Genomic DNA, 57671 nt, shown 5'->3' on the forward strand with positions numbered 1-57671 from the left:
TGCTCGGCGACTGGCTGGCTCCGCCGGTCAAGAACGCCGACGGCACATCGACGCCGAATGCCAGCTATTCCTTCGTCCCCGCCTACGGCCTGGTCAACGCCCGCCTGAGCCTCGCCAAGGTCGATGACAGGGTGGAGGTCGGCGTCTACGCGCGCAATCTCTTCAACACCTATTTCTCGACCGGCTATCAGATCTACGGCACGCTCGGGCTGCTCCATTACAGCACGCCGGCCGCGTACCGCACGCTCGGCGGCTATGTGAAATTCGCCTTCTGACGATCCGTCCGGCGGTGCCGCGCCTGCGTGCCCGCCGCCCAGCTCCGAAACAAAGGGTAAGCCATGAAGAAGCTCGCAATCGGCCTCGCCGTGACCTGTGCGGTATCCGCAATCGCTGCCGCCAGGGGCCCCGCGCCCGAACCGCTCCTCAACCAGATCCAGGTGGTCGGCACGCACAACAGCTATTCGCAGGGCATCGACCCGCGACTGATGGCGATGGCCGAAGCGATCGTCGGGCCGAAGATGCTGGAACGGATGAGCAGCCTCACCGGCGCCGCGAAGGCCGCCGCGCTCGAATACCACCCCAACCCCGGCACCCTGACCGAGGGGCTCAACTATCGCTACACCTCGCTCGCCGCGCAGCTCGACGCCGGCATGCGCAGCCTCGAGATCGACATCAACAACGATCCCGAAGGCGGGCGTTACGCCCATCCCGCCGGCTATGCCGCGTTGCAGGCCAGGGGCATTGCCGACGCGCTGCCGCGCGATACCACCGACATGGACAAGCCCGGCCTGAAGGTGTTCCACATCGCCGATTTCGACGTGCGGTCGAGCTGCAACCTGTTCCGCACCTGCCTTGCGCAATTGCGCCGCTGGTCGGATGCGCATCCCGACCACGAACCGATCTTCATCCTCGTCGAGGCGAAGAGCGATGCGATGCCGATCTTCCCCGGCTCGACGACGCCCCTGCCGTTCGACGGCAAGGCCTTTGCCGAGATGGACCAGTCGATCTTCGACGTGATCGGCCGCGATCACCTGGTCACGCCCGACGAGGTCCGCGGCCGCTATCCGACGCTGGAGGCCGCGGTGCTTGCGCACCATTGGCCGACGCTCGCCGCCGCACGCGGCAAGTTCGTCTTCCTGTTGCTGACGGCGTTGGATCCGGCGGCGCTCGCGGCCTATCATGAGGGCCATCCCAACCTCGAGGGGCGCGCCGCCTTCCTGCGGGCCAGTCCCGGGAACAGCTATGCCGCATTCCTGCTGATGGACAATGCCACGATGCGGGCAAAGGAGATCCCGGCGCGCGTCAGGCAGGGGTATCTGGTCCGCGCCCGTGCCGACATCGAAACGTACGAGGCCCGGATCAACGACCTCACCCGCGCGAACCAGGCGTTTCGCAGCGGCGCGCAGATCGTGTCGACCGATTTCTACCAGCCGGGCAACGGATACGGTACGCCCTATGTCGTTCGCCTGCCGGGCGGCGGCGCGGCACGCTGCAACCCGGTCAACGCGCCAGCCGGCTGCACGCTGTCGCGCTGACCGCCGCCTTCGTCATGCCGGCGGCGGCTGGTCGGCCGCCGGCATGATCGATGTCGGGATCGGCCGGCGGGTTGCGCCGATCAGCGGGCCAGCCACCCGCCGTCGACCGCCAGGATATGGCCCTGCACATAGGCGGCTGCGTCGGAGGCGAGGAACACTGCCGCGCCGCCGAGGTCTGCCGGATCGCCCCAGCGCCCCGCCGGTATCCGGTCGAGGATCGCCGCGTTGCGCACCGGGTCCGCCTGCAAGGCTGCGGTATTGTTGGTGGCGATATAGCCGGGGGCGATCGCGTTCACGGTGATGCCGTGCCGTGCCCATTCGTTCGCCAGCAATTTGGTGAGGCCGCCGATCCCCGATTTCGCTGCCGTGTAGCTCGGCACGCGGATGCCGCCCTGGAAGGTGAGCATCGAAGCGATGTTGATGATCCGGCCGCCGCCCGCCGCGATCATGTGCCGCCCCGCCGCCTGTGACAGGAAGAAGACCGATTTAAGGTTGGTATCCACGACCGCGTCCCAATCGTCCTCGCTGAAATCGACGGCATCGGCGCGGCGGATGATACCGGCATTGTTGACCAGGATATCGAGCCGGCCGAGCCGCGCGATGGCCTCGTCGACGACGCGCTGCACCGGCTCGATCGTCGACAGGTCGGCGGCGATCAGCGCGGCGCGGCGGCCGAGCGCCTCGATCTGCGCGGCGGTGTCGTGCGCGGGCGTGCGACCGGCACATGCGACGTCCGCGCCGGCCGCGGCCAGCGCAACCGCGATCGCCTGGCCGATACCGGTGTTGGCGCCGGTGACGATCGCCACCCGCCCGGTCAGATCGAACGGGGTCATCGCAGCTGGCACAGGTCGCACACGTCCATGTCGGTATAGTCCTGGTTCTCGCCGGCCATCGCCCAGATGAACGTATAGTTGCTCGTACCCGCCCCCATGTGCACCGACCACGGCGGGCTGATGACAGCCTCCTCATTGTCCATCACGATGTGGCGCAGATCGTCGGGCCGGCCCATGTAATGGAAGATGCGATTGTCGTCCTCCAGGTCGAAATAGAGGTAGATCTCGCTGCGCCGTTCATGGACGTGCGGCGGCATCGTGTTCCACACCGAGCCGGGCTTCAGCGTCGTGAGGCCGAGGCACAGCGACGCGCTGCTCGCCAGATGCGGCAGCACCAGCTGGTAGATGGTGCGATCGTTCGACGTGTCCAGACTGCCGCGCTCCATCGGGTTGGCGTCGGCCAGCGTCACCTTGCGCAGCGGATAGGCGGCATGCGCCGGCACGCTGAGCAGATAGTAGCGCGCGCCATCCCCGGCGAAGGTCACGTCCGTCGACCCCATCGGCACGTAGAGCGCCTCGTATCGGGCCAGGGGAAAGGACTGGCCGTCGACGGTGACGACGCCATCCGCCTTGCCGATGTTGACGATCCCCAGTTCGCGCCGTTCGAGCAGCGGATGGCCGGCGGCACTCTCCGGCTCGGTCTGGACGGGCAAGGCCAACGGCGTGCCCGCGGGCACCGCGCCACCGATGATGAACCGCTCGCCATGCGAGTAGGTGAGCGTGATCGCGCCCGGCTGGAACAGCCCGCTGACCAGATAGCGATCGCGCAGATCCTGATTGGATGCGCCCGCCATCATGTCGGGATGCGTGGCGTAATAGGTCTTGGCAAACATGTGACGCTGTCTTTCTATCGAGTGGAGCGATCGAGGGCGGCGATCTCGGTCGCCGCGAGCAGGAAGGCACCGACGCCGTAAAATTGCGTGTCCGCGGCCTCGACCTTTTCGGGGCGATCACTGACCTGTTGCACCCAGCCGAGCCGGCCGTCGGGCTGGATCGCCCGCTCCATCGCCGCCCAGCCGCGGCGGGCGACGGGCTCGTAGCCGGAACGGGGCAGCAGGCCGGTGCGCACGCCCCAGGCCATACCATAAGTGAAGAAACCCGTCCCGCTCGACTCGGGCGGCGACCCTTCGGGCGCGAGCAACGACGGTGCCCAATAGCCGTCGGGCTTTTGCAGATCGCGCAGGCGCGCCGCCATCTCGCGGAACAGCGCCTCCATGCGCACCCGGTCGGGGCTTCCGGCGGGAAGCTGCGGGATGATCCGCGCCATCCCGGCAAAGACCCAGCCGTTGCCGCGCGCCCAGAACTGCTTGCGCTGGCGGGCGTCGCGCCGTTCGAAGAACCGGCTGTCACGATAATAGAGATGCTCGGCCGGATCGAACAGGAAGGCGGTCGTCGCCCAGAACTCGCGCAGCGCGAAATCGCGGTAGCGCGGGTCGCCGGTCTGGCGGCTCAGCGCCACCATCGCCGGCGGCGCCATGAACAGCGCGTCGCACCAGCACCAGCGGGTCAGGCACTCGGTCGCCGAATAGCCGGCCGGCGGGACGAAGAAGGCCAGCGTCGTCACCGCCGGCTGGTCGATGACCCGGTCGAACGTCCTGCGGGTCGGCAGGATTGCCGCGGCCGGGGCGCCATGCGCGGCTGCCCAGATATAGCTCTGGGTGATGGCATGATCGTCCGCGAAATAGGGATTGTCGCCCGGCAGCCAGCGGTTGGCGCGTCCCATCGCCAGGATCGAGTCACGGATGCGCGGCGGCGCGCCGGCATCGGCGAGCGCGGTCATCCCCACCCAGAACACGGCCTGTTCCCACGCGCGCGGGTTGCGCGTCTCGCCGGTGGCGCGGCTGACATGGGCGGTATCGGCGAGGCGGGCGAGCTGCCAGTCGGCCAGCGCCACCGCCTGCGCGATCGGCGAACGCGCCGGTGCGAGGGCCGCCGCGGGGGCCTGCGCCAGCGCAGCGCCCGCGGTCGGCGCGGCGGCGATCGTCAATGATGCGGCGAACAGCGCCATCGCGCGGTGGATCATGCGTCATTCTCCAGGGGCAGAAATCGGGCGGGCGCCAGCCGCGGGCTGACGATGTGCAGCGCGACCAGCGCCAGCATATAGGCACAGCCGGCGACCGCGAAGACCGGCGCATAGCTGCCGGAGAGGCCGAGGACATAGCCGACGAACTTGGCGATCAGCATGCCGCCGATCGCGCCCGCGGTCCCGCCGATGCCGACGACCGAGGCCACCGCCTGGCGCGGGAACAGATCGGACGGCAGGGTGAGCAGATTGGCGGAAAACGCCTGATGCCCGGCCGCGGCGAGCCCGATCAGCAGCACCGCCAGCCACAATTGATCGACATATTGCACGATGACGATCGGCAGCACGACCATCGCGCAACCGAACATCGTCGCCTTGCGCGCCGCATTGGCGGACCATCCCCGCCGGATCAGCCGCGACGACGCCCATCCGCCGATCACGCTGCCTCCGTCCGAAAGAAGGTAGATGACGACGAGCGGCACACCGAAGCCCTTGAGGTCGAGCCCATAGCGTTTGGCAAGGAAATCGGGCAGCCAGAACAGCAGCATCCACCAGATCGGGTCGGTCAGGAACTTGGGGATGGCATAGGCCCAGGTCTCGCGCACCGTAAACAGGCGGAGCCACGAGACGCGCGCCGCGGGCTGGACCGGGTCGCTGCGGATCCAGGCCAGTTCCTCCGCCCCCAACCGGCGATGCTCCTCGGGCCGGCGGTACAGGGCTATCCAGGCGATCAGCCAGATCACGCTCAGCGCCCCCGTCGCGACGAACGCCATGCGCCAGCCATAAGCGATGGTGATCGCCGGGACGATCAGCGGCGTCGCGATCGCGCCGACGTTGGCACCGGCGTTGAACAGGCCGACCGCCATCGCCCGTTCGCGCTGCGGGAACCAGTCGGCCACCGCTTTCAGGCCGGAGGGGAAGTTCCCTGCCTCCCCCAGCCCAAGCGCAAAGCGCGCCACGGTGAACTGCACGACCGATCCGACCAGACCATGCGCGACATGCGCCAGCGTCCAGAAGGAGAAGGCCACGGCATAACCGATCCGCGCACCAACCGCGTCGACGAACCGGCCCATGATGAGGAAGCCGAGCGCATAGGCCGCCTGGAACCAGAAGACGATATCGGCATATTGCGCCTCGCTCCATCCCAGGTCGACCTGCAGAACCGGCTTCAACACGCCGATCATCTGCCGATCGACGTAGTTGATCGCGGTCGCGGCGAACAGCAGCGCGCAGATCGTCCAGCGATAGCGTCCGGACACCCCGGCCCGCGCAGCCGTTCCGATTTCGGGCGTGCTCGTCATCGTCATCGAACCTCCTGCGCATCGACCAAGGCGGATTGCCCGGCGCGGCCGCCGGGCACCGGGAGCAGGCTAGAATTTCCCGCGGATGCCGAAGGAGATGGTGGTGCCGTTGAAGAAGGAATTGTCGCGGCGCGACTTGCCGTTGCCGCTCGGCTGGTCCGGATTCTCGTAATAGAGATAGACGTTTTCGTTGGTCAGGTTCAGCGCATCCACGCGCAATTCGATGACGTCATTGACGCGATAGCTGACCGTCCCGTCGAGATAGCCCTGCGGCGCGACATAGGCGATCTGGTCATTGCCGGTGTTGACGAACGACGTGCCCGTCTTGGCGCGATAATTGTACGAACCGCGGATGGAGAGCGGCCCCTTCTCGTAGAAGCCGGTGATGCTGTAGGAATAATCGGGGACGAACGAGATCGACGTGCGCTTGCCCGACGACGACACGAAATCGCCGCCCTGCTGGTCGATCAGCGTGAAGCTGCTGGTCACGCCCAGCCCGTCGAACGGCTTGGGCAGGAAGGTGAAGTTCTGCTGGTATGCGACCTCCAGCCCCTTCAGCTTCAACGTGTCCTGATTGACGGTGATCGTCCGCCGGATCTGGAAGTCGTTGGGGATGACGCCGTCCGGGAAGCCGAGCGACAGCGTGTTGAAGACGTTGGATGGCAGGCCGAGCGAACCGAACGACACGAAATCCTGCACCGAGAAGGGCCGATCCTGGATGTCCTTCTTGAACACGCCGAGGCTGAGCAGGCCGCCGGGGGTGAAATACCATTCGGTGACCGCATCATATTGGCTGGCGAGTTGCGGGCGGAGATTGGGATTGCCGACGGTGACGTCGGCGTTGAACGGATTGGGCACCGCGGTGCTGCCGGCGATCACCGCCAGCGCGTTGCGGGTGATCGTCTGGCCTGCCGATCCGCGGATCGTGAGATTGCGGCTGAGGTCGAAGGCAAGGCTGGCCGAGGGCAGCCAATTGTCATAGCCGCCGCGCCGCCGTGCCGGTTCGAACCCGCCGCGGCCGTCGGTGACGAAATTGTCCACGATCGTACGGGTATCGGAATAGCGTACCCCGACATTGCCGCGCAGCTCGCTGCCGAACAGCGGCGTCTTGAAATTGGTCTCGAAGAAGCCGGTCTTGACGATCTCCTCGGCCTGGAACGCGGCGTTGAGCTGCACCGGTGCGGCCCGGTTGGCGCCGTTGGCGTCCAGCGTGTCCATCACGAACTTGCGCGGGAAGGTCGCGAATTGCGAGGGGAAGCCCGCGTTGCCGCCGTTGCGCAGCGCGCCGAACTGCACGCCCGGGTCCATGTTGGCGAAGACGTCGATGGTGCGGAACGTGCCACCGCCGGGAAGCGCGCGAGCCGCTGCGATCGCGCTGCCATCGCGGCGTTCGACCTCCTTGATCGTCGAGACGTAGCTGGCGCCGAGCTTCAGCGCGAACAGGCGATCATCGTCGTCCACCACGCTCCAGTCGAGGACCGCCCGCGCCGTGCGCTGCTTGTCGTTCTCGCGCGCCTCGCCGAAACCGAGCGAGGGATCGGCGAAGTTGCGCGGATTGGTGACATCGACCGGCGAGCTGATCGTCGGATAGCTGACGTTGCCGGTGGGATCGAAGGTCGTATCCACCGAATAGATGTTGCTGAGGATGCGGTTGCCCGAATTGCGCGCCCTGCTCTCGCTCAGATTGCCCTGCGCCGAGAGCTTGAGACGGTCGTTGATGTCGTAGACCGCGCGCAGGATGCCGTAGCCGAAGCGGGTCCGCGCATCGCGGAACAGGCTTTCGGTCAGGATGGTCGAATTGCCGAACGTGCCATACAGATTGTTGTACTGGTCCAGCTTGACGTCGAGCGGGATCAGGCCGGAATTGGTGCCGCGCCCCGGCAGGCTGGTGGTGCCGCGCACCGTCCGCGAATTGCGGACCGCGACGCCGAAGGTGAATTCGTCCGACTGGTCGGTCAGTTGCGAGAAGATGCCGTCGAGGCTGACGTCGAGCCGGCTGGTCTTGTACTGGAGCGACGCCACGGCACCGATCCGCTCCCGATCATTGTCGGCGGCGAAGACGCGGTAAAAGCGCGGCAACAGGCCGTTGGCGATCTGCGTCCGGGTGAGGCCGCCGAAATTGGCGCGCGGATTGTCGAGATCGAGCTGGAACTCGAACGGCCCCACCGGCGGCCGCGTCTGTCCGGCCGGCGTGTTGTACCCGAGCGAGCCGATCGCCGACGAATTATAGCCGCCGGTCGACTGGAAGCCCGACCGCTCGTTCGTGGTGCGGGAATAGGCGGCGCCGACCAATATGCCGAAATCGCCGAAGGTATCGCTGAACAGCAGCGACCCGCGCGGGCCCCAGCGCTTCGACTGGGTGTTGTAATTGGCCTGCGCGGTATAGCGGATCACGCGCGACTTGCTGTCGAACGGCCGCGGCGTCTGCAAATCGACGTTGCCGCCGATGCCGCCCTCTTCCAGATTGGCGAGCGGCGTCTTGTAGACGTCGACGCGGCCGAACAGTTCGGAGGGGAATACGTCGTAATTGAAGTTGCGCGACGATCCGCCGACATCGAGCGCGGAGGTGGTGCGCACCGGCGCCATGTTGATCGTGGTGACGGTGAAGTCGGACGACAGCCCGCGGATGCTGATCTTCTGTCCCTCGTTCGAGGCGCCGTCGCGGCTTAGGATGACGCCGGGGATGCGCTGCAACGAGTCGGCGACGTTCGCTTCGGGAAACTTGCCGATATCCTCGGCGACGATCGAGTCGCGCACCCCGATCGCCTCGCGCTTGAGTTCCAGCCCCTGCGCCAGGCTGCGGCGGAACCCGGTAACGACGATATCCTCGGGCGTCGCGCCGTCTTCGTCGCCGGCGGTGGGCGTCTGCGGGTCGGCGGGCGCCCCGGCCCCGTCCTGCGGGACGGACGACGGCGGGACCGGGGATGGCGCGGTCGCGGGGGCGGGCGCGGGCGCGGTCTGGGCGGCTGCGGCGCCGGCGGACAGGAGCACCAGGACGGCGGACGACACAGCACCACGCAAAACCGACTTGCTCATCCCAAACCCCTCCTGATTATCGCGCCGGTTTCTCCGGCCTGTCGCGAGTTATCATACAAGTTCGGTCGGTCGTCAATTGCCGGATCGCGGCTATTCGGGCGCGCCGATCATCTCGCTCAGCTCGGTGTGGCGGCTCAGGCTTTCCTGCATATGCGCGCGCGCCGCATCGCGCGCCGCGGCCGGGTTCATCCGCACGATCGCGTCGACGATCGCCTCATGCTCCAGCCGCACGCGTTCAACATAGGCGCGATGCGCGGCAAGCGGCTGATGGCGCAGGTACAGATTGCGCGGCGGCACCAGCCGCACGCCGAGGAAGTCGATCAGCTTGACGAACGTTTCGTTGCGCGAGGCGCGCGCGATCGCGGTGTGGAACCGCGCGTCCGCCTCTGCCGACGCGGCGGGATCATCGGCGACCGCCGCCATATCGCGGAGCGCGGCGCGTAAGGCGGAGATGTCATCCAGATCACGGCGCGCCGCCGCAAAGGCCGCCATTTCCGACTCCACCGCCAGCCGCACCTCGAGCAGCCGGATGACCTCCGCCAGCTCGCCCATCTCGTCGCGGGTGATCTGGAACGCGCGATAGCGGGCGTCGTCCGAGACGAATACGCCCGACCCCTGCCGCGCGACGGCGATGCCCTGCGCCTCCAGACGCGCCACCGCCTCGCGCACCACGGTGCGGCTGACGTTTTCCTGCTCGGCGATCTCCTTCTGCGTGGGAAATCGTGAGCCGGGCTGCATGTCGCCCGACCGGACACGCGCCTCCAGCTTGGCGAAGAGCGCGTCCGCCATCGACATGGACTTTGCCATCGATCCTCCTGGGCCGCCGCCTCATGCGGTCGGGCCCGCCAGCAAGGTAGCGTCACTTGCGGCTTGCACAATGGGTATGACGACTTAGCATGTCCTACAAATCGGAGAGGATGGGATGGCGAATCGAGCGGTGATCCGGGTGGGCGGTGTCGGGGCCGCCGTGCTTGCGGTGGTGCTGGCCGGTGCGAGCGGCGCTGCGCCGCAGGACGCGGGTCGGGACATGCCGCCGGTGACGAGCCCCCTGCCCCCGCCGCAGACGCGCACGCCCCGGGCGGTCGCGGTGCTCGCCCCCTATCGCTACGACGATCTGCTATGGGAAAACGATCGTACCGCCCACCGGATCTATGGCCGCGCGCTGGAGGCGGCGGAGCCGCCGTCGGGGTCGGGGATCGATTCCTGGGGCAAGAACGTCGCCTGGCCGTTCGCCGATCGCCAGCTGCGGACCGGCGACCAGCACGGCTATCATGGCGAAGGCATCGATTTCTACAATGTCGGGACGACCCGCGGTGCCGGCGGCCTGGGCATCTGGTATGACAACAAGCTGTGGACGTCGCGCAACTACGTCCGCCACCGCATCCTTGCCAGCGACGGCAAGACCGCCGATTTCACCGTCGACTATGCCCCCTGGCCGGTCGATGTCGGGCGCCGGGTCTGGGAGACGCGGCGCTTCACCCTGCCACTCGGCACCTATTTCACGCGCATGGTGTCGACGCTGTCGTCGGACCGACCCGACGCGTTGCTGGTCGGCATCGGTATCGGCAAGCGCACCACGGGGCAGGCGGCCGGCGAGCTGACCGTCGATCGCGCGCGCGGCATCCTGTCCTGGTGGGGCCCGGTCGACGGCGCGCATGGTCGTATGATGATTGCGCTGCGGGTCGACCCCGCCGCGATCGCCGAGATCCGCGACGATGCCGACAATCACCTCGTCCTGCTCCGCGCGACGCCCGGACGGCCCTTCGTCTATTATTCGGCATCGGCGTGGGACAAGGGCAGCGGCTTTCGCACCCGTGCGCAATGGGATGCCTATGTCGCCGGTCAAAGGCTCGACTTCACCCCACCCGGAGCACGCGCATGACCCCCGCCGTGGACCGCCGCACGATGATCGGCGGCATGCTGGGCGGCGCTGCCCTCGCCGCCCACGCGCCGGCGCAGGCGGAACCGGTGGTCGCCGGTGGCACGCCGCTGCCCGACGGCGCCACCGACCGGGCCTATGCGCTCGGCCTGTTGCAGCGAATGGCGGAGCCCGTGCTCGGCCTGATGGCGCAGGGTCGGCTGCGCGCGCGCTGGACGCCCGAACTCAGCCCGACCTGGGATGGCCGCGACCCCGGCGTCGCCTATCTGGAGGCGTTCGGCCGCCTGGTCGACGGGATCGCGCCCTGGCTTGCCCTGCCCGACGATCCTTCGCCGGAGGGGCGCCTGCGCCACCGGCTGCGCGACCAGGTGCTGGCGAGCTACACCCATTCGGTCGATCCGCGCAGCCCCGACCACCTGCTCTGGGGGCCGCACGGGCAGGCGCTGGTCGACTCGGCCTATTTCACCAGCGCGCTGCTCCGCGCGCCCGACGCCCTGTGGACGCCGCTGGACGCGACGACGAAGCGGCGCATCATCGACAACATCAAGCGGCTGCGCCGCGTCTCGCCGCCCTATCAGAACTGGATTCTGTTCGCCGCGATGAACGAGGTGTTCCTGTTCTCGATCGGCGAGGATTGGGACCCGATGCGCGTCGACCTGGCGATCCGCAAATTCCTCGAATGGTATGTCGGCGACGGCTGGTATGGTGACGGCGACCGCTTCCACTTCGATTATTACAACAGTTTCGTCATCCACCCGATGCTGTTGCAGATCCTCGCGACGCTCGCCGCGGGCAAGCCGAACTTCAACAGCCTGAACCCGGCGGAGGAGCAGGACCGCGCCGTCAGGCGCGCGCAGCGCTACGCCGAGCATCTCGAACGGATGATCGGTCCGGACGGCGCCTTCGCGGCGATCGGCCGCTCGCTCACCTATCGGACGGCGGCGCATCAGCCGCTCGGCTATCTGGCGTGGCGCGGGCTGTTGCCGGCGAGCCTGCCGGCGGGACAGGTGCGGGCGGCGACGATGGCATCACAACGCCGGGTGTTCGCCGATCCCAGCAATTTCAACGCCGACGGCTTTCTGACGATCGGCTTCACCCGGCATCAGCCGTCGCTCGGCGACATCTATTCGAACGCCGGGAGCATGTACATCGCGTCGGAGAGTCTGATTGCGCTCGGCCTGCCCGCATCGCACGCCTATTGGACGGATGCGCCGCTGCCCTGGACCATGCGCCGCGCCTATGACGGGCAGGATTTCCGCAAGGATTATTACGTCAGCTACTGAGCCGCCGCCGATGGAGCGCAGCGCCAAGGGAGAGGATCAACGTGCGGCTGGGATGGTGCGCCAAGGTCATCGCCGCGATCGCCGTGGCGCAGGCGTGTGTCGCGCCCTCCGCCGGGTCGGCACCCGGCACGCTGCATCGCGCAGCCGGATCGGCCGACCAGCGACTGCCCGCGCACGCCACCGCATTCCCGTTCGAGACGCGGGCCAAGGCGATCGCCGGGCATCGCACGAGATCGGATCGCTTCCTGCTGCTCAACGGGCGCTGGTCTTTCGCCTTCTCGCCCAATCCTGTATCGGCGGCGCCCGGGTTCGAGCGTCCGGACTATGATACGTCGTCGTGGCGGACGATCGACGTTCCCGCCTTCTGGCAGATCCAGGGTCATGATCGCGCCGGATGCGCCGCGGCGGCAGTCGGATCCTATCGCAGAGACGTCGACCTTCCGGCCGGCTGGCGCGGGCAGGACGTCATCCTGCATATCGGTGCGGCAGGCCCGGCCTATCGCGTCTGGATGAATGGCGAGGCGGTCGGCGACGCCACCGACGCGGCGCTGCCGAGCGAGTTCGACGTCACGCGCCATCTGAAGCCGGGGCGAAACGTCATAGCGATCGAGGTTCGTCGCCCCGCGGAGTCCGATCAAGCGGTGGGGCTCTGCCTGGCGGGGATCGAGCGCGAGGTCTTCCTGATGGCCGCGCCGAAGACGCGCATCCGCGATATCTTCGTCCACGCCGGCCTGTCCGGCGATCGCCGCGCGGGCAGGCTGGCGATCGATGTGGCGGTGACCCCCGGTGGGGCGACCGAGGCGCGGTATCTGCTGCTGGACGAAGATCGCGCGGTGCTCGCCGGCCGCGCGGCGGTGCCACCCGGGCGTGCAGAGCGGATCGTGACGCTGCACGGCCGGCTGGCCGGGGTCAGGCCGTGGGCGGCGGAGACGCCGACGCTCTATTTCCTGTTGGTCGAACTCTACGACCGGCGCGGCCGGATCATCCAGTCGAGCTACCAGCGTATCGGTTTTCGCACCGTGACGTTCACCGGCGGGGTCGTCCGGGTGAATGGCCGGCCGGTCGCGATCCGCGGTGCGGCCCCGTATGGCATCGACCGCCGGACCGCCGAACCGGCCAGCCACGATCGGATGGAGCGCGCCATGCGCGCGCTACGGCAAGCCGGCATCACGACATTGCGTACCGCGCATCGCCCGGCCGATCCCTATCTGTACGAACTGGCGGACCGATACGGCCTGTATGTCATCGACGAACCCAGCCACCTAGATGCCGCCGGCGGCGCGTCCAGCAAGGATCGCCGCTCCAAGGGGTTGGTCGATCAGGCGAAGCAGCACGCCGCCGTTCGGCGCGTCATCGACCTGATCGAACGCGACAAGAACCATCCCTCGGTGATCGCATGGTCGCGGGCCGGTGAAACCGGCGTGCCAGCCGCAGCCCGCGCGGCGGTCCGGCGGGACCCCGGGCGGCCGATGCTGCGCGGCGGCGTGGACCTCCCGCCCGAACGTGAGCCGGAATCGCATTCAGCCAAATTCCTCCCCCGCCAGGGGGAGGTGGCATGCCGAAGGCATGACGGAGGGGGAGGACATGCCACCGAAGACGTCGCTTACCTCCCCCTCCGTCACGCCCTCTGGGCCCGCCACCTCCCCCTGGCGGGGGAGGAGTTTTCCTCGAAGCTTTTATCTCGATCCAGCCCAGCACCACGTCACATACCGACCGGCCGGTGCCGTTGTGAGCGCAGTTCCCTCTGGACGATGACGAGCCGTAGCCCATCCGATCAAAATTGGGCCGGGCGGCATAGCCCCGATGGCCTCTCGGGCGATCCACCACACCGGCGAACCGGCACGATCACCGCTTATCGCTTTTGGCGTGCCGACGCCCGCGCGATGTCGGCGGGCTCCGCCAGGCTGGCCGGGTGCACGATCAGCAAGCTGGGCTCGACTGCGGGGTCGATGCTGAGGTGCAGATCATTCAGCTCCCAGATGACGATCCCGCCGTAAAGATCGTCTTTGATCGTGAACCCGTCCTGCTGCAGCCGGCGGATGACCGGGAGCCGCGAATCGACGGGGATATCGCTGAACAGATAGCGCAATTCGGTCTCGCCGCGTTTCGCGGCCTCGTAGATGCGGCGCGCCGCCATATCGTGATATTGCACGATGGCGGCCTCCGCATCGCGCTCAACCGTCCTCTGCGTCTCGCGCACGAGCTCGCGTGCCTGATCGGCCGTGATTCGCTCGATCACCTGGCGTACATCCCCATGGCTGCAACGAGCGGGGCGGTGGTCGTCTGCGCTACTCATGGATTCATCCCTACGAACCGATGAATAATAGATCATAACGGACAATTCGGCGAGGTTCATCGCAAATGCGCCGAGCGCGGGCTGCCTTAGATCGACATATCGACCGCCGTTCGCCGAGTCCCGTAGGGGTCACCATCTGCGCTCAAGAGCGCAGAATTGCGCGATCAAGCCATTCTTTGCCGCTCGCTGGTACAGCGCACAGGTACAGCGAGCACTGAAATGGCCCTAATGGCGACACCCTGGAAACACTCTTTGACCGGCGTTTATTACCTGTGCCGACAGAAAAGCTGCGCCCCGCATTCGACGGCAAGGCGCTGTGGAAGGTACTTGCCGATCGCCCTCGCAATCTCCGACTTCGTCAGGCCGGACGCCAGCTGGCGTCCAATATAGTCAGCAATCTCGCGCGAGGTTAATTCGTCGCGTTGCAGGTTCTCGATGACCTGGTCGGCTTCGCTGTAATCCGCGTCGACGAAACCGGGGATCGTCGTCTTACCAGCAAGCTTGGAGGCTCGGTAACGCCGCGCCCCATGGTTGATGATGTACCGGCCCTCGGAGTGAGGATGAGGGCGAACGGAGATCGGCGTTTTCACGCCTCTTTCGCGGATCGTGGCCGCCAACTCGTCAAGCTTGCTCCGATCGAAATGCTGGCGCGGCTGGCTGGGATCTTCATCGATCAGGTCGATGGGAATCTCCATGGCGGCCCCGGTCGGCTCGGACGCCAGCGGGGATGGCGCGGCGAGAAAGCCAGACAGATCGCCAAGATCGCCGAGCCCCAGCGTCGATGGCGCTACGGTTGCTTTGGATCCTGCGGCTGCGGCCGGCTTACCCGAGGGTTTGGACCTGCTGCCCATTACGCAATCTCCATCTTGTTCTGAATGTACTCGGCCATCGCTCGCACCTCACGGGCGGCCGGGCGGGCGGACGTCCGCTTTATGGCCCAAACAGGGCTTTGCGTTGCCAGCCCATCGGCAATGCTGCTGCGATAGCCGATGGGTGTCGGCATGATAAGCTCGGGGTAGGCATCCATCAACTCGGCAAGGTGACGGGCATGGCGCGGGTTGCGGCCATCGACCTTCGAGGGGATCATCCCGAGAAACCCTCGGCTTGCCGTGGTTCTTGGGGAAGAACGGCCGCAGCCGCTCGAACTGCTCATCCGTCAGCCAAAACAGGTCGCTCATTCCGGTCTCCTTGCGGAGCCTGAATCAGACCGCAACGCTCTCATCAATAGGTCCTGACCCTAAGGGCCAGGCTAAGTCTCAGCGTTCGATCAGCCGCTACGACGGTTTGAACCGCGCCGGGTTTGTCGGAGGCCGCAACTCCTGAGAGGAAGGGGCTATGACGAGCAAGACGACCAACAAGTTTTCGCCTGAGGTGCGCGCACGTGCGGTGCGGTGCGGAAGGTGCTGGACCATGAGAAGGATCATTCGTCGCGGTGGGCCGCGGTGGTGTCGATCGCGGCGAAGATCGGGTGCGCGGGGCAGACGCTGCACGAGTGGGTGAAGAAGGCCGAGGTTGACAGTGGCATGCGCGCCGGGGTGCCGAGCGATGTTGCCGACCGAACGAAGGCGCTGGAGCGGGAAAACCGCGAGCTGCGCAAGGCCAACGAGATCCTGCGCAAGGCATCGGCGTATTTTGCGATGGCGGAGTTCTACCGCCGAGCGAGGTGATGGTGTCGTTCATCGACGCGCATCGCGAGGTATACGGGGACGAGCCGATCTGCCGGGTTCTACCGATCGCCCCGTCCACCTATCATGCTTACGTTGCCAAAAAGCTTGAGCCGACCAAGAGGTCGCCTCGGTTTCGGCGTGACGATGCGCTTGGGCCGGAGGTGCGCCGCGTGTTCGAGAAGAATTCCCGCGTCTACGGCGTCCGCAAGGTGTGGCGACAGCTGCGGCGCGAAGGGTTTGACATCGCCCGTTGCACCGTTGCCCGACTGATGCGGGCGATGGACCTAGCTGGCGTGATCCGCGGCAAGCCGGTGCGCACCACTATCAGAGACAAGGCGGCACCGTGTCCGCTCGACCGGGTGAACCGGCAGTTCCGCGCGCCGGCACCGAACATGCTGTGGGTGTCGGACTTCACCTAGGCAGCGGACCCGTTATGCACCGATCCAGATGCGGACGGACGCGAGCTTGATGGCAGCGAGGAAGTTGTCCGGCCTTCGGTCGTAGCGTGTTGCAAGGCCGCCCATCTGTTTGAGGCGGTTGAAGAAGCGCTCGACGCGGTTGCGTTGACGATAGAGCCGACGGCTGAAGGCCAAGGTGGCCTTGCGCGTCGAGCGCGGCGGGATGTTGGCCCAGGCACCTCGCGTGGCCACGAAGGCGCGGATGCCGTCGGTGTCGTAGGCCTTGTCGGCGATGACCGTCGCACCGGGCGCGACGGTCTCGAGCAGCTTGGCCGCCATGGGCGCGTCGCCAGCTTGCCCGGCGGTGAGTTCAAGGCGCACGGGCCGCCCTCCGTCATCGACCAGGGCGTGGATCTTGGTCGTCAGGCCGCCTCTCGAACGTCCCATGCAAGGATCGGCAGATCCCCCTTTTTGCCCGCAGCCCCATGCTGATGGACGCGGACGCAGGAACTGTCGATCATCACGATGTCGCCGTCATAGGCGCGGCTCACGGCCTCCAGCAGCCGGTCCCAGACACCGGCGGCGCGCCAGCGCGTGAAGCGATTGTAGAGCGTGGTGCGCGGGCCGTAGCGCTCGGGGATATCCCGCCAGGACGAGCCGGTCCGGAACCGCCAGAGGATGCCGTTGATCACCCGGCGGTCGTCCACGCGCGGCACGCCGTGGCTGTTGCGCGGCAACAGCGGCTCGATCACCGACCATTCGTGATCCATCAGTTCATGGCGACGCATACCAACCTCCTTCTCAGGAGATTGAATCAGATAAGCCCCAAGCCGTGAACCCCGTTATGGGGACACCGCCTAGGTCGCGACCTGGGCGGCGTTCGTCTACGTGGTGTTCGTCATCGACACCTACGCTCGCCGGATCGTTGGCTGGCGCCAGTCGGAGTGCACATGCCGGCTTCGTCCTGGATGCGCTCGAGCAGGCGCTGCATGACCGACGGCCGATGCGGGGTGGTGGCCTCGTCCACCACTCCGACCGCGGCAGCCAATATGTGTCGATCAAGTACGCCGAACGCCTTGCCGAAGCGGGGATCGAACCGTCGGTCGGCAGCGTCGGCGACAGCTATGACAACGCTTTGGCCGAAACCATCAACGGCCCCTACAAGGCCGAAGTTATCTATCGCCGTGGGCCGTGGCGCAGCTTCGAGGCGGTCGAGTACGCCACGTTGGAATGGGTGGACTGGTTCCATCATCGCCGGCTGCTCGAGCCTATCGGCAACATCCCGCCCGCCGAAGCCGAAGAGCAATACTATGCCGCCGCGAACATCGTCGATATGGCGGCGTGACTCACATCCAACAGCCTCCGGCAAACCCGGCGCGGTTCAGTTTTGCGCGATACGAGTGAGCGCTTCGACTATACAAACTTGTTCCTCCCCGGCCATTTCGTCGAGGCTCAGTGACATGGCGGGCTGATAAGTCGGTCAGGTACGGCGGGTTGCCGGCTGCGAAGACAAGATCGGCTCCAGCGGCGATCGCACCCGGCTTTACAGCACCAAGGCACATTCCTTATCCTTAGGTCGGTTCCACCGCGGCAGATTGATCAGACACATGGTAGACGGTGAGCCCAGCAATTCCCGCAACCCGATCGCCGCAGCAACCGAACCGAAGACAATTGCAAGAAACATCGTTCGTCGTTGGGTCCGCGATACCGCTGACGTCATACTCAGCCAAATTGGCGAGGACGCCATCCGCGCATCCTGCGATGCCACGGCCCACTTGCCTGCACTGGTCGAGGGCAGGTCCGCGCCGACCATCATAGCGGATGTCGAACGATCGATCGCGACATGGGACGCGCCCCCACCGCCACCTCGCTTTCAGTGGCTGCGGGGCCGTCAGCATTCCGCCGCCCGCGCATCGACCAAAGACATCGACACGCTGGTGATGCGCCTGGATGCCGAACGGGATGAATCCACACGGCGGATGATCCTTCTGACATCGACCCGTAATCGCTTGGCCAAGAGCGCCGACGGATTGGAACAGGCTTTGACGACGCTCGAACTGATGCGGCCCATGATCGAGTCCGCTGCTCGGGAGCTACGGGTGGAGCAACCGGAACGCGCCGCCGCCATGCAGGATCGCGGATCTGCCATTTTACTGGAGCGCGAACAGGCCCTGCTCACCCAACAGGCTATTCACCAGCAGGCGACGATGACGCTGGACCTGCTGATCGCCAATCAGAGCGTCCTCGACAAGGCGATCGTCCAGGCGCGCACCGCAACGCTGTCGGCGCTACAAGTCGCCATGGCGGCGCGACAGGTTATGAGCGATCAGACTCAGACCGATCCAGGCCTCGCCGCCGAGCGCGCTCGAGACAAGCTCCGTACGGCCTTGGCAGAGGCGCGCCAAGCTATGGAAACAATGGCATTGCGTGACAATTCGCCCAGCCCGCTAGATTTGTAGCCACTGCATGCAGTAGGCTTGCGCCCAGATGGAGGCGACAAGCGCAAAACATGGTCTCGGGGTTCTTTGATCGGATCGCCAATTGGCTCTCGGCCCCCGGTGACGTGTCGGCCACCCCGGCCCCTGCCCCCGTTCCGAGCAGCCCTGCCATCAGCCCGGATGACGAACGCCTCCCAGATGCGTCGCGCCCGCGCGTGGCGCGGCTCGTCTCTCTCATTGCTGATATCGAGGCGCGCGCGCGCGACAATAGCCTGTTGGTCTCGGCATTGGCCGAGGTTCGCCAGATGCGCGACACGCATCTGCCGCGACTGATCGCCAGCTACGCCGAAATTCCCCCGTCCCACCGCGCGGAGATTTTTCGCACGACTGGTCGCTCGGCGAGCTATAACCTCAACGAGGCGCTTGATCGCATGGTCGCCCGAGCGGAGACGTTGTCACGATCGATGGCGCAGGACGACATCGACAGCTTCGCCGACAATCTCCGCTTCATCGAGCAGCGCTATGGTGACAACGACCCCGCCTGATACCGCGTGGCTCAACCCAGCCGCATTGTCGGGGTGAGCCACACCGTGCCACGCCCGGAAAACACGAAGACCAGCCCCTCACCGCTGCGCATCGCATTGCGCAGCCCCCTGACCAGCGGGCGAAGTTCGACCTGGAGCCCGGCCGAATACATCAGCATCAGATCGCCATCGACGATCAGCTCGTCGCGTCCATCCAATTCGACCATCTCGATCTCGTCGACTGGCACCGGCGACTCCACGACGAAGGCTCCCGCGCCGGTCAGCTTCGGTTGCATCAGGCCATTGCCCGACAGGACGCCTTGTACGGATCGGTGGATATGGGTCGACACCGCGATATTGCCGTCGCAGGCATAGAAGGCCCCATCGTCGAGGATCAGCGCATCCTGCGGTCCATCCATTTGCGCCAGGATGAAATGCTTGGGCGTCGCCTCGGTCCAGACCTCGCCCTGCCCGGCATAGCGGGTCGCGAAGGCGCTCTCGCCGGTTCCGGCGGAGGTAATAGCGCGGGCAAAAAAGCCACCGGCACCGACATTCTTCTGAATGTCGATCTGCAACCGGCCCTTGGCATATTGCAGGGCACCCGGCTCCAGCAGCGCCGCACCGCCATCGAGCACGATCCGCAGCTGACGCGCGGTGGCGGGATGCGGCGGGTGAAGGTGGATGGTGGCGGCGGTTCCGTTGGGCGAGGCATTGGGAACGTGCACCGGCGTGCCGAGCGCGTGGCTCTTTCGCACGAACTGATACAGTTCGAAGCGGACGCCGTGGCCGACCTGCTCGTCAATCTTGGTCCGATAATCGCTCATGCTACTCTCCCTAATGTCTATGCGCGCAGCGATATGGACGCAGGGGGTGCGATGGGATCCGCCACGCCGAAGGCATCGGCGCGGGCGAGGATCCGCTCGGCCCAGCTGCGATGGGTCGATGGTTCGCACATGACCCCATGATGGGCAAACACCGCCGCACTGTCCGCGGCCAGGATCGCCTGTGCCTCCCGCCATTGGTGCGACGGCACCGCCAGCGCAGCCTGGATCACCGCCACCTGATCGGGATGGATCGCCGATTTGGTGAACAGGCCATGCTCGACATCGCGCTGCACCTCTTCGCGCAACAGCGCCGTGTCGCCGAACCGCTCGAACACCGGCGCGCTGAGGGCAAAGCCCCATGGCGCGAAGCTGCTGACCAGCATTCCGATCACCGCGCCCAGCGGCCCGTCATAGGCGGTTCGCCCCTCAACGCGGCGCAACCCCATCGTCTGAAGCAGATCATTGCCGCCGATCCGCAATGCCAGGACGCGATCCTGCACCGCCAGCAACTGATCGCGCAGCCGCCGAAGCTCATAGGGGTCGAGTGTCTCACGTGTCTCAAGCGTCGGCATCAATCGATGTCCCGCCGCATAGGGCAGCGAAAGATAAGCGGGCATGTTGTCGGCATGGGCCTTCGGGAGGACGAAGCCCTGAACCCGTTCGATGCCGGGCAGGTGAAGGATATGCTCCAGCATGGTGCCATGACGCGGCCGGATGAAAACGATCGGATCGCCGGGGGCGGCTTCCCGCTGCGCGATCCGACGCAGCAGCGCCGCCAGATGCGCCATGGCCGCTGGAACATCGCGGTCGAGAACCGCGTCCTCCAGGCACAGCACCGCCGAGCGCAGCCCCGCCACGGCAGTCGGGCCAAACAGCCGCTCGAACAGATCGTGCCGGGTGCACGGCATGTACAGCGTCGCGCCCAGCGTCATGGCGGACATCATGAGTCGTTCCCCAGGCTGCGGATGATGGCGACCGCGCGATAACGGCTGTCATCGCCGAGGTTCGAGACCGGCACGCCACCACGGTCGGCCAAGTGGAGCAGATGCGCGACATCGGGATCGTCATGATCGCGGACCAGCAACCGCTCGGGCATACGACGCAGCAGGGCACGGGTTGCCTCGGCGATGCCCGGCTTGATCCGGTTGCGGTCGGCGGTCCGCGCCAGGACGAGCAGGCGCGCGACCATCGCCTCGCATGCGTCGCGCAGCGCCGGTCGCCGCACCTCATGTCTCTCGATCGGCTGCACCAACGCGCGTAGCGCCACGGGTGTCAACGCATCGACAAAGGCTCGCGAACGGTCGGCGGCGGCAAACTGCGGATAGGAGACGCAGGCATGAAAATCGTCCGGTCCGACCAGATCGTCGCGCAGGATCGACCGACTGACCAAGCCCGAGACGATCCCGTTGAGCAGGCCCGAAGCGATCAGATAATCGTCGTCGGTCGCCGCAATGTCCGCCTGCCCGGCGGGATCGGCGACGACCGCCAGCACCGGCGTAAAACCGTGGGGCCGGTCGGCGAGGCTGACACGCAATTCCTGCGCGATCGCCCCCTTCCCCGTCCAGCCGTCGACAAAGACGACATCGGCCGGATCGTGGCGATCAGCGATGTGGCGCAGCGCGTTCCGGTCGATGCCGCGATCACGGATGATGCTGACGGCATAGTGATCCGCCACATGCCCGGTGGCACGCAGCACCCGCGTCAACAACACCCCGATCGGTGTGCCCGCACGGGCGAGGCTGGCGATCACCACGGGCCGACCGGGACGGCGCGCTGCCAGATGCGCGGCAAGGCTCGCAACATCCTGCGCCAGCCGCGCGCCGTTGCGCGCCAAAGCCTCGTCGTACAGCGAGAGATAGGTGTCGCCGGGCACGGCTTCGGGTGCGATCATCTCCGAATAATGGCGGCGGCCCGACTGGATGAGCGCCTCTTTCTCCGCGACGGCCGTGGCGTCGAGTGCGACCGGCTTGAGCAGGAACGTCACATCCTCGGGCGCATAGCTGCCCGAGAACGGCGCTCCCGCCAGGAGGGCGGCGGGATCAGCCGCCACGTAGCACCTGCCCGCCCAATTGCGACCCCACAGGCATCATCGCGAAATCGCATACCGCCATGAAGGGTGCATCGGTCAGGCTGTCACCGATGCCCAGAACCGGCAGATCGCCATGCTCGGCACGCAGCCGGGGCAGCAGGCGCTCGACCGCGTGCCGCTTGCCCAGATAGGGCGGCATCAGCGCGATATTGTTGCCGTTGCGGTGATCGGTCCAGCCTGCGGGCAGGCTTGGTACGGCGGCATCGACCACCTGGTTCAGCGACACACTATCCGCCGTCGCATGTTTGACCAGGACATACAGCGGCACATCATCTTCGGTCAGGACGCGAACGCGGATCGCCTGCCCCAGATGTTCGGCCTCGGCTGCAATGGCGTCGGCATAACCGGTCAGCTGGGCGACATGCGCATCGGCACTGGCGGCAATGCGGGCGGCCCATTCCTCGTCCACCCGCCCATGGTCGTCGAGGATCACCCCGCCATGCGCGCAGATCGCGGCGGCGAAGGGAATACGAACCCGGCGCAACGCATCCAAGCTGCGCGCCGTCACCGGGATAAATCGCGTTGTCCGCGACAACCAGTCCAGAAACCCCATCTGGCGGGGCGTTGCATAGCTGAGCGGGTCACCCTCACGGGTGAAGCCCAGCGGCGTCAGCTGATCAGACGGCACATTCCCGGGACATTTCCCGATCGTCTGAAACAGTGTGTCGTCCAGATCGACGAATGCGATCGCCCCTATCGTCATCGCCACCCCAGAACCGATGCATCGAGCGCGGAGATCAGCGCCGGATCGACACTGGCTATCGGCGTTTCATGACAAATCCAATTCGCGCGCCCATCGGTCGGATCGGCATTGTAGAGATAGTTGGCGACTCCGGTGTCGTAATTGTCGCCGAAGCACAGCTTTGTCGTCATCGCGCCGCCGATCCGCGCCGGGCTGCGGCTCGTCGCCTGCACCACCACATCGCGTCCCGCTGCCTCCAGCCGTTCGGCGAGGCGGAAGGGCAGATAGGTGAACTCGCCGGTGCCGATGATCCGCAGGGGCTGCGCCCCGCGGGGCAGAGGCTCGACTGGCAGGGTGTCAGGGGAGTCCGGCCGCCCCAGTCGTCCGTAATTGACATGCGTCGCCATGGTGCCGAGCGATCCCGCCCGCGCCTCGAAACCCGGGTCGGCACGGTGGTCGGTGGCGGGCGTCCAGTCCAGCCGTCCGCGAAGCAGCGACACGATTTCGGTCGGACGGGGCATGTCTCTCGAGCGATCCGCGCCCGCCGTCCAGTCGGTCAGCGTCGCGACCACGATCCTTTCAACCTCCGGCCATTCTGCGACCAATGCAGCCGCCAGGTTGCGGACGGTAGTACCCGTCGAAATCTCGTCATCGACGATCACCAGGGATCGCGGACATGCCAGCGCCTCCGCTTGCGGGCGATAGATGAGATGTGCCGAGGCGTGGCTGTGCGGCTCCTCGAAACGGCACAGCAGCGGCGCGTCGACCATTTGCCGGGTGGAATGGATGAAGCCGCCATCCGCTCGCCCCGTCTGACGCCGCCATTCCTCGTGCAGCGTCTGGCCCAGGCAAACCGCCGTCTCCGCCAGGCCGATGACCAGCACCGGACCAGGCAGGTCAACAGGGAGGGTGGAGGCGAGGTCGCGAACGCTGCGTCGCATGACACTGGGCCGCGCGGGCACATGCCGCCCCAGCACGCGCGACACCACCAGGTAACCGCGCTTGGGATTCTCTCGCGCCGCAAAGTCGCAAAGCGCTTCCAGCGGCCAGCGGCTATGCTCGACGCGGACGATGAGCTGCCCGGTCGGCAGAGCAATGCGATGGGGTGAGGGCGCGAGGTCCGGCACGGCCGACATGAGCTAAGAGTGTCCCAATTGAACGACCGCATAAAAAGCGATCCCGCCGCTCGTCCCGGCGGGATCGTATCGTCAACCTGGCGTCAGATATTGACGCCGAGCGACTGGGCGAGTGGTCCGAGGCCGCCGGCGAAGCCCTGGCCGATCGCCTTGAACTTCCATTCGCCATTGTGGCGATACAGGTCGCCGAAGATCATCGCCGTCTCGGTCGACGCATCTTCCGACAGGTCGTAGCGCGCGATCTCCGTACCGCCATCCGCGTTGAGCACCCGAATATAGGCGTTGGACACCATGCCGAAATTCTGGCGGCGTCCCTCGGCGTCGTGTATGGTTACCGCAAAGCTGAGCTTCTGGATGTCGGCGGGAAGCTGATCGAGACCGACGACCACGACCTCGTCATCGCCGCTCCCCTCGCCGGTCAGATTGTCGCCCTGGTGGACGACCGCGCCATTCGCACCGTTCTTGTTGTTATAGAACACGAAATCGGCATCCGAGCGCACCCGGCCACTTTCGTTCAGCAGGAATACGCTGGCATCGAGGTCGAACGCGCTGCCATCGGTCACGCGCGTGTCCCAACCCAGCCCGACCCGCACGCCACGCAGGCCCGGTGCTTCCTTGGTCAGGCTGACATTGCCGCCCTTGGAGAGAGAAACTGCCATCTTTGCTATCCTTGATATGGTCGGCGATCAGCCGACATTGACGCCAAAATTGCGGGCCATGGGAGCCAGGCCGCCCTTGAAACCCTGGCCGACCGCGCGGAATTTCCACTCGCCATTATGGCGATAGACTTCGCCGAAGATCATCGCCGTCTCGGTCGAGGCATCCTCGGACAGGTCATACCGTGCGATCTCGCGACCGGTGGCATCGTTCACCACGCGGATGAACGCGTTGGACACCATGCCGAAGCTCTGGCGCCGTGCCTCACCATCATGGATGGTGACGCTGACGGCAATCTTCTGCACGTCGGCGGGCACCTTGCCCAGTTCCACCTTCAACGCCTCGTCGTCGCCGTCACCCTCGCCGGTGCGGTTGTCGCCGGTATGTTCGACCGAGCCATCCGCCGAGCGCAGATTGTTGTAGAAGATGAAGTCGGCGTCCCCACGCACCTTGTCGCCTGCAGCCAGCAGGAAGGCGCTGGCATCGAGGTCGAAATCGGTGCCGTCGGTGGTCCGCGTGTCCCAGCCCAAACCGATAAGGATATGGGTAAGACCGGGTTCTTCCTTCGACAGGCTGACATTGCCGCCTTTGGCCAGACTGACTGACATGGTTTTTCCTCTCTCTTGATCGTTCAGATGGACAGGCGTTCGCCCGTCGGCGCGACCGGGACAGCATCCTCCAACGCAACGTCGCCATCACCCTCCCGACGATTGGCGCGGATCGAGGCGAGCAGCGCCATGCCGATAAAGGCCGCGCCGATCAGACCGGTGACGGTTTCGGGTACTTCGACCCGGACCGAGATCAGCATGATCGCGGCCAACGCGATGATGGCGTAGAATGCACCATGTTCGAGATAGCGATATTCGGTCAGGGTGCCCTTATCGACCAGCATCACCGTCATCGACCGGACGAACATGGCACCGATACCCAGACCCAGCGCGATGATGAAGAGGTTGTTCGACAGCGCGAACGCGCCGATCACCCCGTCGAACGAGAAGCTGGCGTCCAGCACCTCGAGATAGAGGAACGCCGCCAGCCCCGACCTGGCGACCGCGACCGTGGCAGCCGCATTGCCCGAGGCCGGTTCCTCCTCTTCCTTTTCCAGGACCGTACCGATCGCCTGCACCGCGATATAGGCGAGCAGCCCGAAGATGCCCGCGGTCAGGAAGGTCATGGCTTCTGCCGGTGGAATGGCGCGCGAGATACCGTACAAAGCGATCAGCACGATCGCGATCGCCAGGCCGGAAATTCGCGACAGGCCGGCAAAAGGCCGCTCGATCAGACCGATCCAGTGCGAGTCCTTTTCTTCGTCGAGGAAAAAGGTCAGCCCGACCATGGCCAGGAACGCGCCACCAAAGCCCGAGATGCCGACATGCGCGCCGGTGATGATCCGTTCATAGGCGACCGGATCGGTGGCGGCGAGCACCACCGCATCGATCGGCCCCAGCCGCGCCGCGATCGCGACGATGACGAGCGGGAACAGGATGCGCATCCCGAACACGGCGATGATGATGCCCCAGGTCAGGAAGCGCCGCTGCCAGACTGGCGTCATATCGCGCAGCACGGTGGCGTTGACCACTGCATTGTCGAACGACAGCGAGACCTCCAGCACGCCGAGCACCAGCACGATCCACAATATGCCGAGCGTGCCCGCGACATCGTGCGTCAGCGTCCAGCCGATCCATGCCCCGATGGCCAGGCAGATCGCCGAAAAGGCGAACGATCCCTTGAAATATTTAAACATTGTTCCCCCGTATGCCGCCGGCCACGATCGGGCAGCCTTAATCCTTGCTACCCGCGACCCAGCGCAACCCCCAGCTGAAGCGTTCGTCAAGAACCTGCTGGTCGCGGACATATTCGACGACCCGCGTCGCCTTGAGCCGGCCGCCGTCATTCTCGATCAGGACGATGCCGCACACGCGACGGTCATTGCGCCCCTCGGTCATGCGGACCTCGATCGGTGGCTGGTCCGGCATGGTGACCGTCACCACGCCGTCGGTCTGCTGCCAGTTGGGAACACCGTCATAGATGTTGGCGAAGACGACGATGCGACGCAGGTCCGACCAATGGGCACCATTGATGCGCATCGTTTCGCCCTGCGACACATCGCCGGTGCGATCGTCACCCGACAGCGCGATATAGGGCGGTTGATCGAAACCACCGAATGCCCGTCCCAGTGCCTGTACAACGCCCTTGCGACCATTGGTCAGCTCGAACAGGCATCCAAGGTCCAGATCGATCGCGGTGCTGCCGCCGAAAAACGCCTTGCGACCACGCGACCAATTGAGGTTGACGATGATCTCGCCGAAATGGCTGCCCTTCTTCTCCAGGCTGACCGTCTGGCCTGGCTTGTCGAGCGTGACCTTGCTCAGGCGAACCGGCGGTGCGGCCGGGGGTGGCGGCGGCGGCGGTGGTGGAGCGACCTCCTCGGCCACCTCGATCCCGAAGGATCGCGCCAAGGGGGCAAGGCCGCCATTGAACCCCTGCCCCACGGCCCGGAACTTCCACTGGTCGCCACGGCGATAGAGTTCACCCAGCACCATCGCCGCTTCGGTCGCTTCAGCCAGAATCGGCCGATAGCGGATCGTGTCACCGCCGCCCGCCGGGGTCACGGAGATTTCAGCATCGGCGAGCAGCGCCAACGTCTGCCCCTTGGCCTGCGCCTCATGAATCGTCACACAGAAGACGATGCGTTCCAGCTCTGCGGGCAATTGCTGCAGATCGACGGTAAAGCCGCCGCGCGGCCCGGTACGATCACCGAAGCGCACCGCACCGGCCGCACCATCGGGCTGGTTGTAGAATACCATGTCGGCATCGCCACGAACCTTACCGCTGGCGGTCAGCAAATAAGCGGACGCATCCGCCTCGACGTCGCGCCCCGATGGTATCGCCCACGAAAAGCCGACAGCCATCTGGCTGCCGGTGACCGGCGTGTTGCCGCCCTGTTGAAGCTCGGTCATGCCCCGCAATTTCCCGCCTGGACGATGGTTCAGAGAACGGCGTTGATCGCGGAATTCATGTCGTGGAACGTGCGCCCCGTGGTCCGCTCGCCCAGCGCCTTCATATCCCAGCCCGGGCCATTGCGGGTCAGCTTGGCCATCACCTGCCCGGTGTGGCTGCCCTCCCCCGTCAGGTCGTAGCGCGCCATCTCGCGGCCCGTGGTGAGGTCGACCAACCGGCAATAGGCATTGGCGATCCGCTCGAAGCTGTCGCCCTGAAAGCTGTTGACCGTGAAGACCAGCGTCTGAACCGAGGATGGCACGCGCGACAGATCGACATTGATCGTCTCGTCATCGCCGTCGCCCGCGCCGGTGCGATTGTCGCCGCTATGGACGATGCTGCCGTCCTTGCTCGACAATTGGCGAAACCAGACCTCATCGACCATGCGGCGGTTGCCATCGAACAGCAGGCACGAGGCATCCAGATCGATGTCGCCGCCACCGCCGCCGAACATACCGAACAGCCCCTTGCCCTTGCGGACGTCCCACCCCAGTCCCATCGCAACCTTGGTCAGGCTGCCACCATCGGACTTCGCGAGTGAGACCGTCTGTCCCTTTTGCAAGCTAACCATATACGATTGTCGCCCCAGTTAGATTTACGGATGGTGGCGCGAACAGTGACATAAGGTCAAGGTCGCAACTACCCGAATTTTTTGTCCGTTTTGGCCCATGCAAAAAGATGACCGACACCTCTTCATCTTTCTATGTTTGACGTGTGAAGGTGGAATGACAGCGAGCGAAAGGCGGCGGGGGTTATGATCGAGCGGGATCGCTTGACGGCACTGATCGAATATGTCGAGGCGACTGAACGAGATCGATTGCGCACGGTCAGCGACATGGCGGACTATCGTGCGTTTCGACGGTCGGGCGAGGATATCATCCTGCTTCCCGGCGTCCTGGTCAACGTGCGCGACGGCGACGATCATCGCTGGCTGAGCGTCGACCGCCTCGTCCGGCGCCCGCCGCCGGTGCCGAGCGACCCGGAGTTGCGACGCTGGATCGACCTGCGGGATGATGTCGCGCAGGTGCCCAGCCTCCGCCGCGAACTGCCGCGAGACATGCTCGACGAAGCATCACGTGACCGGATCGAGACACCCAGCCTGGCGCTGATCGACCATCCGGAAGCCGCACGATTGAACGCGGCACTGGAGGGCTACAAACGCGAAATCTGGTCTGCCTGGGCGCTGGAGGAGCGGCCCCGCCGCCAAGCGATCGACCTGTACAACAGCCTGTTCGCGCTACGCCAGACGCTCGATGGCGGTGCCGAACAGCCCGTTGAGCTGGTCTGCGGCATCGGCGTTGCGCGTTGGACCCGGCCGCTTGGGCGGCTGCATCACCCGCTGCTCACCGTCCCGGTCGAACTGACCCTGGACGATGTCACCCACCGCATCGACATTCGCCCGCGCAGCGAAGCCCCGCCGGGGATCGAGACCGCTCCGCTCGACGCGCTGGACGCGCCCTCGGTCGACGAGTGGCAGGCAGGTACGCAGCGCTATCTCGATGCGATGGAGGGCGAAGGCTTGTCGCCCTTCGATCCGGAGAGTTTTGCGCCGCCGCTGCGCCGCGCGGTCGCGCTGCTCGACCCCGATGGCCATTATCTGCCCGATCTAGGCGAACGCCACCCACCGACCGGGGAAACCTTGCAGGTCGATGGCGGCTGGGTCCTGATCGAACGGACGCGGCAGGCGACGCAGTTGATGGACGATCTGCGCCGCTTCAAGGCCGCCCTTGTCGCGATCGATGATCCGGAAGCGCTGCCCCCTGCCGTCCGCGTCCTGCTTCAACCACCCGCCGACAGCGCGACGACCGAATCCTACCCTAGCTATCGCGGGGTTTCGACTGTCCCGGGCATCACGTCCTCCGACGGGTCGGGGCACGACCTTTTCTTCCCCATGCCATTCAATCGCGAACAGGTGGAGGTAATCCAGCGCCTCGCCACTCGGCCGGGGGTGGTCGTGCAGGGACCGCCCGGCACCGGCAAGACCCACACCATCGCCAATATCATCAGCCACTATCTGGCGCTCGGCAAACGCGTCCTCGTCACCTCGCAAAAGGCACCCGCCCTGAAGGTGCTGCGCGACAAGCTGCCCGCCGCGGTACGCCCTCTCGCCGTCAGCCTGCTGGACAGCGATCGTGATGGACTGAAGCAATTCCAGGAATCGGTCGACATCATCGCCGACCGGCTGCACCGGACCCGCCCCACCGAGACGGCGCAGCAGATCGCGGTGCTCGACGCCCGGATCGAGGCGATTCATCGCCAGCTCGCGGCGATCGACCGGCAGGTGGAGGATATCGGCCGACAGGCCATGACCGGCGCGATGATCGACGGCGCGGCGATCGAACCTGCCGATGCCGCACGACGGGTCATGACGGCCGGGGCGCTGGCGGATTGGCTGCCTGACGCGATCGACGTCATCGCCTCGCACGAACCCGAGTTCGACGATGCCGCCATCATCCGGCTGCGCGCGGCGCGCAAGGAAGCGGGTGAGCGGATCGCGCTGCTCGACCAGCCACCGCCGCCCGGCGACCTGCCCGATGCCGCGACGATCGGCGCGATACACCATGATCTGGTCGAGGCGCGCGCGCTGGGTGAGCGGACCAGTGGGGATCAGGCACTGGGACGACAGATCGGCGCCGAGGCCGTCGCCACCTTGCGCGTACAGGCCGAGGCACTGCTCAGCACCCGCCGGCAGGTAATGGCGGGTGGTTTTGGTTGGTCGATCACGGTGCGCGACCGCTGGCTTGCCGATGCCGACGATCCCGCGCTCGCCGCCCTGGACGGGCTGGCCGAGGAGGCAGCGCAGGTCGCTGCCGAAGCGCGGCATTTCCTGATCCGTCCGGTCATTCTACCCCATGACACCATCACCGATACCGGGTTCCGCGAAACCATTGGCCGACTGGCGGCCGGTGAGGACCTCGGCCTGTTCCAGAGCCTGTTCGCACGACAACTCAAGACGCAGATCGCCGCCGTCCGGCTTTCGGGCCGCGCACCAAGCGATGCGAGCGAATGGACGGAAGTTCACCGCTATCTCGCGCTCAGCGATCGGGCGATCCGCCTTGCTGCGGCGTGGAACCACGCCGGGCCGCTTGCGGGTGTCGATCCGGTGTCGGGGCAGGAGCCAGCCGCGGCCGAAGCCATGCGACGACAGCTGGCGCAGATCGCTGCCCTTCGCACCCTGGCGCAGGACGAACGGAGATTGGCCGAAGGCGTTCGCACGGTCTTGCCGGGATGGCGACGCTCGCTGACCGGCGACGATGCAGCGACCGAAGCGTTGATTACGCTCTGCGACCAGCATCTGCTGGTCTTCCGCCTATCCGCCGCAGAAGAGGAGCGCGACCGGCTGGTGACGCTGGCGCGCACCATTGGCGGCGCGATCGGTGATGAGATACGCGCCATCTTGCAGGACATGGTTGGGCAGCCCGGCATCGACGCCACACTGCTCGAACGCCGGTGGCAGGCGGCCTTGGGCGAGGTGGCGGTCCTGCGCGCGCTGATCCCGAGCTTTGCAACGATCCGCGACCTGACCGCGCTGATCGCGGAAAACGGCGCGCCCGGTTGGGCGGAGCGGCTACGCAGCCAAGCCGTAACGGGCACGGAGGACGCGCTGACACCCGGTGACTGGCGCGAGCGCTGGACACTGCGCCGGTTGACGACCTGGCTGCGCCGGGTCGACCGGCACGATCAGCTTCGCGCGCTCGGTCAGCAACGTGGCGAGCAGGAGGCGCTGTTGCGCCGCGCCTATGAAGAGGCGATCGAACTTCGCACCTGGTGCCGCTTGGCCGAGAAGGCCAGCGATCAGGTTCGCACGGCGCTGGCTTCCTATGCACAGGCGATGCGAAAACTGGGGCGGGGCACCGGCATCCGTGCGGGTCGCTATCGTGCTGATGCGCGTGCCGCGGCCGACCGTGCCAAGAACGCCCTGCCCTGCTGGATCATGCCGCATTACCGTGTCTCGGAATCCCTCCCCGCCGAATTGGGCCTGTTCGATCTGGTGGTGATTGACGAAGCCTCGCAATCAACCGTTGCTGCTCTGCCGGCCTTGCTACGTGCCCGCCAGGTGCTGATCGTCGGCGACGACCGGCAGGTCAGTCCGGATGCGGGTTTCCGTGAAGAGGCGCGGATGAACCAATTGGCCGACCGCCATCTGGGCGGACAGGTCGCCGATTATCGATCGGCGCTCCGCGAGGAGAAGTCGCTGTACGACCTGGGCACGGTCGTTTTCGCCGGTGGCGCGATCCTGCTCAAAGAGCATTTCCGCTGCGTCGGGCCGATCATCGAATATTCCAAAGCGCAATTCTACAGTCACCAATTGGTGCCGCTGCGCCTGCCCTCGGCCTCCGAGCGGCTCGATCCGCCGCTCGTCGATATCCTGGTCGAGGACGGCTATCGCCGGGGCAAGGTCAATCCGCCCGAGGTCGACTGCATCGTCGATGCCATCGGTCGCATCGCCGATGACCCGGCGATGCACAAGCGCTCGATCGGCGTAACCACCTTGCTCGGTCAGGAACAGGCGGTGGCGATCATGACCGCGATCGAGCAGGTGCTGGGCTCCGAAATCCAATTGCGTCACAACATCCGCGTTGGCGAGCCCGCCGCCTTCCAGGGCGACGAACGCGACATCATGTTCATCTCGCTGGTCGCGGACGGGAAGAGCAGCGGCCTGTCGGGCCTGGGCTATGAGCAGCGCTTCAACGTCGCCGCATCGCGGGCGCGCGACCGGATGGTGCTGGTCCGCTCGGTGGAGTTGGAGGATTTGCGTCCGGCCGACAAATTGCGCCGAAGCCTGATCGAGCATTTTCATGCGCCTTTTGCAGGCGACACCACCATGGTCGCTGATCGCCGGGCCCGATGCGAGTCGCCATTCGAAACCGAGATGTACGACCTTCTGGTCGAACGGGGTTATCGCGTTGATACGCAGGTGCCGGTGGGCACCAAGCGGATCGACTTGGTGGTCGAGGGCGAGAACGACCGGCGATTGGCGATCGAATGCGACGGCGACCGATATCACGGTCCCGACCAATGGCCGAACGACATGGCCCGCCAACGCATGCTGGAACGGGCGGGTTGGACGGTGTGGCGCTGCTTTGCCTCGCGCTTCGTTCGCGAACGTGAAGGTGTCATGGGCGAGTTGATCGCCTTGCTGCAGTCTCGCGGGATCGAGCCACAAAGGGAGGATGGCGCTCCGCCAAGCCGATTTACGGAACACCGCCGATGGCGCAGCACCCCTGAACAATCGGAGCCCGTTCCTTACGCGTGGCTTGTTGCAGAAGATACGTTCTAACCGGCATGACGGCCTGTCAGGTGGTATCGGCGCTTGGCCCGACGCCGTCGGGGGACTTGCGTGCACCACTTGGCGGTGGCCTATGCCATCATCGGATATACGCTCCACACGGATGGGGACGCACCCTTGATACCCCGCAGGGATGCGCGCTTTTTTTTGCCGCAACTCCGCTCCTTCGCGGCTTTCTCCATGTCTGACATTGATTTTACGCGTTGGAAAAACGACCTTCCCGCGCGGATGAGCGCGCCTGGCCGTGCGGCGGGCGAACAGGGATTTCTTCAAGCAGATGACGTATGCGGACCTCGAAGCGGAAAACGCCCGCCTGCGCGCGCTGCTTGCGGAGGCGGGCATCGCCGCACCGGGGAAGGACTCCGCGCCGCAGGCGGACGCGGTCAGCCGTGCCGCGCGGCAACAGGCGATCTTCGAAAGCGCGATCGACTTCGCCATGGTCGTGACGGACCCTGCCGGGATCATCACCGACTGGAATCCCGGCGCGGAGAACGTGATGGGCTGGACGGCCGCGGAGATGCTCGGCCGCGACGCCAACCGCATCTTCACGCCCGAGGATCGCGCCTGCGGCCAGATCGAGCATGAGATGAAGCAGGCGCTGCTGAAAGGCCGCGCGACCGACGAGCGCTGGCACCTGCGCAAGAACGAGGAGCGGTTCTGGGCCTCGGGCGAGATGATGCCGCTCGTCGGCGATGATGGCGAGCACCTCGGCTTTCTCAAGATCCTGCGCGACCGGACGGACGAACATCTCGCCGGGATCGCGCTGCAACGCGCTCAGGATCGCTTCCAGACCATCTTCGAGACGATCGAGGTGGCGTTCGCGATCGTCGAGGTGAAGTTCGACGCCGACGACCGGCCGGTCGACTATCGCTTCATCGAGGCCAATCCCGCGTTCGAGCGGCAGTCGGGCGTCAATCTGCGCGGCAAATGGGTGACCGAATTCGCGCCGAACCTCGAACGCTTCTGGTTCGAGACCTATGGCCATGTCGCCAAGACCGGCGAGCCGACCAATTTCGAAAGCTACGCCGACGCCTTCAAGCGCTGGTTCGACGTGCGCGCGGTCAGGGTCGGCCATCCCAGCGAGCGGCAGATCGCGATCTTCTTCAACGACGTGACGCCACGCCGCGAGGCCGAGGAGCGGCTGCGCGTCAGCGAGGCGCTGGCGCGTGAGAACGTCGAGCGGGTGCAGCTGGCGCTCGCCGCCGGCGCGATCATCGGCACCTGGCATTGGGACCTGCCGAGCGACCAGTTCACCGTCGACGAAGCCTTCGCCCGCGCCTTCGGGCTGGACCCGGCGCTGGGGCGCGACGGCATCCCGCTCGCGCAGATCGTCGCGACGGTCCACCCGGACGATCAGGCCGGACTGGGGGCGGCCATCGATGCGGTGATCAGCCGCGGTGGCTCCTATGCGCACCAATATCGCGTCCGCCGCGCCGACGGCCGATATTACTGGATCGAGGCGAACGGGCGCGTCGACCACGCGCCCGACGGCACCCCGCTGCGATTTCCGGGCGTGCTCATCGATGTCGAGGAGCGGCGTACCGTCGAGGCGGAGCGCGATACCGCACTCGCGGCGCTGCGCGCGCTCAACGAAACGCTCGAACAGCGCGTCACCGAGCGCACCGCCGATCTGATGCAGGCCGAGGATGCGTTGCGGCAGTCGCAGAAGGTCGAGGCGATCGGTCAGCTGACCGGCGGCGTCGCGCACGACTTCAACAATCTGCTGACGGTGATCCGCGGCTCGGTCGACCTGCTGCGCCGGCCCAACCTGTCCGAGGAACGCCGGCTGCGGTACATCGATGCGATCGCCGACACGGCGGATCGTGCCACCAAGCTGACCGGCCAGCTGCTCGCCTTCGCGCGGCGACAGTCGCTCAAGCCCGAGGTGTTCGATGCCAACGCCAGCGTCCGCACGGTCAGCGACATGCTGCGGACGCTGACCGGCGCCCGCGTCAAGGTCGCGCTGCGGCTGCCGTCGGAGCCGTGTTTCGTCAACGCCGACCGCAGCCAGTTCGACACCGCGATCGTCAACATGGCGGTCAATGCGCGCGACGCGATGCGCAACGAGGGCGAGCTGACCATCACCGTCGCCGCGGCCTCCGGCATGCCGCCGATCCGCTCGCACCCGGCGGTCGCGGGCGAGTTCGTGACCGTCGCGCTGACCGACACCGGCCCCGGCATCCCGGCGGATCAGATCGAGCAGATCTTCGAACCCTTCTTCACGACGAAGGGCATCGGCGAGGGGACCGGCCTCGGGCTGAGCCAGGTGTTCGGCTTCACCAAACAGTCCGGCGGCGACATTTTCGTCGAAAGCGTCGAGGGTCGGGGTGCGACCTTCACCATGTACCTGCCGCGGGTGGAGGGCGTGGATGGCGCCGCGGCCGAGGTGGGCGACAATTCGCTGCCGCTCGGCGAGGGCGCGTGCGTCCTCGTGGTCGAGGACAATGCCGAGGTCGGCATGTTCGCGACCCAGGCGCTGGCGGAACTGGGCTATAACACCGTGCTGGCGATGGACGGGCCGAAGGCGCTGGCGGAGCTGGCGACCGGCGTCGAGCGGTTCGACGTCGTGTTCTCGGACGTGATGATGCCGGGCATGTCGGGCGTCGAACTCGGGCAGGAGATCGCCCGCCTCTACCCGACGCTCCCGGTGATGCTGACCAGCGGCTATAGCGAGATCCTGGCGCAGAACGGGACGCATGGGTTCGAGCTGCTGCACAAGCCCTATTCGATCGACACGCTGTCCCGGGCGCTGCGGAAGGTCTCGCGGCATCGCTGACGCGCGGGCGGTGATCGTCCTGCCCCGGCGGCGGATGCGCAGACCGATCGCGGCGGAACCGGTTGGCCGCCACGTTGGTAACAGCGGCATGAACCTCGTTACCCGTCTGTTGCCCGTCATGGCGATGGTCCAGCCGACGCCGGCATGGGCCTGTACCCTGTGTCACAGCCGGCTTGCCGAGGACGTTCGGGCGGCGCTGTTCGGACCGGACTTCTGGAGCGATCTCACCGCGGTGACCTTGCCCATCCCGGTGCTGGTCGCGGCGACCTGCGTGGTCCGCAAATATCTGCTCTGAGGCGATGTCGATGTCCAAGCCAGCCCTGACGACGAAACCGCTCACCACCGCCGGCGTGGCCATCGGGATCGGCATGGGAGGGTTCGTCGACGGCATCGTGTTCCATCAGATCTTCCAGATCCACAACATGCTGTCCGCCCGCATCCCCACCGACACGCTGATCGGCGCCAAGGTGAACATGGTGTGGGACGGCCTGTTCCATGCCGGGGTATGGTTCGCGACGGCGACCGGGATCATGCTGCTGTGGAAGGCGGTGACGCGCGGCGACGTGCTGCTTTCCGGCAAGGCGCTATTCGGCGCGACATTGCTGGGGTTCGGCTTGTTCAACCTGGTCGAGGGGGTGATCGACCATCACATCCTCAACCTGCATCACGTCTACGAGCGGCTCGGCCAGTCGGTCTGGGACTATGTTTTCCTCGCCTCGGGCGTGGCCCTGATGGCGACCGGCTGGCTGATGATCCGCGACGTCCGGCGCGGCGCAGCCGTATAGCGGCGATGCGAGTGACCCTGCGGTAACGCACCGGCCGGGCCTTCGCGCGCGCGGGTCTTGCAGCTTCGGGCCAATCTGCCATGGCTGCTGGCCGGACCATGAAAACCATGTCGCGTCATTGGCTTGCCGTCGTCGCGGCGGTTTCCGCCGTGCTGGCGTCGACCGGCGCGCGGGCGCTTGATCCCGGCCGTCCGCTCGATCAACTCCGCCACACCGGGTGGAGCCTGGGCAACGGCGCTCCCGGCAATATCAAGGCGATCGCGCAGGGGCGTGACGGCTTCCTCTGGCTCGGCACCTCGACCGGCCTGTACCGGTTCGACGGCATCCGCTTCGAGCCCGTCGCGCCCGAGGAGGATGATCCCCGACGCTCGCAGCAGATCACCGCGTTGCTCGCCGCCCGCAACGGCGACATCTGGGTCGGCTATGACTTCGGCGGCATCGCCCGGTTGCGCGACGGCCGGTTGCGCGGCGCCAATCCGGCCAAGCCGCGCGGCGGGGTCCTCGCGCTGGTCGAGGATCGGGACGGCGCGGTCTGGGTCGCGGCGAACAGTGCCGGCACGACGATCCTCGATCGCTTCGCCGGCGGCCGCTGGACGCGCTTCGATGCGGCGCGGGGCGCCCCGGCGGCGGGGATCGAGGCGATCGCGACGGGCGGCGACGGCAGCCTCTACGCCGCGGCGCAGGACGGTGTGTACGCGCTGCGGCCCGGCAGACGGCGGTTCGACCGGATCGTCGACGCGGGCGTGACGAATGCCGCGCTGGCGCGTGGCCGCTACGGGGAGATGTGGTTGGCCGACGACCGTGGCCTTCGGCCGGTCGATGCCCCTCGCCCGATCCTGCCGGTGCCGGTCGCCAACACGCCCTATGTCAACCGCCAGCTCCAGATCGATCGCGACGGCAACATCTGGATCGCCGGCGCGGACGATGGCCTCGCGCGCCGGTCGGCGGAGCGACGTGAGCATGGCGCCATCACCCCCAGCCGCATGGAGCTGTTCACCGACCGCCAGGGGCTGACCGGCAAGCTGGCGCTGTCGGTCTTCGAGGATCGGGAGGGCAATATCTGGGTCGGCACCGCCTCCGGCCTCGATCGTTTCTCCGCCAGCAACGTCGCGCAACCCGCGTCGGCCGAGACCCTGCTCACCGGTTTCGCCGGGCGGGGCGCGCCGGGCTCGATCATGGTCGCCGGCCTGTCCGGCCTCTATCGCCTGGCCGCGCCGCCGGCCCCGCCCCGCCTCGTCCTGCGCCGTCCGGGCATCGGGGTCTTGTGCGGCGACGCACGGACGATCTTCGCGGTCAATCTGTCGGGGGCGGTGGTGATCCGCGACGGGCAGCCCCGCGCGGCGGCGCGCAGCCGCACGCTGGGGCGCGCGCTGCCGGTGACCTGCACGATGGACGCCTCGGGGCGGGTCTTCGCGAGCTTCGATGGTCTCTACACGCTCGACGGGACGACGCTGCGGCGGATGCCGGGCCTGCCCGGCTCGTCCGCCGGCACGGCGACGATGCTGCGCTCGGACGGCGCCGGTGGCCTGCTGGCCTATTGGGGACGCACTGGCATCAACCATATCGGCGACGGCACGGTGCGGACGCTGCTGCCGAGCAGGCGCAACGCGATCGGCTTCGTGAAGACGCTGGTGCGCACCCCCTACGGGTTCCTCGCCGGCGGCGAATCCGGCCTCGCCCGCTACGACGGACGCCGATCGACCTTCCTCACCGCCCGCCGCTACCCGTTTCTCGCCGGGGTGACCGGGATCGCGCGGACCGCCGGCGGCGCGACCTGGATCATCGGGGCGTCGGGGATCGTGCGTATCCCCACCGCCGCGCTCGAGGCGGCGTTCCACGATGATACCGCGTCGGTGCCGGTCGTCCGCTTCGGCGAGGAGGAAGGGTTTCGCGCGCGCACCGACGCCTATGACACCAACGACGCCGTCGAGGATGCCGCGGGGCGGATCTGGTTCGTCACTAATCGCGGACTCGCGTGGATCGACCCCGCTGCGCTCACCCGCAATCGGCAACCGCCGCCGGTGGTGATCCGGTCGCTGACCGCCAACGGCGTGGCGCAGAGGATCGGCGCGGGCGAGATCCGCCTGCCGGCGCGCACCAACCGCGTGCAGATCGCCTTCGCCGCGCTCAGCCTGACCGATGCCACCGCCAACCGCATCCGCTATCGCCTGCAAGGCGTCGACGCCGGCTGGATCGATGCCGATCGCGACCGGCGGGCGACCTATACCAACCTCGGGCCGGGCGCCTATGTCTTCCAGGTCGTCGCCGCGAACAACGACGGCTTATGGAACCGTACCGGCGCGCGCGTCGCGCTGGTCATCGCACCCACCTTCTATCAGACGACGTGGTTTACCGGCCTGCTGCTGTCGCTGGCGGCGGCTGCGGCGTGGCTGCTGTATCGTCGGCGGGTGCGGATCATCGCGCAGCGCATCCGCGATCGCCTGCAGGTTCAGGTCGCCGAACGCGAGCGGATCGCGCGCGAGCTGCACGATACGCTGTTGCAGGGCATGCAGGGGCTGATGCTCCACTTCCAGGCGGCGGCGGACGGCATGGCACCGGGCACGCCGGCGCGCAGCACGATCGAGCGCGCGCTGGAGCGCGGGGACGACGTCCTGCTCGAAGGGCGCGACCGCGTCCGCGATCTGCGCGCCAGCGGACCCTCGGCGACGTTGGAGGCCCGGCTCGCCGCGCTGATCGGCGAGCCCATGGTCCCCGGCAGCGCCGCCATCGCCTTGCGGACGCGCGGCACGCCGCGCGCGATCTGCGCCCCCGTCGTCGAGGAACTGGCGGCGATCGCGGGTGAGGCGCTCGCCAACGCACGGGCGCATGCCCGCGCCGCGCATGTCGAGGTGGAGGTCGATTATGGCCATCACGAGCTGGTGCTGACGATCGAGGACGACGGCATCGGCCTCGACGCCGGCGTCCGTGCCGCCGGCCGGCGCGACGGCCATTTCGGCCTGGTCGGCATGCGGGAGCGGGCGGCGGGCGTCGGCGGCATCTTCACGATCCGGCCGGGACAGGCGGGCGGTGTCCGGGTGCGGGTCGCGATCCCCGCCGCGGTGGCCTACGTCCCGGTCGCGCGGCCGCGCTGGCCCCGACGCTGGCGCGCGCGGCCGCCCGAGGCGTGATGCGGACGGTCCCGGCGGATGGGCGCGCCGAGCGGATACCGCAGGATCATCCCAATGACGGCAAGGCGATCCACGACGGCGGCCGCTGATCCGGGCCACATCTGGCACAACCGACTCCGGCACGATGCGCGTGGGACCGTTTGACCGAGGATGAGCCGCTTGCCTGACGATGTCGCCCATATCGGAACCTGTGGCGGCGTCGAGATCGGCGTCGCGCCGCATGACGCGGTGACGGTCGACGCCGCGCTGGCGATCGCCGGCATGTTCGAACGGGAGTTGGGACAGGAACGGCCGGCCGGCGGCCTCGACCATCTCGACCGTGCATTGGGCGGTGCGATCACGCGGCTGCGCGCCGACGGGATCTTCAGCGGCGGCCTGGGGGCGATGCTCACCCTGTCGACGCCGGAGCCGCCGGTTCGCGCGGGATCGATCGTGGTGATGGGGCTCGGCGATCCCGGGCCGTGGCGACCGGACACGATGCGCACCGTGCTGGCCTGTGCCGCGCGCGAAGCCGTCCGGCTCGACGTCGTCTCGGCGGGCTTTGCGCCGGGGCTGCTCGACAGCGGCCTGCACCCGGACCGGCTTGCGGGCGTGTCCGACGCGATGCTCGCCGGGCTGCTGGACGGACTGGGTGACGGGCGACGCGGCGCGCTGACGCACTGGATCTTCTGCACCGGCGCGACGCATCTCGACGCGACCGTCGCGGTTTTTCGTCAGGGCTTTGCACGGCTGGCGCGATGAGCCTTGCGATCCAGTCACTTGGCAGCGCATCAGGCGCCTGCACCGCCAAGATGAGCAAGCCCGACGTGCCGAACAGCGCCATGCCGATCCGGATCATGATCGTCGACGATCATCCCTTCCTGCGGGAGGGCGTGAAGGCGGTCGTCGGCGGCCAGGCCGATCTGACCATCGTCGCCGAGGCGGCGACCGGCGAGGAGGCGATCGGCCTCTATGCCGATCATCGTCCCGATATCGTGCTAATGGACTTGCAGATGCCCGGCATGGGCGGCGTGCTGGCGATCTCCGCGATCCGCGACCGCTGGCCGGATGCGCGGATCGTGGTGCTGACCACCTATGCCGGCGATGCGCAGGCTCTCCGCGCGCTGAGGGCCGGCGCATCGGGCTATCTGCTCAAGAACACGCTGCGCAAGGAACTGCTCGACGCGATCCGCTCGGTGCACGCCGGCGGCAAGCATCTCGACGGCACGGTCGCCTCCGACATTGCCTTTCACGCGATCGAGGACATGCTGAGCCCCCGCGAGATCGAGGTGCTGGCGCTCGCCGCCGCGGGCAATTCGAACAAGCAGGCCGCGGCCCGGCTGCAGATCAGCGAGGATACGGTGAAGGGGCATATGAAGATGATCTTCCTGAAGCTCGGCGCCTCCGATCGCACGCATGCGGTGACGATCGCCGCGAAGCGCGGCATCATCGAGCTGTAGCGCCACCGCCCGGGCGCCCGTCCTCCTGAAGCCGGCCCCTCCTAAAGAGGTCCGCCATCCCCCTCTTCCGGGTGGCAGGCGATCGTAACGCCTCCGTTATGCTCCGTGGACTTCCTGCAAAGGGCCACGGAGCAATGTTGCAAACCGCCTTCCGCACTACCCTACCGGACGGGCCTCCGCCGCCCGCCGCCGACGCGGTGACGCTCGTCGCCACCGCGCGCGGCGCGCTCGACCGGGAGGCGACCGGCGTCGTCCGCGCTTGCCTCGATCAGCTTGCCGGGCTGCTGGCGACGCACCGCACCGGCCGTCATCCGGCCCGCATCGCCATGGCGCCGCCGCCCGCGATCCGGGGTGGTCTGGCGCCCTGGCAGGTGCGGCGGGTCTACGCGCTCGTCGAGGACGAGCTCGGCACGATGATCACGGTCGAGGCGATGGCCACCGCCGCCCAGCTGAGCACGGCGCATTTCTGCCGCGCGTTCAAGTCGAGCACCGGCCACACGCCCCATGCCTATCTCATGCATCGCCGCGTGCTCCGCGCCCAGGCGCTGATGCTCCACACCGACGATCCCCTCAGCGCGATCGCCTGTGCCTGTGGGCTGGCCGACCAGTCCCACCTCGCGCGGCTGTTCCGCCGCCTGGTGGGGGAATCGCCCCGCGCCTGGCGACGCCGCGCGCAGACGGGCCGCTGAGCCTCATTCCGAAGCCACCGCAATCCAGCCACCCAACGGGAGTTCACCACCAATGACCATCACTGCCACCCCGACACCGGGCAAGTCCCTGATCTCGCCCACCGATCACGCGCTGGTGCTGATCGATTTCCAGTCGCAGATGGCCTTTGCCACCAAGTCGATCGCGCCCGAACTGCTGCGCAACAACGCCGCACTGATCAGCCGCGCCGCCAAGTCGTTCGACGTGCCTACCATCCTGACCACCGTCGCCGAGAAGAGCTTCTCCGGGCCGATGTTCGACGAGATCACCACCGCATTCGACGGCCAGGCGATGCTCGACCGCACCAGCATGAACACCTGGGAAGACGCCGCGGTGATCGAGGCGATCAACCGCATCGGTAAGCAGCGCATCGTCTTCGCCGGCCTGTGGACCAGCGTCTGCATCGTCGGGCCGGTGGCATCGGCGATCGATCAAGGCTTCGACTGCTATTTCATCGCCGACGCCTGCGGCGACATCTCTGCCGAGGCGCATGAGCGTGCCGTGCAGCGGATGATCCAGCTCGGCGCCAAACCGATGACATCGCTGCAATATCTGCTCGAACTGCAACGCGATTGGGCGCGCACCGCGACCTATGGATCGACCACCGGCATCGCGAAGGCATGGGGCGGTGCCTACGGACTCGGCGTCACCTACGCCAAGTCGATGTTCGGCGCGTCCGAAGGCGGCCACGCCTGACCGGCCCGGCGCGCGCCTGCCACACCCGCGCGCGCCTCTCCTCCTCGCAACGAAGGGACTGTACCATGAGCTACGTCACGACCGCCGATGGCGCCGAGATCTTCTACAAGGACTGGGGCGCCAGGGACGCGCAACCGATCGTCTTCCATCACGGCTGGCCCCTGTCGTCCGACGACTGGGACACGCAGATGCTGTTCTTCCTCAACCAGGGCTATCGCGTCGTCGCGCACGATCGGCGCGGCCACGGCCGCTCCAGCCAGATCGGCAGCGGTCACGACATGGACCATTATGCAGCGGACGCCGCCGCGGTGGTCGAGCATCTCGGCCTCACCAATGCCATCCACATCGGGCACTCCACCGGTGGTGGCGAGGTCGCGCGCTATGTCGCCCGGCACGGCCAGCCGCAGGGCCGGGTGGCCAAGGCGGTGCTGGTCAGCTCGGTGCCGCCGCTGATGGCGCAGACCGCGAACAATCCGGATGGCCTGCCGATGGCGGTGTTCGACGGCATCCGCGCCGGCCTTGCCGCCGGCCGCGCCGCGATGTTCCGCGATTTCGCCGCCGGCCCCTTCTACGGCTTCAACCGTCCGGGGGCGGACGTCCAACAGGCGGTGATCGACAATTGGTGGCGCCAGGGCATGATGGGCAGCGCGCAGGCCCATTATCTCGGCATCGCCGCCTTTTCGGAAACCGACCAGACCGACGACCTCAAGGCCATCACGGTGCCGGTGCTCGTGCTGCAGGGCGATGACGATCAGGTCGTGCCCTACCAGCATGCGGCTCTGAAACAGGCCGAGTTGCTGCCGAACGCCACGCTCAAGATCTACCAGGGCTTCAGCCACGGCATGCTGGCGGTCAACGCGGACGTCATCAACCCCGATCTGCTCGCCTTCGTGCGCGGCTGATCCCGCGACGCCGGGAAGGACATCGTGATGAAACCCTATCTTCTGTCGCTCGGGGCCGGCCTGCTGGTCGGTGTCATCTACAGCCTTCTCGGCGTCCGTTCGCCGGCGCCGCCTGCGATCGCGCTGGTCGGACTGCTCGGCATCCTGCTGGGCGAACAGGCGGTGCCGCTGGTCAAGCGGCTCGGCTCCGCTCCGGCTGCCCTCGCCTATCTGCGCGGCGAGAGCGCCCACCATGTGCTCGGCAAGCTGCCGGGCGACCGTCGGGCATGATCGCCACCCGGCGCCAGACCATCGCCGGCATCGCCGCCAGCGCGATCGCCGCGCCTCTCTTCGCCGCAAGGACCTCCGCCATGACCGACACCATCATCGTCAACGCCAGGGTCACGACGCTCGACCGGCAGAATCCACAGGCGCAGGCGATCGCCATCCGCGACGGCGCCTTCCTCGCGGTCGGCAGCGAGGCGGAGGTGCGCGCCGCCGCGCCGCAGGCGCGGGTGATCGACGCCGGCGGCCGCCGTGTCATTCCGGGCCTGATCGACAGCCACATGCACATCATCCGCGGCGGGCTGAACTATAACATGGAATTGCGCTGGGATGGCGTGCCCACGCTGGCGGACGCGATGGCGATGCTCGCGCAGCAGGTCGCCAACACGCCCGCGCCGCAGTGGGTGCGCGTCGTCGGCGGCTTCACCGAGCATCAATTCGCCGAAAAGCGTCTGCCGACGCTCGCCGAGCTGAATGCGGTGGCGCCCGACACGCCCGTCTTCATCCTGCACCTCTACGACCGCGCGCTGCTCAACGCGGCCGCGCTGCGCGTCGTCGGCTATACCAGGGACACGCCCAACCCGCCCGGCGGCGAGATCGTCCGCGACGCCGCCGGCAACCCGACCGGGCTGCTGCTGGCGCAGCCCAATGCGACGATCCTCTACGCGACGCTCGCCAAGGGGCCGAAGCTGCCGCCCGAATACCAGCTCAACTCGACCCGCCATTTCATGCGCGAGATGAACAGCCTCGGCGTGACCGGCGTGATCGATGCCGGCGGCGGCTTCCAGAACTATCCCGACGATTACGACATCATCGGCAAGCTCCACGCCGACGGGCAGCTGACGCTGCGGATCAGCTACAATCTGTTCACCCAGAAGCCCAAGGAGGAACTGGCCGACTTCACCGGCTGGGTCGGCCAGGTGACGCCGGGGCAAGGCGACGACACCTACCGCCACAATGGCGCCGGCGAGATGCTGGTCTATTCGGCGGCCGATTTCGAGGACTTCCGCGTCGCGCGTCCCGACATGCCGCCGAGCATGGAAGGCGACCTGGAGCCGGTGATCCGCCTGCTCGCCGAACACAAATGGCCTTGGCGCCTGCACGCCACCTACGACCAGACGATCGGCCGCGCGCTCGACGTGTACGAGAAGGTCGCCCGCGATATCCCGTTCACCGGCATCAACTGGTTCTTCGACCATGCCGAGACGATCAGCGACCGCAACATCGACCGGATCGCGGCGCTCGGCGGCGGCATCGCCGTGCAGCACCGCATGGCCTATCAGGGCGAATATTTCGTCGAACGCTACGGCCATGCCGCGGCCGAGCGCACGCCGCCGATCGGCCGGATGATCGCCGCCGGCATTCCGGTGGGTGCCGGCACCGACGCGACGCGGGTCGCAAGCTACAATCCCTGGGTCTCGCTGCACTGGCTGGTCACCGGCAAGACGGTCGGCGGCCTCGGCCTGTACCCCGGCAGCAACCGCGTCAGCCGCGAGAAGGCGCTGGCGATGTGGACGCACGAGAACACCTGGTTCTCCAGCGAGGTCGGCAAGAAGGGCCAGATCAAGGTCGGCCAGCTCGCCGATCTGGCGATCCTGTCGGGCGATTACCTCAGCGTGCCGGAGAGCGACATTCCGCACCTGCGCGCGGTGCTGACGCTGCTCGGCGGCACGGTGGTCCATGGCGAGGGCGAATATGCCCCGCTCGCCCCGGCGCTGCCCCGCCCCATGCCCGACTGATCGCCGGTCGCGACCTTCGGCGGCTACCACCGCGATCCCGCCGCATCGGCGAGGCTGGCCAGCGCCTGCGGATGCGCCGCCGCCTGCGGCGTCCACGGCCACGATCATGCCGCGGCGCTCGGCGCGCAGGCGCCGTCGGCCGATGTCCAGACCTTCTGGGGCGCGCTCGGCTGCGGCTGCTGGGCCGTCTGATCCACCGATGAGGAGACCGTTCGTGAAGACCATCGCCCTGCTGCTCGGCGCCGCGCTGATCGGCGCTGCCCCCGTCGCACCCAGCGCCGCCCGGACCGCAAGCACCCCCGATTTCGCGGTCGGCGCGCAATATGACACCACGCACGTCTATGTGGCGCCGGACCAATATGATGCGTTCATGGCGAGCTTCGTCGCGACGTTCGGCGGCAAATTGACCCCGCAGGGCCAGTTCCAGGTCACGCCGACGCCCAGCAAGACCAAGTCGCAGCTCGCGCTCACGCCGGCCGGCTCGGTGTCCGGGTTCGGCTTCCTGACGCCGATCCCCTATCCGTTCGGGCACGAACGCACGGGCTATCTGGTGACCGACCTCGATGCCGCGGTGGCCGCCGCGGTGAAGCATGGCGCGGTACGGCTGATCACCAGCTTTCCCGACCCGATCGGTCGCGATGTCGTCGTTCAATGGCCGGGCGGCGTCAACATGCAGCTCTACTGGCACACCACCAGGCCGCGCTACGCCCCGCTGGCGACGATCCCGGAGAACCGCGTCTATCTGACCGCGGACGCGGCGGATGCCTTCCTCGCGAGCTGGGGCGGCTACGCCCATGTCACGGTGGTCGAGGACAACAAGGCGGCCGACGGCGCCGATATCGGCCAGCCGGGCAAGATCTATCGCCGGGTGCGGCTCACCTCCGGCTATGGCGACATGCTGGTGATCGTGTCGGACGGGCAGCTGCCATGGCCCTATGGCCACGAGGTGACGGGCTATACCGTCGCCGATTTGCGCGGCACGCTGGCCAGGGCGGCCGCCGCCGGGGTCGAGACGCTGGTGCCGGCGCATGGCGCGGGCGATCGCCAGTCGGCGATGGTCCGCTTCCCCGGCGGCTATATCGCCGAGATCCATGCGCCCGTGACCCGCTGATGGCCGCCTCTCCCGCGCCTGCGTTCGTCGTCGCGATCCTCGACCATCGGTTGACCGGTTTCCTCGCGCGGCTGGCGCTCGTCGGCGCCTATCTGCTCGGTGGGGTCGTCAAGCTGGCCGACTGGCCCGGCGCGGTGGCAGAGCAGGCCCATTTCGGCCTGGCGCCGCCGGCCGTATGGGCGGCGGTGACGATTGCGGTGGAGCTGATCGGACCGCTGCTGATCCTGTCGGGGCGGCTGGTGTGGCTCGGCGCGGGTATGCTCGGCGTGTTCACGCTGCTGGCCGCGATCACCGCCAACGCCTTCTGGACGATGCCGGCAGGTGCGGAGCGATTCGCCGCGACCAATGCCTTCTTCGAGCATCTCGGGCTGATCGGCGGGTTCGTGCTGGCGGCGCTGGTCGCGCAGCAGGCGGGACGGCGTGCGTAGGCTGGCGGTGGCCGTGTCGGTCTGGGCCGCACCGGCCGCCGCGCAGACCGGGCCGGGCGCCGCGCCCCCGGTTGCGACCGAGGCGTGGCAGGCGCCGACCTTGACCATCGTCCGCTACGACGAACCCTGGCAGCGCCTCGCCGACCCGGCGGCGCGCGACGGCCGCTGGACCGAGCGGTTCAAATACATCCCGCTGGGCGGCAACGGCGCCTATCTCAGCACCGGCATCGAGCTGCGCGCCCGCAACGAGACCTACCGCAACGCCCTCTGGGGCGCCGCTGCGGCGGCGGATGACGGTTACCTCTGGCTGCGCGCGCTGCCCTATGCGGATCTGCACGTCGGCCGGGTGCGCGGCTTCGTCCAGCCGATCGCCGCCTATGCGATCGGCGTCGCACCGTCGGCAGGACCGGTGGACGAGACCCGCACCGACCTGCTGCAAGGATTCGCCGACGTCCGGTTCGGTGCGGCCGAGACCGGCGCAACGGATCAGGCCGGGGTGACGGTGCGCGCCGGCCGCCAGATGCTGTCCTTCGGCAGCGAGCGGCTGATCGGCACGCGCTACGGGCCGAACGTGCCGCTGGCGTTCGACGGCGCGCGCGCGATCGTGTCGCTGCCCGGCGCGCGCGTCGATCTGCTGGCGGTGCGGCCGGTGCAGGCGGGCACGGGCAGCGTCGACGATCGCCGCTCGCGCAGCCGATCGCTCCACGGCGCCTATGCCACCATCCCGCTCGGGCCCGCCGGGGTGGACCTCTATTATCTCGCCTATCGCAACACCGCCGCGACCTTCGCCGCGGTGACCGGGGATGAACGACGGCACAGCATTGGTGCGCGCGTCCATGGCGACACCGGCGGCTGGCACTGGAACATGGAGGGCGTCGCACAATCCGGCCGCTTCGCCGGCGCCAGGATCGGCGCGTGGACGATCGCCAGCGAGATCGGCCGCCGCTTCGCCGCCGCCCGCTTCACGCCCGATGCGGTGCTGCGCGTCAACGTGGTCAGCGGCGATCGCCGCGCCGGCGACGGTCGGCTCGGCACGTTCAACGCCCTGTTCCCGAAGGGCAAGTATTTCGGTGAGCTGTCGCCGGTCGGCCCCACTAACATCATCAGCGTCAATCCGCGCACCGCCCTCGTCCTCGGCAGCGGCGTCTCGGCGAGCCTCGCCGCCATGGCCTATTGGCGGCAGTCGCGCGGCGACGGGGTCTACGACATTCCCGGCACCCTGATCCGCGCGCCCGGCGCATCGCGTGCCCGCTTCATCGGCAAACAGGTCGAAGCCACGCTGGCCTGGCAGGCGACGCCCGAACTCGAACTATCGTCCTCCTTGTCCGCCTTCGCGCCGGGCGGCTTCATCCGTCAGACCGGCGCCGCCCGGACGATCGGGCTGCTCGGCGTCGAGGCGAACGTTCGCTTCTGAAGGAATAGCCATGACCGCCACCCGCACTTCGGACCCGCGCGTACCGCTCCTGCTGCTGCTGTCGGTGACCACCGGCCTGGTGGATGCCGCGAGCGTGCTTGGCCTCGGCCGCGTCTTCACCGCCAACATGACCGGCAACGTCGTCTTCCTCGGCTTCGCGGCGAGCGGCGCACCCGGATTCAGGGTCGCGCCCTATCTGATCGGCATCGCCTTCTTCCTGGCGGGCGCGCTCGTCGGTGGACGCGCGGGACGGCGGCAGGCCGGCGGCTCGGAGCGCCGCTGGCTGCTCGGCGCCGCGGTGTTCGAAACGGCGCTGTTATGGGCGGCGGCGGGCGTCGGCATCGGCTATGATCATCAGGCGATGGCGCCCGAGTGGCGCATGGTCGCGATCATCGCTTTGACCGCGGTCGCGATGGGGTTCCGCAATGCGACGATCCGCCAGCTCAAGGTTGCCGATTTGACCACCACTGTGCTGACGCTGACGCTGACCGGGCTGGGTGCGGACTCGCTGGCGGCCGGCGGCGGCAATCCGAACTGGGGCCGCAGGATCGGCGCGGTCGTCGCCATCTTCCTCGGCGCGGCGATCGGCGCGGCGCTGCTCTTCCGCTTCGGCATCGTCGCGCCGCTCGCCGCGGCCGGCGCGCTCATCCTCATCGGGACGGCCGCCTGCGCGCTGCGCCTCGCACCCGATCCGCGCAGCGTCGCATGAACCGGTCCGGCGGTCAGGCCGGCTCCTCCCCCTCCGAAAGCACTCGCTCGACGCGCCGGTCGGGGATGAACCAGAACAGCGCCACCGCGACATAGGCGGCGATGCCGAGATCGGGCCAGGCGAGCGACAGGACGACGCCGAGCGCGTAGAGGACGATCGACAGCCAGCCCTTGCGATCATGCCCGATCGCGGTCGCCAGCCGCGATCCCGGTCCGTCGTGGCGCGCGAGCATGGTCGCCAGCAACTGGTAGGCGATGGCGGTCATCAGCAGGATGATGCCGTAGCTCGCCACCGGCGCCACTGCATTGCGGGTCTCGCCGATCCAGCTGGTGACGAAGGGGATCAGCGACATCCAGAACAGCAAATGGAGATTGGCCCACATGATCGGCCCGCTCACCCCGCGCGCCGCCTGGAACAGATGATGGTGGTTGTTCCAGTAGATGCCGACATAGACGAAACTGAGCGCATAGCTCAGCAGCACCGGCACCGCCGGCAGCAGATCGGCGAAGCCGGTACCGTGCGGCACCTTCAGCTCCAGCACCATGATCGTGATGATGATCGCGATCACGCCGTCGCTGAACGCCTCGATCCGCCCCTTGCCGATGGCCCGCCTGATCACTGTCGCGTCCTCCGCCTTCGCCGTCCCCGGCCCCGCCGGCGGCGGAGCGCCCGTGGAGCGACGATCGGGATCAGCGCGCCGGACGTGCGGTCATTGCCAGAAGCGCTTGCCCGTCATCAAGACCTCGTGCGCCTTCGCCGCCTTCTTGATCAGCGCGCCTTTTCGCGAGAGGTCCGGCTGCAACGCGGCTTCGGTCTCGGTGCCGACGAGGCCGAGTTCGGCGAGCACGATCGGCGCGGTCGCCATGTCGTTGAGATCACCGAGATGGGATTGCAGCGCCGCCAGCCGCTTGTGGAACGTCTTCTGGCGTTTGGCCGACGTGTCGGAGGTGAAGAGGCTGCCGAAGAACTCGGTGGCATAGCGCAGCTTCTTGGCTTCGATCCGAGCCTCGTGCCGCTTTTCGTCGCTGATCGTCGCCAGTCCGCGGCCGAGCCGCTTGAGCCGGCGCCGGTGCTTGCTGAGCGCCTTGGCAGCGAAGGCCGCAAGCGGCTGATCCCGGGCGTCCGCGCGATCGGGATCGGTGGTCCACGGTCCGATGGCCAGCCATTCGGTGAGATCGAGCATCAGCCTGCGGAGACGATCGGAGCGCAGGGCGGCCTGCACGTCGGCATAGGCCCTCTCCCGCGCCGCCTCGAGCGGCTTGGCCGCCGTCTTGCCGGGCAGTTTCTCCAGCAGGACATCGATGTTGCGCGCTTCACCCAGCGTGGCGGCGATCCACCGCAGCTCGGCACGAAGATCGTCGAACCGATCGTCCTCAACGATGGTCTTGAACGTCGACAGCGCGGAGCGCAGCCGACGCAGCGATACCCGCGCCTGATGCAGCGCACCGGCATCACCCGTGCCGATGAGGATCGCCTCGTTGAGGCGGAACTGGCGCAGGCAGGCGCCGGCGATCGCCTGGAAGCCGTGCCTGGTCGTCGTCGCCGGGTCGAGCACCAGCGGCGCGGTCTTGACCGGCTTGGCTGCCGCCGACCGTCCGAGCAGATACCCGCGCTCCGACTTGCTCAGGACGCCCAGCCGCACGGGCGCCAATGCGTCGAAGTCGCGAGCAAGCGCGAACAGCGCCGCCGGATTGCCCTTCTTGAGCTCGAGTTCGAGTTCGTGGATCGCCGCCGACCCGGTCTTCGCGATGACCTCGCCCCGGTCCAGAACCACCTCGACCAGGGCCTCGTCGCGCTCGACCAGCACGGTGCGCCGGATGACCTGCACCCGGAACACCGGCGCGATCTGCGCCAACGCCGCGTCGGGTATCAGCCCCTGCAACGGCGTTTCGCCACCGGACAGCACCGGCGTATCGCCATCGATGTCGCATTCCCACTCCGGACGGACAAACAAGCCCGCCGCTTCTACACCAGACGCCTTAACCGTCTGCACCCGTCGTTCACCGATTGACCGGATACGCAACGAGAAACCCGCCTTGCGCAGCGCCTCGTCCGGCGTGTCGAAATAGACGGAGTCCTGCTGCCGATCCTCCGCATCCGGGCGGTTGAACGGCGCAGCGCCAAGAAGCGCCGCGACGCCGGTTGGGCCGACCTCCAACTTCAGCTCGAACTCGTCTTGCGCCGACGCGATCGGCGTCCCGTCAATCGCATTTTTGCCCGCGCGGCAGAAACGCTGCTTCCTGTCCTTCACCCATTCACCCCTGCACGGTGGGGCGCCGGCACAGTGCCGGCGCCCTGCAACGTCAGTCCTTATTGGCGGTGAGATGCGCGCTCAAATGCCTGTTCATCTCGAACATGCTCGCCGACTTCTTGCCGAAGATCTTCTCGAGCTTGTCGTCCGCGTTGATCTGCCGGCGATCCTTGGCATCCTGCAGATCGTTCTTCTTGATATAGTCCCAGACCTTCTTGACCACCTCGCTGCGCGGCAAATCCTTTTTGCCGACGATCTCCGCGAGGTCCTCGGACGGCGTCACCGGGGCGGTGATGCCGCCCCGCGCGCCGCTCGCCGGCTTGCCGGTCGCCTTGACCTTCTTCTCCGCTGCGGCGGTCTCATCCTTGCCGCGTTTTTCTGCCGTGCGTGCCATCGACTGTTCCCCTTCGAATCTCGGTGTAGGAACAGCAACGACCATGCGGCCACGAAGTTCATCGCCACCTGCGCGAAAGACCGCGCGGCAAGGGTCTCGCGCCAACGAACGCACCGGCGCCCTGGCCCGTCGCTTCTCGCGCACGCCGATAGCGGCCTGTGTCGCTTCGTTCAGGATTCGTGTTTCCGCTCCAGCCACAGCGTCCCCCCGCGCTCCTCCAGCAACAGATCAAACAAGGCGCCGATCTGCATGGCACTGCGGCGTGGAGTGTCGAGGCGAAAACGGCCGGCGACCGGCTCGGCGGCTAAACGCGGATCGGCGACGCGGATTGGCTGCGGGGAATAGCGACTAAGCTGGGCAAGCGCGGCATCGAGCCGCATCGCGTCACCCTCCAACCAATCGTCCTGCCAGCCACGGTAGGTCTTCGCATCGAAGCGGCCGATGACGATGCGGCCGGCGTGTACGTTCGCCCAGCCGCCGCCCGTGACGACAACAGGTGCGGCGCCTGCCACGAGCAGCCGGACACGGCCGCGGAAGACGTGCAAGGTGCTGACCGTGCCAGCATGATCAACGGCGAAGTTGGTGCCGAGCGCGGTCATGCGCGCATCAGGTGTTACGACGGTAAACGGCCGAATAGCGTCGTGACGCACCTCGAAACGCGCGGCACCGTGCAGGAGATCGAGCATCCGGGCGTCGTCCCGGAAGGCGATCGCTACCTTCGATGCGGCATCGAGCGCCATGGCCGATCCGTCGGGCAGGCGTAATTGCCGTCGGACACCGGTTGCACTCGCGTAGACCGTCTGCTCAACGCGCGCGGCGGGCGGTGGCGTCCCGAGCCAGCCGATCGGTAAGGCAAAAGCGAGCGCCGCCGCCGTCATGGCCGTAGCTCCGGCGGCCAGCCATCGCCGCTCACGATGGATCCCACGGTGCTGGCGCAGCCAGGGACGCCGACCCACGGCCCGTATCGGCACAGGATCGCTGCCAGTTTGCCGCGCAGCTGCCTCGACCAGCGCAGTGTCACCGAGCAGCCTCCGCATCGCATCGAACGCGGCAGCATGCGTCGGCGACACTGCAAGCCAGGTTGCCAACGCCGCGCGGTCGGCGGCAGTCAGTTCGTCCCACCGATCCGCCCAATCGGCCGCCTCCGTCACGATCGCCGCGTGATCTTCGGTCATGCGCGCGGTCCCGGGCGCGACGGGAGCAAGCCATCGTCGTCGATACAACCGGAAAGATCGATCATCGCACGAACCAGATGTTTCTTCACCGCCTCGACGCTGATGCCCATGTCCGCGGCGATTTCGGCACGCGACTGGCCGTCGATATGACGCTTGATGAATGCGGTGCGGCGCTGTGGCGGCAGCGTGGCGAGCGCGCGTTCGAACCGTTCAAAACGCTGACGATAGTCGAGCAACGTATCGGGAAGTGGCATGTCGCAGACCAGATCGACATCGACCGGCTCGTACGACCGGCGCGCGCCGCGCGCGCCAGCGTAGATCACCGAATCGGCGACGCGGAAGGCGTAGGCAACGGGCTGGTCGATACCCTGTCGCTGGTGCTGTTCGATCACACGCATCATCGTTTCCTGCACTACATCTCCTGCCTGGTCCGGATCGCGGAGGCGACGGCGCGCGTAGGCGATCAGGCGGCCGTGCGCCGCGGCCAGCATTGCGCCCACATCGGTCATCGCACACCTGGACGGTAGAGCGAGCAGCACGGCATCCGGGGACACAACCTCATCAACGTGATCGGCAACAAAGACGTGCGGGCACATGCGGGCGGCGACCGGAACCGCCGCCCGCATGCCGTTTAGAACGTCACGCGGACGCCCCCGAGCAGCGTCGTACCCGAACGGGTGACGACGTACAGACGCTTCGTGCTGTTCGAATATTGCTTTTCGCGCTGATTGGTCAGGTTGGTGCCGTTCAGCGTCAGCTGGACATTGGAGGACAGCGCGTAATGCACGGACATATCGACATAGATCGTGCCCTCGTAGCCGGTCACGTCCTGATCGGGGCCCAAAGCCGTCAGGACCGGTGAGGCGCTGAAGATGTAGCCGCTGCGATAATTGGCCGACACGCGTGCGTCGAACGCCTTGTCCTGATAATAGAGGGTCGCATTGGCGTTGTACTTGCTGAGTCCCTCCAGCGTGGTGCGAATGCTGCCGGGATAAATCTGCGCATAATCGAGCTTCGAGGCGACGTAGGTGACGTTGACCGCTGTCCCCAGCCGATTGAACGGCGCGGGGAGGAAGCTGAGATCGGTCTGGCCCGAAAGCTCGACACCGGCAAGGTGCGTTCTGGCGAGGTTCACCGGTCGCGAGAAGCTGTTGACGTTGGTCGTGGCAACCACGCCGGGATAAAGGTTGTCGGGCAACCCGGTCGTTCCATAGGGAACGTTGTTGACCGTTCGGCTGGACACGAACCCGTCGAGAGACTTGTAGAAGCCCGCCGCAGCGACATAGCCGACCGAACCGAAATAATATTCCGCCGACAGATCGACGTTGTTCGACGTGTAGGGCTTGAGGTTCGGGTTGCCGATGCTGACGCTGATCTCACCATTGTCAGCGGTGACGGTGCCATTCACCGCGAGCGCACCCAGCGCCGGACGGTTGATGTTCTTCGCGACGGAGAACCGCAGCAACGCGCGACGGTCAAGCTCGACGATCAGGTTCGCCGCGGGCAGCACGCCCTGATAGTCACCGCGCACGGTGACCGCCCCGACATTGGCCACCCCCTGAGAGGAAACGGTCGTGCGATAGTAACGCGCGCCGACGTTCCCGCGGATCGGCAGCCCGGCGAGCATGTGATTCCAGTCATATTGGGCGAAGGCCGCGATGGTACGCTCCTCGACCGAGAAGACGCCGAGCTTCTTCGTCAGATACTGGCTGCGGTCGATGCCCAGCTGCCGGAGCATCTTGGCGAAATCGACGATCGTCCAATCCTGTCCCGTATACCCGGTATAGGTCTGCGCATAACCATCGACTTTCGTACTGACCTTGCCAGCCTGGAAGGCGTTGGTGAGGACATTGTCCTGCTCGCCATAATAACCGGCGTTGGCGAAGCGACGCCATTCGCCGCCGATGCTGATCGTATCGTCGGGCGATATTTTGTACTCCAGCCGACCCTTCAAATTGTCGAGCGCCGTGTCCTGGAACGTGTCGTTCACGTATAGTCGTTTGGCATGCCAGAAGGCTGCGCTGGCCGGATCGAACCGATACGTGTTGACCAGCGAATAGGTGCCGCCGCGATAGTCGGAACTGACGCCCCCGAACCCCTCGAGGGTGAACTTGTCGTTGATCGGCATGTCATAGCGCGACCGCTCGACGCCGCCAGTCCAGAAGACGGTCAGGCCCTCGGCAAGCGCGGCATCCGCCACTCAGCACGACCTGCTTGAAGACGTTCCGGGTGTTCTGGATACGCGTCTCGGTCGACGCCTTGCCGCCGGTGACGTCCAGATAGACAACCTCATTGCGGTCGTTCCACTGGAGCGCGTTGACTTTGGAGTTTGGATACGTGACGCCGGCGAACGTCTCGCCCCCGCCGAGCCACGTCGAACTGCCGCCCCCGCGCGAGGCGAGGTGCGTCTCGAACCGGTCACCTTGGAACTGCCCGTAAAGGCCGTCGAGGGTCAGGTGAATGGCGTCCGTCGGGTTCCATTGCATCGCCGCGGTGATACCGACCCGCTCCTGCGTGCTGTCCCAGACCGACAAGCGGTTGCCGCGTGCAAACAGCAGGTCACCCGAATTGATCTTTGCCCGTTCTGCCGCGGTCAGGCTGGAGATATCGCTTCCGCTCGCGGTGTTGTGGCGCCAACGATAGGTATCGACGCCCTCCTCGCGGGTCTTGCGGCGGCTGTACGCACCCGAAACAAGGAGGCCGAAATTGCCCCAGGTCTTCGAAACGAGGCCGGTGATCCGCGGCTGGAAGTCGCGCGTCAGCGTGTTGGTGCCGCCCTGGGCAGAGAGGGCGATCTTGGACCCCCGGTAGTCGAACGGACGCGCGGTGAAGAGCGCGACGGTGCCGGCCAGGCCGCCTTCGGATTGCTGCGCCTGATAGGATTTCTCGACATCGACGTGGTTGAACAGTTCGGCCGCAAACAGGTTGAAGTCGAAAGCGCGGTCGCGCGTCGTCTGGCCACGACTGTCCTGCGGCGAATCGACGTTGCCGAGCACCTCCATGCCGTCCAGCTGGACGCGGGTGAAATCGGGACCGAGGCCGCGCAGGCTGATGCGGCGGCCCTCGCCAGCCTCGCGGTTGATCGCGACCCCGGGTAGGCGCTGCAGCGCCTCTGCCAGGTTCAGGTCGGGAAAAGCGGCGATGTCGGATGCGGCGATCGAATCCTTGATGATCGCGGCCTGCCGCTTCGAATCCCGCGCTGCGGCGAGACTCGTGCGATAGCCGGTGACGACGATGTCGTTCCCCGTCTCGGTGGTCGCGTCGGCGGGCGCGGCCTGCTGCGCCAGCACGGGTTGTGCAAATAGGCCAAGGGCGCTGGTGGCCAGCCACCAGCGGCGTGCGTTCGTCATCGATAGTCCCCCCAAAGATATGGCCGCCGCGCCCGCGAGCCGGCGGTCGGGAGGGTAGAGACGGGACCGTGCGCACCGGGGACACGGAGATTTGTAAAAGTTTTAAGACATAGATGACAGATTTATGACACAGGCCTGACGGCGATGCCGAACTTTCCAAATATTGCGATCCGCATGTCCCCGCTCAATCGTTACAACACTCTGCCATCGCATCACGAACTCTTTACGGGATGCGCATGCGTACTCTTTTCCTCGTCGCCGCCGTGGCATATGCCTATCCTGCCGCCGCCAGGATGGAAGCGCCGGGCTATCTCTCTGCTGCAACGCAGCCCGATCTCGTCGCGATCCTGCCGGGGCCTCCCGCTGCGGATTCACCCCGCGCCGCGGCTGATGCGGCGACCTTCGCGGCGAGCCGCGCGCTGGTAGGCAGTGCACGCTGGCGCCTGGCGAGTGAGGACGTGTCGTCGGACCTGTCGCGGCGCTTTGCCGAGGCGATCGGCTTTCCGCTCGATCTCGACCGCCTGCCGGTCACACGCCGGTTGCTCGACCGGCTGGGCGCCGACCGATCGGCAATGGTCGGCGCGGCCAAGGCGCATTGGCAGTCCGTGCGGCCGTTCGTCGGCAACGCCCTGCCGATCTGCGAACCGCGGCGGCCCGACCTTGCGGCAAACGGCGATTACCCGTCCGGGCATACGGCGCATGGCTGGAGCTTCGCACTGGTGCTGGCCGAGCTGCTGCCAGATCGCGCTGCCGCGCTTCTGGCCCGCGGCCGCGCCTATGGCGACAGCCGCTGGATCTGCGGATCGCATTCGATGAGCGCCGTCGAGGGTGGGTATCTCGCAGCCTCGGCGATCGTCGCAGCAGAACATGGCGCAGCCGCCTTCCGCACCGACATGGCAGCGGCACGCGCTGAGCTCGCCGCCTATCGTGCCGCGCTCAGAAAGAGACAGTGACGCCTGCCTCGACGATACGGCCCTGTTGTGCGCGGACGACGACGACCGGCGCCGCGCCAGCCTGCACCTCGCCGCCGATCGCGTCGCCCTGCATGACGGCGATGACATCGAACAGGTTGGTGACGCGCACGCGGAGCGATGCATCGGGTCGCAATGCCCAGCTCGCCCCCATGTCCACACTCGCAAAGCCGGGCAGTACCAGCCGGTTGGCATCATCGGCGAAGCGCCGCCCCATCGCTGCGACATCGGCATCGAGCGTCAGCGGCGTGCCTGGCAGCGCAGCCGTGACGCTCGCCTGAGCCATCAGCTGCGGCACACGGCGCGGCATCCTACCGCCGAGATCAAGCATGCCCGGCATACCGTTGACGAGCGTCGCCAGCCGATAGTTCGCCAGCCGCGGGTCCTGCACCGTCGCGCTGCCCCGGATTGCGATGCCGGGCGTCGGCGTCACGCGGCCAGAGACCTCCACACCCAGCGTCCTGGCGGTCGCATCATGATTACGAACGAGGATGCCGCCGGTCGAGGGATCGATCGACATGTCCTCGAGCGCGATCTGAG

50 protein-coding genes, 4 pseudogenes and 1 other annotated feature (2 of these 55 running past the window's edge) are annotated in these 57671 nt (G+C 67.0%); of the genes and pseudogenes, 26 read left to right on the top strand and 28 right to left on the bottom strand.

Annotation, left to right across the window (positions count from 1 at the left end; translation table 11 throughout):
• Together HD841_RS14285 and HD841_RS14290 are read left to right on the top strand one after the other, a co-directional pair.
• Positions 1–275, top strand: partial view of a TonB-dependent receptor gene (locus tag HD841_RS14285; protein ID WP_257015589.1) — the end only. It extends 2149 nt beyond the left edge of the window; the window shows 275 of its 2424 coding nt (coding positions 2150–2424); its start codon lies beyond the left edge, outside the window; the stop codon is at positions 273–275.
• Between the two features lie 63 nt (positions 276–338).
• Complete coding sequence (locus tag HD841_RS14290) at positions 339–1535, top strand: Ca2+-dependent phosphoinositide-specific phospholipase C (protein ID WP_179509560.1); 1197 nt, start codon at positions 339–341, stop codon at positions 1533–1535.
• A gap of 80 nt (positions 1536–1615) precedes the next feature.
• On the opposite strand, the gene kduD is transcribed toward HD841_RS14290, so the two are convergent.
• The 6 genes from kduD to HD841_RS14320 form a co-directional block, all read right to left on the bottom strand.
• A complete protein-coding gene (gene kduD / locus HD841_RS14295; RefSeq protein ID WP_179509561.1) occupies positions 1616–2368 on the bottom strand; it encodes a 2-dehydro-3-deoxy-D-gluconate 5-dehydrogenase KduD in 753 nt (250 codons plus the stop codon).
• Positions 2365–3201, bottom strand: coding sequence for a 5-dehydro-4-deoxy-D-glucuronate isomerase (gene kduI / locus HD841_RS14300; RefSeq protein ID WP_179509562.1), 837 nt, complete (start codon positions 3199–3201; stop codon positions 2365–2367). The genes kduD and kduI overlap by 4 nt, the downstream gene beginning before the upstream one ends.
• Before the next feature lie 14 nt (positions 3202–3215).
• Positions 3216–4391: a glycoside hydrolase family 88/105 protein gene (locus HD841_RS14305; RefSeq protein WP_179509563.1), complete on the bottom strand. Its 1176-nt coding sequence runs from the start codon at positions 4389–4391 to the stop codon at positions 3216–3218.
• Entirely contained in the window at positions 4388–5698 is a 1311-nt protein-coding gene (locus HD841_RS14310; RefSeq protein WP_179509564.1) for an MFS transporter, read from the bottom strand. The genes HD841_RS14305 and HD841_RS14310 overlap by 4 nt, the downstream gene beginning before the upstream one ends.
• Before the next feature lie 63 nt (positions 5699–5761).
• On the bottom strand, positions 5762–8728 hold the full coding sequence (locus HD841_RS14315) for a TonB-dependent receptor (protein ID WP_179509565.1): 2967 nt from the start codon (positions 8726–8728) through the stop codon (positions 5762–5764).
• Between the two features lie 90 nt (positions 8729–8818).
• The gene (locus HD841_RS14320; protein WP_179509566.1) at positions 8819–9535 is read right to left on the bottom strand and encodes a FadR/GntR family transcriptional regulator; all 717 of its coding nucleotides are present in this window, start codon (positions 9533–9535) and stop codon (positions 8819–8821) included.
• A 115-nt stretch (positions 9536–9650) separates the two neighbouring features.
• Between HD841_RS14320 and HD841_RS14325 the strand changes: the two genes are divergently transcribed.
• From HD841_RS14325 to HD841_RS14335, 3 genes are read left to right on the top strand one after another with little or no spacing between them, the layout of a single operon-like run.
• Complete coding sequence (locus HD841_RS14325; RefSeq protein ID WP_179509567.1) at positions 9651–10610, top strand: DUF4861 family protein; 960 nt, start codon at positions 9651–9653, stop codon at positions 10608–10610.
• The gene (locus tag HD841_RS14330) at positions 10607–11890 is read left to right on the top strand and encodes a DUF2264 domain-containing protein (protein ID WP_179509568.1); all 1284 of its coding nucleotides are present in this window, start codon (positions 10607–10609) and stop codon (positions 11888–11890) included. Before HD841_RS14325 ends, HD841_RS14330 begins: the two co-directional genes overlap by 4 nt.
• Positions 11891–11931: 41 nt before the next feature.
• Positions 11932–13887: a glycoside hydrolase family 2 protein gene (locus HD841_RS14335; protein ID WP_179509569.1), complete on the top strand. Its 1956-nt coding sequence runs from the start codon at positions 11932–11934 to the stop codon at positions 13885–13887.
• A gap of 565 nt (positions 13888–14452) precedes the next feature.
• On the opposite strand, the gene HD841_RS14340 is transcribed toward HD841_RS14335, so the two are convergent.
• The 3 genes and pseudogenes from HD841_RS14340 to HD841_RS14350 form a co-directional block, all read right to left on the bottom strand.
• Entirely contained in the window at positions 14453–15037 is a 585-nt protein-coding gene (locus HD841_RS14340; RefSeq protein ID WP_257015591.1) for a ParB/RepB/Spo0J family partition protein, read from the bottom strand.
• Positions 15037–15273 (bottom strand): hypothetical protein, encoded by a 237-nt coding sequence (locus HD841_RS14345; RefSeq protein ID WP_257015639.1) that lies wholly within the window; start codon positions 15271–15273, stop codon positions 15037–15039. The genes HD841_RS14340 and HD841_RS14345 overlap by 1 nt, the downstream gene beginning before the upstream one ends.
• Positions 15257–15364, bottom strand: a pseudogene (locus HD841_RS14350) (IS5 family transposase); the annotation flags it as partial. The gene HD841_RS14345 and the pseudogene HD841_RS14350, both read right to left, overlap by 17 nt.
• 157 nt (positions 15365–15521) lie before the next feature.
• Between HD841_RS14350 and HD841_RS14355 the strand changes: the two are divergent.
• Positions 15522–16269 (top strand): annotated as a pseudogene (locus tag HD841_RS14355) (IS3 family transposase); the annotation flags it as partial.
• Positions 15811–15927, top strand: a sequence feature (AL1L pseudoknot). It overlaps the preceding pseudogene by 117 nt.
• Positions 16270–16284: 15 nt before the next feature.
• Here HD841_RS14355 and HD841_RS14360 read toward each other — a convergent pair.
• A protein-coding gene (locus tag HD841_RS14360) for an IS5 family transposase (RefSeq protein WP_179509570.1) occupies positions 16285–17039 on the bottom strand; the annotation gives its coding sequence in 2 pieces (ribosomal slippage) (positions 16285–16710 and positions 16713–17039; 753 coding nt in all).
• 73 nt (positions 17040–17112) lie between these two features.
• Here HD841_RS14360 and HD841_RS14365 point away from each other — a divergent pair.
• From HD841_RS14365 to HD841_RS14375, 3 genes and pseudogenes are all read left to right on the top strand, one after another.
• Positions 17113–17596: pseudogene (locus HD841_RS14365) on the top strand (DDE-type integrase/transposase/recombinase); the annotation flags it as partial.
• Between the two features lie 262 nt (positions 17597–17858).
• A complete protein-coding gene (locus HD841_RS14370; RefSeq protein ID WP_179509571.1) occupies positions 17859–18710 on the top strand; it encodes a toxic anion resistance protein in 852 nt (283 codons plus the stop codon).
• A 194-nt stretch (positions 18711–18904) separates the two neighbouring features.
• Positions 18905–19234: a hypothetical protein gene (locus HD841_RS14375; RefSeq protein ID WP_257015592.1), complete on the top strand. Its 330-nt coding sequence runs from the start codon at positions 18905–18907 to the stop codon at positions 19232–19234.
• A gap of 11 nt (positions 19235–19245) precedes the next feature.
• Here the strand turns inward: HD841_RS14375 and HD841_RS14380 are convergent, their stop codons facing one another.
• The 10 genes from HD841_RS14380 to HD841_RS14425 form a co-directional block, all read right to left on the bottom strand.
• The gene (locus tag HD841_RS14380; RefSeq protein WP_179509573.1) at positions 19246–20037 is read right to left on the bottom strand and encodes an AIM24 family protein; all 792 of its coding nucleotides are present in this window, start codon (positions 20035–20037) and stop codon (positions 19246–19248) included.
• A 17-nt stretch (positions 20038–20054) separates the two neighbouring features.
• Entirely contained in the window at positions 20055–20981 is a 927-nt protein-coding gene (locus tag HD841_RS14385) for an HpcH/HpaI aldolase/citrate lyase family protein (protein WP_179509574.1), read from the bottom strand.
• Positions 20978–22087 (bottom strand): cysteine protease StiP domain-containing protein, encoded by a 1110-nt coding sequence (locus HD841_RS14390; protein ID WP_179509575.1) that lies wholly within the window; start codon positions 22085–22087, stop codon positions 20978–20980. The genes HD841_RS14385 and HD841_RS14390 overlap by 4 nt, the downstream gene beginning before the upstream one ends.
• Positions 22077–22829: a hypothetical protein gene (locus HD841_RS14395; RefSeq protein WP_179509740.1), complete on the bottom strand. Its 753-nt coding sequence runs from the start codon at positions 22827–22829 to the stop codon at positions 22077–22079. The genes HD841_RS14390 and HD841_RS14395 overlap by 11 nt, the downstream gene beginning before the upstream one ends.
• The gene (locus tag HD841_RS14400; protein WP_179509576.1) at positions 22826–23944 is read right to left on the bottom strand and encodes a phosphoribosyltransferase domain-containing protein; all 1119 of its coding nucleotides are present in this window, start codon (positions 23942–23944) and stop codon (positions 22826–22828) included. The genes HD841_RS14395 and HD841_RS14400 overlap by 4 nt, the downstream gene beginning before the upstream one ends.
• 83 nt (positions 23945–24027) lie before the next feature.
• Positions 24028–24603 (bottom strand): TerD family protein, encoded by a 576-nt coding sequence (locus HD841_RS14405; RefSeq protein WP_179509577.1) that lies wholly within the window; start codon positions 24601–24603, stop codon positions 24028–24030.
• 27 nt (positions 24604–24630) lie between these two features.
• A complete protein-coding gene (locus HD841_RS14410) occupies positions 24631–25209 on the bottom strand; it encodes a TerD family protein (protein WP_179509578.1) in 579 nt (192 codons plus the stop codon).
• Between the two features lie 23 nt (positions 25210–25232).
• Complete coding sequence (locus HD841_RS14415; RefSeq protein ID WP_179509579.1) at positions 25233–26345, bottom strand: DUF475 domain-containing protein; 1113 nt, start codon at positions 26343–26345, stop codon at positions 25233–25235.
• A gap of 37 nt (positions 26346–26382) precedes the next feature.
• Positions 26383–27561, bottom strand: coding sequence for a TerD family protein (locus HD841_RS14420; protein ID WP_179509580.1), 1179 nt, complete (start codon positions 27559–27561; stop codon positions 26383–26385).
• A gap of 29 nt (positions 27562–27590) precedes the next feature.
• The gene (locus HD841_RS14425) at positions 27591–28172 is read right to left on the bottom strand and encodes a TerD family protein (RefSeq protein ID WP_179509581.1); all 582 of its coding nucleotides are present in this window, start codon (positions 28170–28172) and stop codon (positions 27591–27593) included.
• Positions 28173–28355: 183 nt separating this feature from the next.
• On the opposite strand from HD841_RS14425, the gene HD841_RS14430 reads away from it, so the two are divergent.
• The 16 genes and pseudogenes from HD841_RS14430 (at position 28356) to HD841_RS14505 (ending at position 48990) form a co-directional block, all read left to right on the top strand.
• Complete coding sequence (locus tag HD841_RS14430; protein WP_179509582.1) at positions 28356–32882, top strand: AAA domain-containing protein; 4527 nt, start codon at positions 28356–28358, stop codon at positions 32880–32882.
• A 286-nt stretch (positions 32883–33168) separates the two neighbouring features.
• Positions 33169–35667 carry a PAS domain S-box protein gene (locus HD841_RS14435; RefSeq protein ID WP_179509583.1) on the top strand — a complete coding sequence of 833 codons (2499 nt, stop codon included), beginning with the start codon at positions 33169–33171 and terminating at the stop codon, positions 35665–35667.
• Between the two features lie 88 nt (positions 35668–35755).
• Positions 35756–35962 carry a hypothetical protein gene (locus tag HD841_RS14440; protein WP_179509584.1) on the top strand — a complete coding sequence of 69 codons (207 nt, stop codon included), beginning with the start codon at positions 35756–35758 and terminating at the stop codon, positions 35960–35962.
• Positions 35963–35972: 10 nt separating this feature from the next.
• Positions 35973–36452, top strand: a complete 480-nt coding sequence (locus tag HD841_RS14445) for a DUF2243 domain-containing protein (protein ID WP_257015593.1) — start codon at positions 35973–35975, stop codon at positions 36450–36452.
• A gap of 107 nt (positions 36453–36559) precedes the next feature.
• Positions 36560–39580, top strand: a complete 3021-nt coding sequence (locus tag HD841_RS14450; RefSeq protein WP_179509586.1) for a sensor histidine kinase — start codon at positions 36560–36562, stop codon at positions 39578–39580.
• Positions 39581–39739: 159 nt separating this feature from the next.
• Positions 39740–40321, top strand: a complete 582-nt coding sequence (locus HD841_RS14455) for a M17 family peptidase N-terminal domain-containing protein (RefSeq protein WP_179509587.1) — start codon at positions 39740–39742, stop codon at positions 40319–40321.
• A 50-nt stretch (positions 40322–40371) separates the two neighbouring features.
• Complete coding sequence (locus HD841_RS14460; RefSeq protein WP_179509741.1) at positions 40372–41019, top strand: response regulator transcription factor; 648 nt, start codon at positions 40372–40374, stop codon at positions 41017–41019.
• Between the two features lie 134 nt (positions 41020–41153).
• Complete coding sequence (locus HD841_RS14465; RefSeq protein ID WP_179509588.1) at positions 41154–41708, top strand: helix-turn-helix domain-containing protein; 555 nt, start codon at positions 41154–41156, stop codon at positions 41706–41708.
• A 52-nt stretch (positions 41709–41760) separates the two neighbouring features.
• Positions 41761–42423 carry a hydrolase gene (locus HD841_RS14470; protein ID WP_179509589.1) on the top strand — a complete coding sequence of 221 codons (663 nt, stop codon included), beginning with the start codon at positions 41761–41763 and terminating at the stop codon, positions 42421–42423.
• Positions 42424–42488: 65 nt separating this feature from the next.
• On the top strand, positions 42489–43325 hold the full coding sequence (locus HD841_RS14475) for an alpha/beta fold hydrolase (protein ID WP_179509590.1): 837 nt from the start codon (positions 42489–42491) through the stop codon (positions 43323–43325).
• Positions 43326–43352: 27 nt separating this feature from the next.
• Positions 43353–43595 (top strand): DUF1427 family protein, encoded by a 243-nt coding sequence (locus HD841_RS14480; protein WP_179509591.1) that lies wholly within the window; start codon positions 43353–43355, stop codon positions 43593–43595.
• A gap of 80 nt (positions 43596–43675) precedes the next feature.
• Positions 43676–45520: pseudogene (locus HD841_RS14485) on the top strand (amidohydrolase).
• A gap of 22 nt (positions 45521–45542) precedes the next feature.
• Positions 45543–46439: a VOC family protein gene (locus tag HD841_RS14490; RefSeq protein ID WP_373563029.1), complete on the top strand. Its 897-nt coding sequence runs from the start codon at positions 45543–45545 to the stop codon at positions 46437–46439.
• A complete protein-coding gene (locus HD841_RS14495; protein ID WP_179509593.1) occupies positions 46439–46867 on the top strand; it encodes a DoxX family protein in 429 nt (142 codons plus the stop codon). The genes HD841_RS14490 and HD841_RS14495 overlap by 1 nt, the downstream gene beginning before the upstream one ends.
• A 1-nt stretch (position 46868) precedes the next feature.
• Positions 46869–48281 (top strand): alginate export family protein, encoded by a 1413-nt coding sequence (locus HD841_RS14500; RefSeq protein ID WP_218845584.1) that lies wholly within the window; start codon positions 46869–46871, stop codon positions 48279–48281.
• Positions 48282–48291: 10 nt separating this feature from the next.
• Entirely contained in the window at positions 48292–48990 is a 699-nt protein-coding gene (locus tag HD841_RS14505; protein ID WP_179509595.1) for a YoaK family protein, read from the top strand.
• Positions 48991–49003: 13 nt separating this feature from the next.
• On the opposite strand, the gene HD841_RS14510 is transcribed toward HD841_RS14505, so the two are convergent.
• The 7 genes from HD841_RS14510 to HD841_RS20790 all read right to left on the bottom strand — a co-directional run bounded on the left by HD841_RS14510 (position 49004) and on the right by HD841_RS20790 (position 56160).
• A complete protein-coding gene (locus tag HD841_RS14510) occupies positions 49004–49609 on the bottom strand; it encodes a TMEM175 family protein (protein WP_373563030.1) in 606 nt (201 codons plus the stop codon).
• A gap of 90 nt (positions 49610–49699) precedes the next feature.
• Positions 49700–51241, bottom strand: coding sequence for a CYTH and CHAD domain-containing protein (locus HD841_RS14515; protein ID WP_373563031.1), 1542 nt, complete (start codon positions 51239–51241; stop codon positions 49700–49702).
• 52 nt (positions 51242–51293) lie between these two features.
• Positions 51294–51833, bottom strand: coding sequence for an SWIB/MDM2 domain-containing protein (locus HD841_RS14520; protein WP_373563032.1), 540 nt, complete (start codon positions 51831–51833; stop codon positions 51294–51296).
• Entirely contained in the window at positions 51806–52810 is a 1005-nt protein-coding gene (locus HD841_RS14525; protein ID WP_179509596.1) for a FecR family protein, read from the bottom strand. Before HD841_RS14525 ends, HD841_RS14520 begins: the two co-directional genes overlap by 28 nt.
• Positions 52807–53319 (bottom strand): RNA polymerase sigma factor, encoded by a 513-nt coding sequence (locus tag HD841_RS14530; protein WP_179509597.1) that lies wholly within the window; start codon positions 53317–53319, stop codon positions 52807–52809. Before HD841_RS14530 ends, HD841_RS14525 begins: the two co-directional genes overlap by 4 nt.
• A gap of 122 nt (positions 53320–53441) precedes the next feature.
• Positions 53442–55010: a TonB-dependent receptor domain-containing protein gene (locus HD841_RS20785; RefSeq protein WP_373563033.1), complete on the bottom strand. Its 1569-nt coding sequence runs from the start codon at positions 55008–55010 to the stop codon at positions 53442–53444.
• A complete protein-coding gene (locus tag HD841_RS20790) occupies positions 54940–56160 on the bottom strand; it encodes a TonB-dependent receptor plug domain-containing protein (protein ID WP_257015594.1) in 1221 nt (406 codons plus the stop codon). Before HD841_RS20790 ends, HD841_RS20785 begins: the two co-directional genes overlap by 71 nt.
• Positions 56161–56396: 236 nt before the next feature.
• Here HD841_RS20790 and HD841_RS14540 point away from each other — a divergent pair, with 236 nt between their 5' ends.
• Positions 56397–57113: an acid phosphatase gene (locus HD841_RS14540; RefSeq protein ID WP_179509598.1), complete on the top strand. Its 717-nt coding sequence runs from the start codon at positions 56397–56399 to the stop codon at positions 57111–57113.
• On the opposite strand, the gene HD841_RS14545 is transcribed toward HD841_RS14540, so the two are convergent.
• Positions 57097–57671, bottom strand: partial view of a TonB-dependent receptor gene (locus tag HD841_RS14545; protein WP_179509599.1) — the 3' end only. It continues 2089 nt past the right edge of the window; the window shows 575 of its 2664 coding nt (coding positions 2090–2664); its start codon lies off the right edge, out of view; the stop codon is at positions 57097–57099. The two genes, HD841_RS14540 and HD841_RS14545, sit on opposite strands and share 17 nt — an antisense overlap.

It is taken from the genome of Sphingomonas melonis (genome assembly GCF_013409985.1).
GTDB classification, from domain to species: domain Bacteria; phylum Pseudomonadota; class Alphaproteobacteria; order Sphingomonadales; family Sphingomonadaceae; genus Sphingomonas; species Sphingomonas melonis_A.

Bases quoted from the DNA above. Each gene is read 5' to 3' on its own strand.
- HD841_RS14400 (WP_179509576.1), bottom strand. From the start codon at position 23,944: ATGTCGGCCGTGCCGGACCTCGCGCCCTCACCCCATCGCATTGCTCTG.
- HD841_RS14330 (WP_179509568.1), top strand. From the start codon at position 10,607: ATGACCCCCGCCGTGGACCGCCGCACGATGATCGGCGGCATGCTGGGC.
- HD841_RS14435 (WP_179509583.1), top strand. From the start codon at position 33,169: ATGACGTATGCGGACCTCGAAGCGGAAAACGCCCGCCTGCGCGCGCTG.
- HD841_RS14345 (WP_257015639.1), bottom strand. From the start codon at position 15,273: ATGATCCCCTCGAAGGTCGATGGCCGCAACCCGCGCCATGCCCGTCAC.
- HD841_RS14325 (WP_179509567.1), top strand. From the start codon at position 9,651: ATGGCGAATCGAGCGGTGATCCGGGTGGGCGGTGTCGGGGCCGCCGTG.
- HD841_RS14340 (WP_257015591.1), bottom strand. From the start codon at position 15,037: ATGGGCAGCAGGTCCAAACCCTCGGGTAAGCCGGCCGCAGCCGCAGGA.
- HD841_RS14465 (WP_179509588.1), top strand. From the start codon at position 41,154: ATGTTGCAAACCGCCTTCCGCACTACCCTACCGGACGGGCCTCCGCCG.
- HD841_RS14475 (WP_179509590.1), top strand. From the start codon at position 42,489: ATGAGCTACGTCACGACCGCCGATGGCGCCGAGATCTTCTACAAGGAC.
- HD841_RS14470 (WP_179509589.1), top strand. From the start codon at position 41,761: ATGACCATCACTGCCACCCCGACACCGGGCAAGTCCCTGATCTCGCCC.
- HD841_RS14450 (WP_179509586.1), top strand. From the start codon at position 36,560: ATGTCGCGTCATTGGCTTGCCGTCGTCGCGGCGGTTTCCGCCGTGCTG.
- HD841_RS14445 (WP_257015593.1), top strand. From the start codon at position 35,973: ATGTCCAAGCCAGCCCTGACGACGAAACCGCTCACCACCGCCGGCGTG.
- HD841_RS14315 (WP_179509565.1), bottom strand. From the start codon at position 8,728: ATGAGCAAGTCGGTTTTGCGTGGTGCTGTGTCGTCCGCCGTCCTGGTG.
- HD841_RS14385 (WP_179509574.1), bottom strand. From the start codon at position 20,981: ATGATGTCCGCCATGACGCTGGGCGCGACGCTGTACATGCCGTGCACC.
- HD841_RS14530 (WP_179509597.1), bottom strand. From the start codon at position 53,319: ATGACCGATGTGGGCGCAATGCTGGCCGCGGCGCACGGCCGCCTGATC.
- HD841_RS14480 (WP_179509591.1), top strand. From the start codon at position 43,353: ATGAAACCCTATCTTCTGTCGCTCGGGGCCGGCCTGCTGGTCGGTGTC.
- HD841_RS14505 (WP_179509595.1), top strand. From the start codon at position 48,292: ATGACCGCCACCCGCACTTCGGACCCGCGCGTACCGCTCCTGCTGCTG.
- HD841_RS14405 (WP_179509577.1), bottom strand. From the start codon at position 24,603: ATGGCAGTTTCTCTCTCCAAGGGCGGCAATGTCAGCCTGACCAAGGAA.
- HD841_RS14460 (WP_179509741.1), top strand. From the start codon at position 40,372: ATGAGCAAGCCCGACGTGCCGAACAGCGCCATGCCGATCCGGATCATG.
- HD841_RS20790 (WP_257015594.1), bottom strand. From the start codon at position 56,160: ATGACGAACGCACGCCGCTGGTGGCTGGCCACCAGCGCCCTTGGCCTA.
- HD841_RS14290 (WP_179509560.1), top strand. From the start codon at position 339: ATGAAGAAGCTCGCAATCGGCCTCGCCGTGACCTGTGCGGTATCCGCA.
- HD841_RS14495 (WP_179509593.1), top strand. From the start codon at position 46,439: ATGGCCGCCTCTCCCGCGCCTGCGTTCGTCGTCGCGATCCTCGACCAT.
- HD841_RS14310 (WP_179509564.1), bottom strand. From the start codon at position 5,698: ATGACGATGACGAGCACGCCCGAAATCGGAACGGCTGCGCGGGCCGGG.
- HD841_RS14440 (WP_179509584.1), top strand. From the start codon at position 35,756: ATGAACCTCGTTACCCGTCTGTTGCCCGTCATGGCGATGGTCCAGCCG.
- HD841_RS14420 (WP_179509580.1), bottom strand. From the start codon at position 27,561: ATGACCGAGCTTCAACAGGGCGGCAACACGCCGGTCACCGGCAGCCAG.
- HD841_RS14425 (WP_179509581.1), bottom strand. From the start codon at position 28,172: ATGGTTAGCTTGCAAAAGGGACAGACGGTCTCACTCGCGAAGTCCGAT.
- kduD (WP_179509561.1), bottom strand. From the start codon at position 2,368: ATGACCCCGTTCGATCTGACCGGGCGGGTGGCGATCGTCACCGGCGCC.
- kduI (WP_179509562.1), bottom strand. From the start codon at position 3,201: ATGTTTGCCAAGACCTATTACGCCACGCATCCCGACATGATGGCGGGC.
- HD841_RS14380 (WP_179509573.1), bottom strand. From the start codon at position 20,037: ATGAGCGATTATCGGACCAAGATTGACGAGCAGGTCGGCCACGGCGTC.
- HD841_RS14320 (WP_179509566.1), bottom strand. From the start codon at position 9,535: ATGGCAAAGTCCATGTCGATGGCGGACGCGCTCTTCGCCAAGCTGGAG.
- HD841_RS14525 (WP_179509596.1), bottom strand. From the start codon at position 52,810: ATGACCGAAGATCACGCGGCGATCGTGACGGAGGCGGCCGATTGGGCG.
- HD841_RS14540 (WP_179509598.1), top strand. From the start codon at position 56,397: ATGCGTACTCTTTTCCTCGTCGCCGCCGTGGCATATGCCTATCCTGCC.
- HD841_RS14410 (WP_179509578.1), bottom strand. From the start codon at position 25,209: ATGTCAGTCAGTCTGGCCAAAGGCGGCAATGTCAGCCTGTCGAAGGAA.
- HD841_RS14395 (WP_179509740.1), bottom strand. From the start codon at position 22,829: ATGACGATAGGGGCGATCGCATTCGTCGATCTGGACGACACACTGTTT.
- HD841_RS14305 (WP_179509563.1), bottom strand. From the start codon at position 4,391: ATGATCCACCGCGCGATGGCGCTGTTCGCCGCATCATTGACGATCGCC.
- HD841_RS14370 (WP_179509571.1), top strand. From the start codon at position 17,859: ATGGTAGACGGTGAGCCCAGCAATTCCCGCAACCCGATCGCCGCAGCA.
- HD841_RS14415 (WP_179509579.1), bottom strand. From the start codon at position 26,345: ATGTTTAAATATTTCAAGGGATCGTTCGCCTTTTCGGCGATCTGCCTG.
- HD841_RS14430 (WP_179509582.1), top strand. From the start codon at position 28,356: ATGATCGAGCGGGATCGCTTGACGGCACTGATCGAATATGTCGAGGCG.